The following is a 57671-nucleotide window of genomic DNA, read 5'->3' as shown; positions in this document are numbered from 1 at the left end:
GATTGGGGCGAAAAGCGCTTAACTTCGTTGAAGCTCATGCCCATACACTGGCAATTGAGAACCTCTTAGCTTTTATATTTAGTCATAATAAACCCAGTATCGGGCTTTTTACCTCGGCGGGGTTTTCGGTGTGGGGGCAACTGCCAGATGTAGCGAGAATGGATGGTCAATTATACAGCTTGACCATCCTTGGTAAGTCACTAGTCGCGTAGTTTTGCAAACGCTGTGCCCATGCGCGTGGTGGCCTCGGGAACTTGATCGTCAAGAAAGTCAGCCTGATTAGCTCCCCACGCTAGAATGACAGTGGAGCCAAGCTTGAAGCGCCCCATTTCCTCACCTTTTTTCAGCTTCACTGCGCGGTTTCCTTCGCTTGGGTAATCCCAGCTGAATACATCTTTACCTGCTGGTGGCGTGACTGTCCCAGCCCAAACAGTTTCGATGCTGGCAACAATGGTGGCGCCTACCAGTACCATCGCCAGCGGGCCAATGTCTGTATCAAATATCGCCACTACGCGCTCATTGCGAGCAAATAAGTTGGGCACGTTTTGCGCCGTTAAGGGATTTACAGAGAATAAATCGCCAGGTACATAGATCATCCGTTTTAACGTGCCGTCTACTGGCATGTGAATACGGTGGTAATCTTTCGGTGCAAGGTAAATGGTGGCGAACTTACCGCCTAAAAAGGGCTCGGCATCGGCTTGGTTGCCGCCAAGTAACGTCTGCACACTATAATGATGGCCTTTGGCTTGCAGTAATTGACCCTCATTAATATCGCCGAGTTGGCTAATGGCCCCATCAACTGGGTGAGCGATAATATTGTCGTCTTCGCAAAGCGGGCGGATACCGGCTTTGAGTGGGCGAGTGAAAAACTCGTTAAAGCTTTGGTAGTGGCTTGGGTCCTCATGCTGCGCTTCGCTCATATCAATTTTATATTGCTTAATAAAAAGCTTAATGAGCGAGGTGGTAAGCTTGCCCGCCTTTGCTGCGGCTAATTTTCCAACTAAGCGTGATACGCCGTGTTTTGGTAGCGCATATTGAAAAGCGATTTTTACTTTGTCTAAATTCACTGTGTAGATTCCACTGTAATTTGTTAAATGGTAACGAAACCAAAGAGTAAAGGCCAGTTACCGGCCTTTGGATGCTACACTCGTGGATTACGAGCGCCAGCACGGCCATCGGCCATTGATTCTATTATGCGGTGATAGTTTTCAAAGCGAAAATCGGCAATATCGCCTTGTTCAACAGCCTCTCGCAGTAGACAGCCCGGATCATCTAGATGTTTACAATCACGGAACTTACAGCCGCCTAAATATTGACGAAACTCTTTAAAGCACCAAGCGACGCGCTCGGGCTCTAAATGCCATAGGCCAAATTCGCGGATCCCTGGGGAGTCGATTAAGTTGCCGCCACTGGGGAGGTGATGTAAACGAGACACGGTTGTGGTGTGTTGACCTAAGCCGCTATTGCTCGATACGGTCTTGGTAAGGATATCGGCATCAGGCAACAAGGCATTGACTAAGCTTGATTTGCCAACCCCACTTTGGCCAACAAAGATGCTGTTGTTATCCGCCAACATTGCCTTTAGTGTATCCATGCCTTCACCGCTTTCGCTACTGACCATCATCACCTGATAGCCTAAATGAGCGTACTCAGCGAGGTAATCGGCAAATAGCTCACGGTCTTCATCGTCGAGTAAGTCCACTTTATTCAAAAGCAGCACAGGGGGAATCCCCATGTCCTCACACGCGACGATATAACGGTCGATTATTTGTGTGCTAAATTCCGGCACCACCGCAGAGACCATTAGAATTTGATCGACATTGGCAGCCACTACTTTGACACCATCGTAAAAATCAGGGCGGGTTAGTTGCGAATGTCGCTCTTCAACTAACTCAACCACTCCGGCGATATCGCCTTCACTGACTTTTGCGCGGCGGAACATCACTTTGTCACCACAGACCAAGCTAGATATCGTGCGGCGAATATTACAGCGTAATACTTCGGCATCCGCTGTTTCCACATCGGCATGCTGACCGAAGCGGCTGACAACGAGAGCCGGTTCAGCCGCGCCTAAATTCTGGCTATCAAGCTCCAGCTCTGCCGCCTTGCTGGCATCGGACTTTACCCGCTGTAAGCGTTTCTGGTGATTAGCGCGTATACGTCGCGCTTGCCCTTTCGACAATTTCTGTTTTTTGGCCACGGAATCTCTTTCGTTCATGCCCATCTTGGCACTGTCCTATTTGGAGTAAATAAGGACGGTGTAAAAAAGGCTTTAGGTCTGCGTATGAAGCTAATATGATATAACTAATCGCAGCAAACCGAAAGAGAAGCAGGGCGCACGACTATGGCTGTAAGCAAAACAAACCTGGTCTGGTTAGACTTGGAAATGACCGGCTTGAATCCCGATCACGACCGCATTATGGAAATTGCCACCATTGTTACCGACAGCGAGTTAAACATCCTCGCCCAAGGCCCAGTGATTGCTATTCACCAAAGCGACGAGTTACTCAACAATATGGACGCGTGGTGCACTAACCAACATGGTAAATCGGGACTGACTAAACGCTGCCAACAAAGCGAGGTTAGCGAACATCAAGCCATGGCTGAAACATTGGCGTTTTTAGAGCAGTGGGTCCCCGCAGGCGCATCGCCTTTATGTGGGAACTCCATTGGTCAAGACCGTCGCTTTCTAGTGCGTTATATGCCTGAGCTCGATAATTTCTTTCATTACCGCAACATCGATGTCAGTACCATTAAAGAGTTGGCCCGACGTTGGCAGCCTGAGGTATTAGATAAAGTTGAGAAAAAGGGCTCGCACTTAGCATTGGACGATATCAAAGACTCAATTATGGAATTGCAGGTTTATCGTACAGAAGTGTTCAAAATTTAAAAAAACCGCAAAAAAGGGCTTGCAAAGACAAGGTATTCTTGTAAAATCCTGCCCCGCTTAAGACGAACACCCCGCATTAGTCGGTGTGCTTAAATTAAGCGCTATGTAGCAGTCTCGCTGTTACATATGAAGCGGCACTAGCTCAGCTGGTAGAGCGCAACCTTGCCAAGGTTGAGGTCACGAGTTCGAACCTCGTGTGCCGCTCCAAACTTTTACTGTTGTTGCTAACAGTTTGCAGCCCAAGCTCAGCTGCACAATCCAGAGCAAACAATGAAGCGGCACTAGCTCAGCTGGTAGAGCGCAACCTTGCCAAGGTTGAGGTCACGAGTTCGAACCTCGTGTGCCGCTCCAAACTTTTACTGTTGTTACTAACAGTTTGCAGCCCAAGCTCAGCTGCGCAACCCCGAGCAAATTATGAAGCGGCACTAGCTCAGCTGGTAGAGCGCAACCTTGCCAAGGTTGAGGTCACGAGTTCGAACCTCGTGTGCCGCTCCAATTCACTGAACACACTCAAAACTCAGTTTTATTCCCACATGTATCGCGTATAAAGCATGCAGCCAAGCTGGCATTGTTGATGTATTAAAGATCTCCCCCGCAGTGGCTATGGCTGCATGTATTTTGGTGCTCTTTTGTGCTGATCCTCGTGATGGCGGTTTCCTATTCTGGCTGGCTCGACTAAGCTTTATCTCAGGTTCGTTCAAAAGGTAAAGAAGTAATGCGAAATCAGTCCCTTGCTAAAAAACTCTTACTTGCTAGTTGTGGTGCCTTATTGGTCACTGTGTTGCTGCTTATTGGTATTTTATGGTGGCAATTGGAGCAAAGTAATAGCGCCGTTTCCGGTGAATCCAGAGTGCTTGTGCGCCAAGAGGTTGAGGATAAGCTGTTGGCTAAGGCCGGCTTAGATGGTGAGAAAATCCTCGGTTTTATCAATGAAGCCTATCGAATTCCTTATACCCTAGCTGGGATCCTTGGACGCACCAAAAATCAGCCTTTGGATCGAAGTGCGGTAGAGCAAATAGACCGGGCGGTATTGGCTCAAAATGAACTGGTATCATCCATTTACACGCAGTTTGAAGACAACGCTTATGATGGTCTAGACAATCAATTTACCAGCGGCCACCAGCATTCCGTACCCGGACATGGCTCCTTAGAGATTTACATGATCCGTAATGAAGACGGCTCTATTGAACAGCAAGTGGTGGAAGATGCGAGCGAAAAGCACGTCGATACTATCAATGATATGGGGCTGCGCGAGGCCGAATGGTATCTGTGTGCGAAAGATACACTCAAACCTTGTTTAATGGAGCCCTATCTTTATGAGATTTCGCCAGGGTATTCCGAGATGATGACCTCGCTGACCGCTCCCATCGTTCACCAAGGGCGTTTTTTAGGCGTGGCCGGGGTTGATTTAAACCTACCTATTTTTCAGAAAATCACTGAGCAGCTCTCGGCGAACCTCTATCAAGGCCAAAGCAAGGTGTCGCTCATCAGCTCAATGGGCTTGGTGGTGGGCAGTAGCCATTACACCGAGCAGTTAGGAAAACCATTTGCTGAGGTGGTGGATAAACCACTTATGGCGGCAATAAAGAGCAGTACAGCAAGCGTTGAGCTGGTGGATGACGCATTCGTTGTTAATTACCCATTGGATGTAAAACTAGCCGACTCTACTTGGCGTTTGGTTGTTGAAGTACCTGAGTCACTGGCCATGGCGGGCGCTCAAGAGTTACAGCAAAACTTGGAAGATAATGCTGATGCGCTGAAGTCAGTACTTATTATCGTTGCCATTGTGGTACTTGCAGGCGCTGCGACCATGATGTACTGGCTGACCCGAACCATTGTAGGCCCTATTGATGCCATTCGTATGCGTATGGAAAACTTGGCCAGCGCTGAGGGAGATTTAACACAGTCGCTGAATGTTGATACGCACGCCGAACTTATCGCTTTGGGGAGCGGTTTTAATGCCTTTATCGACAAATTGCGTACTCTTATCTCTCAGCTTAAGCAACTCTCATCACAAACCATGGAGCAGGCCGACAGTGCCTCGCAAGTGGCCACACAAACCCAAGAAAATGTAGAGAAACAGTTTGCTGAAATTGAGAGTGTAGTGACGGCAATGAACGAAATGAGCTCCACGGCGTTGGAAGTGGCCCGCGCCTCAGAGCAATCAGCACAGCAAACGGAAGAAATTAATAAATTAGTGCAAGCCAGTGAGCACAGTTTGTCGCAAGCTGTTGACCAAGTACAAACCATGTCTACGGAGATCAATGATGCCAATGTGGCGGTGGGTAAGGTCGCTTCACGCAGTAATGACATTAACCAGATACTCGATGTGATCCGCACCATTGCCGAGCAAACGAATCTGCTTGCACTGAATGCTGCTATCGAAGCGGCTCGAGCAGGTGAACAAGGACGAGGCTTTGCTGTGGTGGCTGACGAAGTTCGTGCACTGGCGTCGAAAACACGTGCTTCCACAGACGACATCAGTGAGCTTATTACCCGCTTGCAGCAAGAGGTGGGCAGTGCATCAACCATTATAGAGCAGGGTGTGTCACGCGCCGATACCGCTGTATCGCAAACGTCATCTGCCTTTGATGCGCTTCATGAAGTAGTAGAAAAAGTGAATGAAATTACCAATCAAGTGACTCACATAGCCACAGCTGCTGAGGAGCAAAGCTCGGTCACTGAAGAAATCAATCGTAATTTAACGCTCATTTCCGATGCTGCCTCGCACTTGGCCGACTTGGCCCAGCAAACAGGGTCTGGGTCGAAAGAGCTCATTGCCTTGGTTGAAGAGCAAGATTCGCAACTGAGTCGATTGAAAACTTAAGCGTTTCCTCTTTAGGTTCAATGGCTTAAGTTGAATATAAAGTTGCCAACTAGGCAAAAGTACGTCTACGTTTAAACTAGAGTAGAGGGCTTGGTGAAAGCATGGTGAAGCGACGGATATTGATCATAGATGCAACAACAGTGCTTGCTATGCGCATTAAAGTACTGCTAGAGCTGCTCGATTGTGAGGTCGAGCTGCTGCACTTTGCTAATTTAGAAGTCATTGAGCCCAATGACTATGATATGTATATCCTTGCCCATGGCATTCCTATGGCGCTTGCTTGTGACCTCAAACAAACCCTCAGCGGCTGTAATGTCGCGTTATTGGCGCCTAAGGCTGAACAAGGTGAAGTATTTGCAAGCTTCGCCGAGCTCAATAAGCTGTTTATACAAGCTCAAGTTATTTATCCTTTCTATGAAAACAAAGAAATCAGTGCGCTATTAGAAAGCATTTTAGAGATTGACGGACCGCAGTCGATAGCCTTGCCACAAGTGCTTCATGTTAGTCCACAAGATAGCCAAGCACATATCCAGCAGTGGCTGACAGGCGCGCACATTAGCGTACTCGGTGCTCACTCTCTTACTCAGGCGTTGGAAATTGTCAACGGAACACATATCGATATTTTGCTCTGTCATTACCAAGTGCAAGGGGATAGCGGCAGTGATGTGTATTTACAGGTTAAAAGGATACAATCACATTGCCGTTGTATCTTGCTTATAAACCAAGGAGATAAAGCAAATTTACTGGAGGTGATCCGCAGCGGTGTGGATGATGTCATTGAGCTGCCAGCGGATCAAAGTATTGTCCTTAAATCGGTGCATAAGGCATGGCAGACAGAGCTCCTCAAACGTAACAACGCGCAGCTACTTGAGCGGTTACAAGACACCGTTGATGCGCTCATTGAAAAAGACAGTTTGTTACGCGTAGTATTCAAAAACACCCCTGATGCAGTCATTTTGTTTGCCCGTAATGGCAGCCTGATTGACGCCAATGATGCAGCGGCGAAGTTACTTAACCTAAATCAAACCGAGCTCGCAAAGCATACCCTGTTTCAATTTTTGAGCCCAAGCTCAGAGCAAACTTTACTGCAAACTATGCGTTCGACATCAAGCCTAAACCAGCATAGCTGTGAGCTTGAAGTACAAACCTCGAAGCGCGGGCTGATCCCTATGGTCGGTTCCTTCAGTGAAATTGACTATCACGGTGCGATTGCCTACGCCGTAATCTTTAAAAATGTAACTAACCTAAAAGAGCGCCAAGTATTACTTGAAGAGGCGCGAGATGAGCTCGAAATCCGCGTCAAGGAGCGCACTCGGGAGCTGGAGTTAGCTAAGGATCAGGCGGAAGCCGCAAACCGCAGTAAATCAGAGTTCCTGGCCAATATGTCCCACGAACTGCGCACCCCGATGCACTCTATACTCAGCTTTTCGCGATTTGGGCTCGACAAGTTGAGCAATGGCGAAACGCCCATTGATAAGTTAAGCAAGTATCTCAACCGTATTCATACCAGCGGCGAGCGCTTACTGTCATTACTTAATAACTTACTTGATTTGTCGAAATTAGACGTTGGCAAATTTCCTTTTTGCCCGAGCCGAGCTGACGTTTGTAAGTTGATTGAATCGAGCATTACCGATGTGTCTGGCACGGCGATGGAAAAGCACATCAACATAAAACTCCATGATAATGGTGTGAATAGTCACATTGACTGCGATGGTGCGCAAATAACTCAAGTAATAACTAATCTATTAGGAAATGCGCTTAAATTTAGCACCGAAGGAAGTGAAATAGACATTTACTTACATGAGGATGGTGACAACTTGGGAATTCAAGTGGTTGATCATGGAGTAGGTATCCCAGAAAACGAGCTAGAACATGTCTTTGATAAATTCTCCCAAAGTAGCCAAACCAATCGAGGGGCCGGGGGAACAGGTTTAGGATTGGCGATATGCCGAGAGTTTGTGGCGCTGCATCATGGCCGCATTCATGCTAAGCAAAATCCTAAAGGAGGCACTATTATAGAAATAAGCTTGCCAAAAGTTCAGCAAGCACAAGAAACTCAGGCGCCGCCGCATAAGCCGGCAGAATAACAAGCTTGAATAAGGGAAGGTCAATACGATGACAGTGCAACGGGTATTAGCAGTAGATGACGAAGAATATAATCTAGAAATCATTGAAGAAATCCTCGATGATCAGGGGTTTGAGCTGAAAATGGTCGACAGTGGGCCAGCCTGCCTCGCGGTGGTGGGGGAGTTTAAGCCGGATATTATTTTGCTTGATGTCAGCATGCCAGATATGAACGGCTATGATGTCTGTCGCCAACTTAAAGCGAACCCAGAAACCGAAGATATTGTGGTCATGTTTGTATCTGCGCGGGGCACGGTAGAAGAGCGCATGGAGGGTTACGCTGTAGGCGCAGAAGACTACATTGTTAAACCTTTCAGTCACGATGAACTCAAATCAAAGTTGATGAAGCTCAAAGGGTATCTTGACGAGCAAGAAGACTTACAAAAGCAAGTTGACGATGCCACATCTACGGCTTTTAACGCTATGGCTAATAGCAGCGAAATGGGCGAAATCGTCAACTTTGTTGAGCGTATTGGGCAAATTTGGGAGCCCCAAGAGTTAGGCAAAGAACTGCTCAGCTGTTTAAACCGTTTTGGCTTACAAAGTAATGCTGAGTTGCGATTGGATGACGGCGTACAGCACTTCTCATTAAGTGGAGGGTGCTCCCCCATTGTCGTTGAGCTTTTCGATATGCTAAAAACTCGGGGGCGTTTACACGAGTTCTCGCAGCGATTGTTGGTTAACTATGAGAAAGTGAGCTTACTGATCCTGAATATGCCAGAGAAAGAACCTGAGAAGCATGGCCGCATTCGCGATCACGTATGTTTTTTAGTCAGTGTGACCGAGCAGCAACTCACCGCCATTATGACCAAACAAGCGCTGCAAAAGCGTCAAGCGCAGTTGGGGGAGGCGGTATCGCGTATTGAAGCACAATTCCGTGAGCTCATTAGTGCGGTAAATCAAACGCGCAGCGATAATGAAAAAGTATTTCGCGCGTTACAAGAGGAGCTTGAGGAGCGTATTCCCACTATGGGCTTAGACGATGACCAAGAAGCTTTTATCTACCAAAAGGTAGACGACACTATCCAACGCTCGGTGGCCCGAGAGGAGTCGGTGGAGAACTTGCAGGCAGCATTTTCTCGCATTGAGCAAGATCTCGCTAAATTGCTCAACTAACGTGGTAAAAAGAGAGCGCTCTGAGATTACTCTGCGTCTCTGGGAAGCCCTTTTTGTACGGCGCGGATCAATCGCTGAGTTTTCTTTGTATGTGCCGTGACAGTCACGCTCAGTGCCTCACGCTTTTGTTGTTGCTGCGCGAGTGCCCAATGAATATGCTCTGCAACCAAGTCACTAGCCCCGTTTAACCTGGCCATTAACGCCTCAACAATAGCGCTATCGTAGGGCGCGTTACCCAAGGCAATGGCAATATTACGAAGCCAGCGTTGGTGGCCAATACGGCGGATGGGGCTGCCTTCGGTATTAGTTAAAAACGTCTCTTCATCCCAGCTAAATAGCGTCAATAGTGGTTGATCTTTAAGCGGGGCGCGGGCATGGAAGTCAGACTCTGCGGTGATCTCGCCATAACGGTTCCACGGGCAAATTAACTGGCAGTCGTCACAGCCATAAATACGATTGCCCATCGCTGTTCGGTATTGCTCAGGAATAGCGCCTTTAAGCTCAATGGTTAAATAGGAAATACATTTTCGCGCATCAATCACATAGGGCTCAACGATAGCCCCTGTGGGGCACATGGTCATGCACGCGACGCAACTGCCGCACTCTCCTTGGGTGGCTTGTCGGATGTCAGGGTCATCAACTGGCAGCGGAATATCCACAAACAGCTCCCCGAGGAAAAACCATGACCCTGCTTGTTTGTCTATCAATAAGCTATGCTTTCCGGTAAAGCCTAAGCCAGCCTTAGCCGCAAGCTGGCGCTCAAGCACCGGCGCGGAGTCAACAAAAGGACGAAACCCCAAACCTTCAGCAACTTGTGCAATACGCTGGCCGAGCTTTTTTATACGGTTACGCATCAGCTTGTGATAATCGCGGCCCAGAGCATAACGGCTGATATAGGCCAACTGAGGATTTTTCAGGGTGCGGGCAAAGCCCGCGTCAGGGGGTAAATAGTGCATCTTTAACGCGATGACGCGTTGGGTACCCGGTACCAGTTCGTCTGGCCGGGAGCGCTTGGTGCCATGCTCGGCCATAAAGTTCATTTCGCCATGATAGCCAAGCTCAAGCCAACGTTGTAATTGTGCTTCATGAGCACTGAGATCTATGTCACAAATAGCCGCATCGGCAAAGCCAAGCTCGCTCGCCCATTGCTTAATTTGCTGTGCTAGTTCAGGATAATTAATGGTGTTATTCGGCAAAAGTGAAAACCATGGATAGTCATTACAGTACTAATTTACCACAGCTGGTATTTACTCCCCAACAATTGCAGCAATATGAAGCTGCCGCTGCCAAGCACAGCGGAGTGAGTATGCAGGAGCTAATGCACCGAGCGGGTAGCACCGTGGCTCATTGGATACAACAACACTACGACGAAAAAAAACGCGTTATTGTGCTTAGTGGAGGCGGTAACAACGCCGGTGATGGCTTTGTGGTCGCCACTGAATTACGCCAACAAGGGTACGATGTTAAGGTATGGCCGTTGGTCGCTGTGCATACTCTTAAGGGAGATGCCGCAACCATGTATGAGCGCTTTAAACAAAGCGGTGGGGAGTGTGTTCAAGACGCAAGTCTACATCATTACCATATAGTGGTGGATGCTATCTTTGGCATTGGCCTTAATCGTGCTTTGCCGGAACCTATTGCTGATGTATTGGCAAAAGTAAATGCCGCTAAGGTGATGCGTATCGCCATTGACGTCCCCAGCGGGGTCGATGCCCACAGTGCGCAGGTACATAATAATGCCTTTAATGCCCACCATACACTGACGTTTATTGCCTTAAAGCAGGGTCTATTGAGCGGTCGTGCTAAAACCCAATGTGGTCACTTATGGTTTGCGCCATTGGCAATAGAGCAGGCTTTTTACCGCCAATGTAGTGCAGTGGCTTGCTTGAATGATCATGCATCAATGATGCGCAAGCGGCCAGTTCGAGATCAAGGCAGTCACAAGAATAATGCCGGTCATGTCTTAGTTGTCGCGGGGGGGCTAGGAATGGCGGGCGCAGCGCGATTAGCCAGTGAAGCGGCACTACGAACAGGGGCCGGTTTGGTGAGTGTGGCTACCCATCCAGATAATGTGCAAACCATAAGCCAAGGTTGCTATGAGCTTATGGTTCACGGGGTAACAACTGCTCAGCAACTCACAGTACTATTGGAAAAAGCCAACGTCGTCGTTATTGGGCCTGGATTAGGGCAATGTCAGTGGGCGCAACAGATGCTCAGCACGGTTCTTGGCTATGAACACAAACGATTAAAAGTGCTGGATGCGGATGCATTAAACCTATTGGCACAGCATCCACAGCGACTCACTGATTGTGTTTTGACGCCGCACCCCAAAGAGGCTGCGCGATTATTGCAAAGCTCCGTTACTGAGGTGGAAGCCAATCGCTTTGCCAAGGTGCAGGAGTTGGCGCGTTCATACCAAGCAACGGTGCTGTTGAAAGGTCCGGGTACACTTATTTGTAGCGCTGATAAATTAACAATTAACAGCAGTGGCAGTAACGCACTAGCGAGTGGCGGCATGGGTGATGTATTATCTGGTATAATTGGCGCGTTGCTAGCGCAGGGCGTTAGCCCACATGACAGTGCCTGTGTGGGAGCTTATGTGCACGGCTTAGCGGCCCAGCAAGCAAGCAGTGAGGGCAGCAAAGGGTTGCTCGCCAGTGATTTATTTCCAGTAGTACGAGCTTTAATAGGGTAAGCAATAATGACCATGCGGTTTGACCAATATTTAGCGGATGAGCAAGCAACCGTCGCATTCGGGGCGCAACTAGCTCCACTTATCGCTGACGGTGCGGTGATCTATATGTACGGTGACTTAGGGGCGGGGAAAACCACGCTCACGCGTGGAATCGTGCAAGGGCTGGGTCATAAAGGTAAGGTTAAGAGTCCAACTTATACCTTAGTTGAACCTTATGAGCTAGCGCAGGTCAAAGTATATCATTTTGATTTATATCGATTAGCTGACCCAGAAGAGCTCGAATTCATGGGCATTCGGGATTATTTCGATAACCGCGCGGTGTGTATTTTGGAGTGGCCTAGTAAAGGTGAGGGGGTAATTCCTCGCGCTGATTTAGAAATCACGCTAGAGTATACAGGGGAAGCGCGTGAGATCAGTATCGACGCAAAATCTGAGCGTGGCGCTGATGTAGTAACAAAGTTAAAAGGCAATGCTTAAAATAATCATAACCGCAAGCAAGGCAACCTTGTGCGCCATGTTGCTCGTATGGGCAACAGTGGCGGCAGCTAAAAACACCATAGAAAACGTGCGTGTATGGCCATCACCCGATAGCACGCGGGTGGTGTTTGATATGCAAGAAAAGCCAGACTTCAGCTATTTCATGCTGAAGAATCCATTACGCCTAGTCGTTGATATCAATAATACTGCGCACCGTAAAGACTACCCGGCAATTGAAAAGAAGCACCAAATTGTTGATAAAATCCGCCCTAGCACGCCGAAAAAGTCGGGTTCCACTCGAGTGGTGTTTGAGTTACTCAAAGCCACCAAGCCAGTTATTTTTTCTTTGGCTCCTACTGGGCCGTATAAAGACCGATTAGTCATTGACCTTTACGATAAAAGTGACGGTCAACAAGCCCAAAACATACCAAAAAATAGAGTATTAGAAACCAATCGTGACATTGTTATCGCGATCGATGCGGGTCACGGCGGTGAAGACCCCGGCTCTATTGGCCCAAGCGGCACCTATGAGAAAGACATCACTTTGCAAGTAGCTAAACGCTTAGAGCGATTGATTAATGCCGAACGGGGCATGCAAGCCTACATGGTTCGCAGCGGAGATTATTACGTCAAACTCAATAACCGCAGCACCAAAGCGCGCAAACGCAAAGCTGACTTTTTAGTGTCAATTCACGCTGATGCCTTTACCAGCCCACAGCCGCGAGGAGCGTCGGTGTGGGTGTTGTCTCTGCGTCGGGCTAATTCAGAAATAGGTAAATGGATTGAGGATAGGGAAAAACACTCTGAATTACTTGGGGGGGCTGCGGATGCCATTCGCGACACGGCCAGCGAAAAGTATTTAGCGCAGACGCTACTCGACATGTCCATGGATCACTCCATGAAAACCGGCTTTAAAGTGGCTGAAGAGGCCATCAAAGAATTACGAAAAGTGGCGAAAATGCATAAACGCTATCCGCAAGCGGCGAGTTTAGCGGTGTTGAAATCGCCAGATATTCCCTCTATCTTGGTGGAAACGGGGTTTATATCCAACCCTCAAGAAGAGCGGTTGCTGAAAACGGCGGCGCACCAAGAAAAACTAGCTAAGGCGGTGTTCAGATCAATTCGTGGTTATTACCGTAATAACCCCCCTGATGACTCGCTCTTTGCAACGATTAAGGCACAAAACCCAACACGACATAAGATTCGTCGCGGTGAGTCGTTAAGTGTCGTGGCGAGTCGTTATGGCGTCTCTGTCGGGGCTATTAAACGCGTCAATAAGCTAAAAACAGACACAGTCTACATTGGCCAAGTGTTAACCATTCCTAATACCTAACGAGCGTATATGAGTATAGCGATATTACCGGCGCGATTAGCTAACCAAATCGCTGCCGGTGAAGTAGTTGAGCGTCCCGCTTCTGTCGTGAAAGAGTTGGTTGAAAACAGCTTAGATGCGGGAGCGACACGTATTCGCGTTGATATTGAACGCGGCGGCCATAAACTGATCCGCATTACCGACAATGGTTCGGGTATAGTCAAAGATGAGCTCACCCTCGCGCTTTCACGCCATGCTACTAGTAAATTAAAAACACTGGATGATTTAGAATGTATTAACTCCTTAGGCTTTCGTGGCGAGGCACTCGCCTCCATAAGCTCGGTATCGCGACTAACGTTAAAGTCTAAGCCTGCCCAGCAAAATGAAGCTTGGCAAGCCTTTGCTGAGGGACGTGATATGGCCGTGCAGGTGCAGCCAACAGCGCATCCTGATGGCACCACCATTGAAGTTAAAGACTTATTTTTTAATACCCCCGCACGGCGCAAATTCTTACGAACCGAAAAAACTGAGTTCAACCATATTGATGAGCTGCTAAAGCGCATTGCCTTAAGCCGCTTCGATATTGCCATTACCTTAACCCACAACGCTAAAGTAGTGCGCCAATATCGACCAGTGTCGGCGGACGACGCGGGTGCAGTAAAGCGTATTGCTCAGGTCGCAGGCAAAGGCTTTGCCAGCCAGGGAATGCATTTACAAAGTGGTGACCAAGGGCTGTATTTGCATGGCTGGATTATGCCTCAGCACACGCAAACAGAGCCGCAGTATACCTATGTTAATGGCCGCATGATGCGCGACAAATTGATTTTACACGCTATTCGCCAAGCCTTTGAAGAACATACCCAACAAGCGCAAGTGCCGGCATTTGTACTTTACCTAGAAGTCGACCCCCGCCAGGTTGATGTTAACGTGCATCCGGCCAAGCATGAGGTGCGCTTCCATCAGGCGCGATTAGTCCATGACTTTATTTTACAGGCGGTGCAACAGCTGGTGGCCAGTGAGCAAACGCTAATACCGCAACCCTCGATACCACCAGCAAGCGCTGCTCACAGTGACAGTCCTGCTTACCCCAAGTCGCAATTGCGTCCTAGTCCTGATAATCAGCAATCGGGGCAGTTTATGGGAACGGCCAGTCGCTCTGGTTCAAGCTATCGAGATTCAGCGCCAGTGAGCACGCGAGCGCACCCTGTTGATGCCCAACGTATTGCTCAAGCAAATCAGTTTTATCAAGGGATCAGTGAAGTACAGGCTCATGAGTTTAATCATGTGGCAGAGTCAGCCCCTGCGGAGCATGTAGCCGCAGAGAGTGTGTCACTCCTGCCCTTAACGGATGGCCACTGTGCAGTGAGTGTGCAAGGGCAGTTACACCTTAGCCACTGGCGTCAGGTGTTACCGCTGGCTTGGCAGCAGCAACTCGAAGCTGAAGCGCAGCTAAGTAGTCGCGCATTGTTGTTACCTGTGCGTGTGGCCTTGCAAGATAAGGAGTTGGCGTGTTTGCAGGGGCTGCAATCTTGGCTCTCGGTATTAGGGTTCGATATCCAGCTTGAAAAACAATTTGCCATGGTAAAGCGTCTACCCAGCAGCTTATATGCCAGCGATGCCAAGCGAGTGATTGAGCAGATACTCAGCGCGCAGTTGACGGCTGAGAGTTCACAGCAGGATTTTCTCACGTGGCTTGCGGCATCTACGCCGAGCAATTATTTCAATGGTAATGACTTTGCAACTTGGCAGACACAATTACAGAATACTCCAGAAATTGTTCAGCAATTACAGCAAAAAGCCGTTAAAATAGAGCTATCCCAATACGTCAGTCAATTAAGTGTTTAAGCCTTGTGAGTTCATTGCCCGTTATCTGTTTAATGGGGCCTACCGCCTCAGGAAAAACCGCCTTAGCCATTGATTTATGCCAACACTTCGATACCGAAGTGATCAGCGTCGATTCCGCCTTGGTGTATAAAGGGATGGACATCGGCACCGCTAAACCTGATGCGCAAGAACGTGCGTTGGCACCCCATCGACTTATTGACATTGTAGACCCGGCACAGAGCTACTCCATGGCTGACTTTCGCCGCGACGCTCTAGCGCACATCGAACAGCTACATAATCAAGGCAAAGTACCCTTGTTAGTCGGTGGTACTATGATGTATTTCAAAGGCTTACTCGAAGGGCTGTCGCCACTACCTGAAGCTGATGCAGACATTCGAGCTGCCCTCGAAGCCGAAGCAAAAGAGCATGGATGGCCGGCGTTACATCAGCAGTTACAACAAGTGGACCCGCAGGCGGCGGCGAAAATTAACGCCAATGATTCACAGCGAATTAATCGCGCCCTAGAGGTATACCGTATCAGTGGCAAGAGTATGACTGAATTGCAGCAAACGAAGGCACAATCCTTAGGGTTTCCAGTTCATCAATTTGCTATTGCGCCAAGCGATCGTCGCGTTTTGCACCAGCGTATAGAGAAAAGATTCCAAATAATGCTCGAGCAGGGGTTTGAAAACGAAGTTTTGTCCCTATATAACAGGAAGGATTTGCACCCGGATCTGCCTTCTATTCGTTGCGTAGGGTATAGACAAATGTGGGATTACATCGCGGGTGAAATTGATTATGATGAAATGGTTTTTCGTGGAGTAGCTGCTACGCGTCAGTTGGCGAAAAGGCAGCTAACCTGGCTTCGAGGTTGGCAGAACCTAACGTGGCTTGAAAGCGGGGACCAAGAAAACTTGCAACGTATAGTAAGTTCGCTAAGCTAGTATTATTGGGACGTTTTTTTCTTTAGAGTCAGTCCTGAACTAGATACATAATAACACCTAAAACGAAGGAAAATAACAATGGCAAAAGGCCAATCGTTACAAGACCCATTTTTGAATGCGCTACGTCGTGAGCGTATTCCTGTTTCAATTTTTTTAGTCAACGGCATAAAACTGCAAGGCAAGATTCAGTCTTTCGACCAATTTGTCATTTTGTTAGAGAACACTGTAAATCAGATGGTATATAAGCACGCAATTTCCACTGTTGTGCCAGCCCGAGCAGTGAATTTTCATGGTGCGCAAGGACTCGACGCACCGGAGTCAGAAGAAGGGAATTATTAAATCAGTAGGAGCATAATGCTTGTTTGACCGTTATGAAGCCGGCGAACAGGCAGTCTTAGTTCACATCGAATTTCCCCATGAAGGCGATAGAGAAGATCTTCATGAGTTGGAAATGTTGGTATCTTCTGCAGGTGTTAGCAGTCTGGCGGTTGTGCAAGGCAGTCGCCAGGCACCACACCCGAAGCTTTTCGTCGGCACGGGGAAGGCAGAAGAGATAGCTGAGATTGTCAAATCCCACAACGCAGATGTCATTATATTCAACCACGAATTAAGCCCATCACAAGAGCGCAACTTGGAAAAGTTGTGTCAATGTCGTGTGCTCGACAGAACTGCCCTTATCCTTGATATTTTTGCTCAACGCGCCCGCACCCACGAGGGTAAATTACAAGTTGAATTGGCGCAGCTACGGCATATCTCCACCCGTTTAATACGTGGTTGGACGCACTTAGAAAGACAAAAGGGCGGTATTGGCTTACGCGGCCCTGGTGAGACCCAACTCGAGACCGATAGACGGTTGTTACGAGGGCGCATTAAAAGTATTTTAAAGCGTTTAGATAAGGTCGCTAAGCAGCGCGAGCAGGGTCGTCGTGCACGTAACCGCAACGAAATCCCGAGTGTCTCTCTGGTTGGCTACACTAACGCTGGGAAATCAACGCTATTCAACCGCATTACCGAGTCTGAGGTATATGCTGCGGATCAATTGTTCGCGACCTTAGACCCAACACTTAGAAAGCTTGAAGTGCCAGACATCGGTAGTGTTATTTTGGCCGATACCGTAGGTTTTATCCGCCACTTACCGCATGACTTAGTCGCGGCATTTAAAGCGACGCTGACCGAGACCCGTGAAGCCGATTTACAGCTCCATGTAATCGATGCGGCAGACTCGCGTCGTAAAGAGAATATAGAGCAGGTGCAAGAAGTACTAGAAGAGATTGAGGCGAACGAAATACCGCAGCTACTCATCTACAATAAGATTGACCAGCTTGAAGACGTTGAGGCGCGCATTGACCGCGATGATGAAGGCAAACCGATGCGAGTTTGGCTATCGGCGCAGCAAGGTCAAGGAATGGAGCTACTGAAGCAAGCTATTAGTGAGTTGCTCGCGAAGCAAATGCTTAATGCCGACTTGCGTGTGCCCCCTTCACAAGGGCGGCTGCGCGGCGCGTTATACAACCTCAATAGCATTAGCTCAGAGGACTTCGATGAGCAAGGAAACTGGCTGCTTAGCGTTAACGTACCAATGAGTGAATGGAATAAATTGAAAAAGGAAATTGGTGAACAAATTGATGGCTACCTTACGTAGTGCATGAAAATGCGCTAAAGTAGCGACAACCATGATTTTCTTGCGTCAACTTGGGGGCATAAATCTGTCGACTAAGTATGACAACAACGGTAATGCTGCGATAGCATTACCCCTAGCAACAAACATTGATAACTATGGAGTATGGCTATGGCCTGGAACGAGCCGGGTAACAATGGCAACGACAAAGATCCTTGGAACAATAAAGGTGGTCGTGACCAAGGACCGCCAGATTTAGATGAAGTACTGAAAAAGTACAGCGATAAGTTTGGTGGCTTGTTTGGTGGTAAAAAAGGGGGCGGTAACAATAAAAACGGCGGTTTAGGCGGCGTTGGATTGCTTATCGTGCTTGTAATTGCTGCGATCATCTGGGGCCTAAGTGGCTTCTACACCGTTAAAGAAGCCGAGCGAGGTGTGGTGCTACAATTTGGTAAGTTTGACCGTATTGCGCAGCCCGGTTTACGCTGGAAAGCGACCTTTATCGAGCGTGTTATCCCTGTTGATATTGAAGCAGTGCGTTCGTTGTCTGCTTCCGGCTTTATGCTCACCGAAGATGAAAACGTCGTGAGCGTTGAGTTTGAAGTGCAGTACCGTGTGGTTGACCCTTATCTTTACAAGTACAGTGTAACTGACGCTGATCACAGCCTGCAGCAAGCATTGGACAGTGCTCTACGTTATGTTGTGGGCCACTCGCAAATGGACCAGGTACTCACTACAGGTCGTGAAATCGTGCGTCAAAACACCTGGGATGAGCTTAACGACATTATCGAACCATATAACCTTGGCCTGATAGTGACCGACGTGAACTTTAAAGACTCACGCCCACCTGCTGAAGTAAAAGATGCGTTCGATGATGCTATCGCTGCGCAAGAGGATGAAGAGCGTTTTATCCGCGAAGCTGAGGCGTATGCCCGTGAAATTGAGCCACGTGCCCGTGGTCAAGTAACGCGTATGACCCAAGAAGCTGAAGGTTACCGTGAACGCGTTACCCTGGAAGCACAAGGTGAGGTGGCTCGTTTTGAAAAGCTATTGCCTGAATATGCAGCAGCGAAAGATGTGACCCGCCAACGCTTGTATCTAGAGACTATGGAGCAAGTACTGGGCAGCAGCACGAAGGTGCTTGTTGATGTCGAAGGTGGCAACAACATGATGTATCTACCGCTGGACAAACTGCTAGATAAGCATCAGTCAGGGCAAAAAATCACCTTGCCTAGCGCTAATAGCATTCAAGACTTACGCAACAAGTTAGGTGCCAATGCATCGCGTAACAGCCAAGTAAATTCTGGCAATGATCGTTTCTCTAAAGACCGCTTTAACGGAGGAAGATAGCAGTGAGAAATTTTAGTATAATCCTCATTATTGCTGCAGTAGTACTTTCGTTTTCTTCGGTGTTTGTAGTACCAGAGGGGCAGCGCGCTATTGTGTTGTTATTCTCTAAAGTACAAAAAGACGATACCGACAACGCTGTGGTGTATGAGCCAGGCTTGCACTTTAAGGTGCCTTTCGTGGCGCAAGTGCGTAAGCTCGATGCGCGTATTCAAACCCTAGACGGAACACCGGATCGCTTCGTAACCAGTGAGAAAAAAGATCTTATCGTTGATTCTTACGTGAAGTGGCGGGTACAAAACTTCAGTGATTTTTACCTACGTACCCGTGGCGATAAAAATTACGCTGAAACGTTACTAAAGCAAAAAGTAAACAATGGCCTTCGTACCAACTTCGGTGCGCGTACGATCAAAGAAATTGTTTCTGGTGAGCGTAGTGAGTTAATGGAAGAAGCCTTGGTTCAAGCCTCTGAAAGTGCGCGCGAGCTCGGCATTGAAGTCCTCGACGTACGGGTTAAACAAATTAACCTGCCAGACGAGGTGAGTAATTCTATTTACCAACGTATGCGTGCTGAGCGTACCGCTGTAGCGAAAGAGCACCGCTCTGAAGGTCAAGAGAAAGCGGAAGAAATCCGTGCCTCAGTGGACCGTCGGGTGACGGTTATGCTCGCCGATGCTGAGCGTAATGCGCGTTCTGTACGTGGCCAGGGTGATGCACAGGCGGCAAAAATCTACGCCAACGCTTATAACAAAGACCCTGAGTTTTTTGGTTTCTTGCGTAGCTTAGATGCATACAAGAAAACCTTTAAAAACAAGCAAGACGTGATGGTGATTGAGCCTGATGGTGAATTCTTCAAGTACATGAAGAACGCAGAACCACAGTAATCTCGTCATAGTCAGTAATAGCCCCGAGTGCCATCGCCTCGGGGCTTTTTTGTCACTGAGAGAGTCTAATGAGCTGGCAATTGTTAGTAAGCGCCTTTGCGCTTATGCTTATTTTTGAAGGGCTAGGCCCAGCACTGTTTCCAAAAAAGTGGCGTGCATACATGGCGCAGCTAGCGAGCAGTGATGAACGCACCTTGAAAGTGGTGGGTATCATCTTAATCCTTACTGGCGCGCTTGTGTTCCACCTTATTAACCTCGTCTAGCTTGCTGAGCTAGCAATGAATTTTCTATTAGCGGAAAAAATAACCAAAACGGGGTGATCTGCCCCCGGCTTTTCTGATAAAATCTGCGCCTAATTTTTTCTAAGTGAATTTGCAATGGGTAAAAACGTCGTTGTACTAGGCACCCAGTGGGGTGACGAGGGGAAAGGAAAGGTCGTAGACCTCCTTACAGATAAAGCATCTTTAGTGGTCCGTTATCAAGGTGGGCACAATGCTGGTCACACTTTGGTGATTGATGGCGAGAAAACAGTTCTACACCTGATCCCGTCGGGTGTGCTACGTGACAACGTAAAATGTGTTATCGGTAATGGCGTAGTTCTGGCCCCCGACGCATTGATGAAAGAAATTACCATGCTTGAAGAGCGTGGCGTACCGGTGCGCGAGCGTCTGCTTATCTCTGAAGCGTGTCCGCTTATTCTGCCGTATCACGTTGAGCTTGATATGGCACGTGAAAAGGCGCGTGGCGCTAAAGCCATTGGTACCACAGGCCGTGGTATTGGTCCTGCGTATGAAGACAAGGTTGCACGCCGTGGTCTTCGTGTTGGTGACTTGTTCAACCCTGAGCAGTTTGCCAATAAGTTGCGCGAAATTCTTGAGTACCACAACTTCACTTTAGAAAACTACTACAAAGTTGAGCCAGTCGACTTCCAAAAGACGTTTGATGATGCCATGGCTGTGGCGGATATTCTTAAATCGATGGTTGTTGATGTGACTGAGCTATTGGATCAGACTCGTGAAAAAGGCGACAACATCCTGTTCGAAGGTGCACAAGGCACATTGCTGGATATCGACCACGGTACATACCCATATGTTACTTCATCTAACACCACCGCCGGTGGGGTGGCGACAGGAGCTGGTTTTGGCCCGCTGAATCTAGATTATGTGTTGGGTATTGTTAAAGCTTACACTACGCGTGTGGGTTCAGGTCCATTCCCAACAGAGCTTTATGATGGCGTTGATAAGCAAGACCCAGTGGGTAAACACCTTGGCGAAAAAGGCCACGAGTTTGGTGCTACGACCGGCCGTTTGCGCCGTACAGGTTGGTTTGATGCTGTGGCTATGCGCCGTGCGGTACAAATCAATAGCATCTCAGGCTTTTGTATGACCAAACTGGACGTACTTGATGGCCTAGAAACTATTAAGATTTGTACTGGTTATCAGCTTGAAGACGGCACTGTTACTAACGTCACACCGCTTGCTGCTGAAGGCTACGAAAAAGTAACGCCAGTGTATGAAGAAATGCCAGGCTGGAGCGATAACACCTTCGGTGTTACTCGTGTTGAAGACTTGCCTAAAGCGGCAATCGACTATATCAAGCGTGTTGAAGAAATCACCGGTGTTCCGGTTGATATTATTTCAACCGGCCCTGATCGTGTTGAAACTATGATTGTGCGCAACCCATTTGCTGAATAAGCGTAGGGTGTGAAAAAAAGCTGCTGCGGCAGCTTTTTTTGTGCCTGCATATACCAATTTTGGCACTAGTTTTGCTATAAATTGATGAGAGAGTTGATTCGTCAAAGGAGCGTCATGCGCCATTTGTTAACCATGTTATTACTGACCAGTGTGCTCAGCACCACAGCTCATGCGGCAGAGCCGTTAGAGGCCGTACAGCTGTATACACAGGATGAGTTGGTTAAATTAATACGTAAAAACGCCCATTTAAAGCGGGTGCAAGATGATGATTGCCAACTTGTGCAAGATATTGCCGCGCGCGCGAGTAAAATGAAGTTGCCCAGTTATCAGTTCCTCTACGGTGATATGCTCGCTTACAATGTGTGCGTTGAACGAGATGTGGACTTAGGTGTTTACTACATGCGTCAAGCCGCTGAGCAAGGCTTAGCAGAGGCGTTAGAGCAGCTGGGACGCTACTATGATATTGGCCGCTTAGTTCAGGCCGATAAAGCCATGGCTATCGTGTATTTGCGTGAAGCCGCTGCACAAGGCAACCTGCCAGCGCAAATGCGTTTGGTAAAGCTGTTTAATCAAGGCTACGGCAGTCCACGCGACTATGAAGATGCTTATCGCTGGCTGTTTCATACCCAAGTTGCAGATCGCAACCTACACAAGAAAATTGGTGCGCAGTTAAGTAAATTGGCGCAAAAAATGCCCGATAGCGTGGTTGCACGGGCACGGTTACCCGTTGATCAATAAAGTTTAACAGTATTTACCTGTTGCCTTTTCCCGATATGGGTTAAAATAACACCACAAGTCACCGTATAAGTTATTGAATGACCAAACAGGATCCATACCTCGATAGAGAACAGCAAAAATACGAAAACCCCGTCCCCAGCCGCGAGTTCATCCTCGACCACATTAAAAAACGCGCTAAGCCTGCTAATTTCAGCCAACTTTGTTCCGAGCTGGATGTATATGACAGTGAGCGTCAAATTGCCTTTAAGCGCCGCCTGCGCGCCATGGAGCGTGAAGGGCAGCTGCATTTCAATAAGCACAAATGCTACGTTATTCCCGATGATAGTGGCTTAGTCAAAGGTAAGGTCATTGGCCACCGTGATGGCTTTGGTTTTTTGCAAGTCGAAGGTGAACCTAAAGACTGGTTTATTGCTCGCCACCAAATGAACACCGTGTTACATGGCGATGTGGTGTTAGCTAAAGCGGGCTCCCGTGGCCAAGGTGGCAAGGTTGAAGCACGCATTGTGAGAGTACTTGAAGGCGAGCGTGCGCCAATCATTGGCCGTTACTTTGTTGAGCATGGTATGGCCGTGGTTGTGCCAGAAGACCCACGCATTACACAAGATATCATTATTGTCCCTGGGGCAGAAAAAGGTGCGCGCCACAACCAAATGGTGCAAATTGAGATCACCCAAAACCCAAGCCGCCACATGAATGCGGTAGGCAAGGTCACAGAGGTGCTCGGTGAGCATTTAGCACCGGGTATGGAAATTGAGGTAGCGCTGCGAAATCATGAAATCCCTCATCAGTGGCCACAAGAAGTTGAGGAGCAGGTGGCTCCTTTAGGCGAGCAGGTGGCAGAGCAAGACAAACAAGGACGCGTTGACCTGCGTCATTTGCCCTTGGTCACCATTGATGGCGAAGACGCCCGAGATTTTGATGACGCTGTATTTTGTGAGCGCAAAAAGTCCGGTGGTTGGCGTCTATGGGTGGCGATTGCTGATGTCTCCCATTATGTGCAAAAAGGCTCCCCTTTAGATCAAGAAGCGATTAATCGCGGTAACTCAGTGTACTTCCCTGAGCAAGTTATTCCCATGCTTCCTAAGGTGCTATCCAATGGCTTGTGCTCACTGAATCCGAAGGTCGACCGCCTGTGTATGGTTGCGGAAATGACCGTCTCCGCAGCCGGTAAGCTCTCAGGCTATCGTTTTTATCAAGCATTGATGAACTCGCACGCGCGCCTTACCTACACCAAGGTGCACGCAATTTTAGAAGGCGATGAAAAATTGCGTGAAGAGTACGCGCCCCTAGTGGGTCATCTGCAAGACTTGCAGCAGATGTATATGGCGCTAAAAGCAGCGCGTCAAGAGCGTGGTGCCATCGAATTTGAAACCCTGGAAACACGGTTTGTGTTTAACGCGCAGCGCAAAATTGAGTCTATAGTACCCGTCGTGCGTAACGACGCCCATAAGCTTATCGAAGAATGCATGATTTTAGCGAATGTGTCAGCGGCGCGATTACTAGAAAAGCACGAGGCCAGCGCCTTGTATCGTGTGCATGATGAACCGGACAGTGAGAAGCTTGGACACTTTCGCCAGTTTCTTGGTGAACTCGGCATAGAGAACCCCTTTGGGGATTCTCCCGAGCCAGCGGAGATTACCGCTGCCATCGACAAATTAGTCGATCGCCCTGAGTTGGGGCTGATTCAAACGATGTTGCTGCGAGCGATGAAGCAAGCCGTTTATCAGCCTGACAACATTGGTCACTTTGGTTTGGCACTGCCCGCTTATGCGCATTTTACCTCACCAATCCGCCGTTATCCCGACCTGGTCGTGCATCGCGCTATCAAGGCCATACTCAAAGCGCAAGGGCAGCAAACCAGTGGTGAGTATGAATACAACGATGATGAAGCAGATCAACTCGGTGAGCAGTGTTCAATGACCGAGCGCCGCGCTGATGATGCGACTCGTGAAGTCGCTGATTGGTTGAAGTGCGAGTATATGCAGGATCATGTTGGCATGCACTTTGGCGGGGTTATTTCGTCGGTCACTAATTTTGGCTTGTTTGTACGCTTAGATGATCTGCAAATAGACGGTCTGGTTCATATTGCTAACCTGGGTGATGAATTTTTCCACTTCGATGGCGCTAAACATTGCCTTGTCGGTGAGCACAGTCGTACTGTGTATCGCATGGGTGATAAAATATCGGTGCAAGTGGCCTCGGTGTCTTTAGAAGAGCGCCGTATCAATCTTGCCCTGGCGCAACAAGAGCCCGATCGTTATGCTCGGCGCAAGGCGAAAAAGCCTTCGGTGCGCGATAAGCTTAAAGCGGGCGATATTCCAGGAAAAGGTAATAAGCCAACACCCAGTGGTAAGAAAAGTGGCGGTAAAAAGAAAGCCTCTAAAGACAAAAAAGCAACAGCTGGCAAAAATGTAAAGGCCAGTAAAAGCAAGAAAAAGTCACGAGCAGGTAAAAATGCTCGTAAGAAAACGAAAAAGTAGAGAGTCCCAGTGAGTAACGAATTAATCTTTGGTTTTCATAGTGTCGAAGCCATCCTCAGCCGCGAGCCCGAGCGCTTCATTGAACTGTATGCTTTAAAAGGGCGCGATGATAAGCGTCTAAATGCGTTGATCAATCAGGCTCGGCAATTCGGTATTTCGGTGCAGTTTATGCAGCGTAAAGCGCTGGATGACAAAGCCCGAGGCGAACAGCATCAAGGCATTATTGCTCGAGTTCGCCAAGGTAAACAATATAACGAGCGTGACTTAGACGCCATTATTAGCCGAGAGCAAACGCCCTTCTTGTTGGTCTTAGATGGCATCACCGATCCTCACAATTTGGGGGCCTGCCTGCGTAGTGCCGACGCTGCCGGTGTGCACGCGGTTATCGTGCCTAAGGATAAGTCGGCGAAGTTAAATGCGACGGTACGAAAGGTCGCTTGTGGTGCTGCTGAAGTGGTGCCGTTAGTGCAAGTCACAAACCTCGCACGGACCTTGCGTGAAATTAAAGATGCTGGGGTGTGGGTTGTCGGCACGGCAGGAGAGACCGATACCACATTGTTTGATGCCAACCTCACCGGCCCTATCGCCATGGTTATGGGGGCTGAGGGCGATGGTATGCGCCGTTTAACGCGTGAGCACTGTGATGTGCTGGTGAAAATCCCTATGGTGGGCACGGTCTCTAGCCTAAATGTCTCGGTCGCGACTGGCATTAGCTTGTTTGAAGTACTCAGACAGCGAAGCGCATAACGCCAGTTAGGCATGCACCACCCTTGATATTGTAAGGTGTGTGCCTGGCTCCGTATTCTATGTCATTACCTCGCATCAATCAGGCGTAATTTACTGGTATTCGCCTTCTTTTAAGTTGCTTAATTTGCCAACAATGCGTAGAATACGCGCTCATTTCGGCCATTTAACATTAATTCCTTGCCTTAAACCGACCGGCCGAAACGGTGGAAGGCTATATTAACCGTAAGGAATACCCATGCGTCATTACGAAATCGTATTCATGGTTCATCCAGATCAAAGTGAACAAGTTCCTGGTATGATCGAGCGTTATACTGGTTCTATCACTGAAGCTGGCGGTAAGATTCACCGTCTAGAAGACTGGGGCCGTCGCCAACTGGCTTACCCAATCGAAAAGCTTCACAAAGCACACTATGTTCTAATGAACGTTGAAGCACCTACTGAAGTAATCAACGAGCTTGAAACTTCTTTCCGCTACAACGATGCAGTGCTTCGTAACCTAGTTATGCGCACTAAAGATGCAGTAACTGAAGCTTCTCCTCTTGCAAAAGAAGAGAAAAAAGAAGCTGCTGAAGCTTAATCGTTCTGCGTGGTTGTAATGGCTGAAACGCCTAGTGAGCAAGCGCTCAATCTAGTCGAATTAGGTGGCACTGTTTGTAAGGCCCCTAAGTTCAGTCAAAGCCCGGCCGGTGTACCCCACTGTATTTTCGTGCTAGAGCACCGTTCAATACAGGTTGAAGCGCAACTAAACCGTCAAAGTTATGTGCGTATTCAGGTGGTAGCAAGTGGTTCGGAGCATCAATCAGCAACACAATATTTGCAAGTTGAGCAGTCAGTGCGAGTGCGGGGTTTTTTAAACCGCCACCAAGGCCGAAACGGCCTCAGTCAACTGGTACTGCATGCTCAGCAAATTGAAAGAATTAATTGAGGAAAATACTCATGGCACGTTACTTCAGACGTCGTAAGTTCTGCCGCTTCAAAGCGGAAGGCGTAAAACAAATCGATTATAAAGATCTAGCTACTCTTAAAAACTATGTTACCGAAAGTGGCAAAATCGTACCTAGCCGTATCACAGGTACTAGCGCTAAGTATCAGCGTCAGCTAGCAACTGCTATCAAGCGTGCTCGCTACCTAGCCCTTCTTCCATACACTGACTTACACAAGTAAGCAGCGGATTAACAGTTTTTAAAAGGTGTAGAGACATGCAAGTTATTCTACTAGACAAGATCGCAAACCTAGGTGGCCTAGGTGACCAGGTTTCTGTTAAATCTGGTTTCGCACGTAACTTCCTGTTCCCGAAAGGTAAGGCAGTTCCTGCAACTAAAGCTAACATCGAAACTTTCGAAGCACGTCGTGCTGAGCTTGAAGCGAAAATCGCTGAAGAGCTAGCTGCTGCTACAGCTCGCGCTGAGAAACTTGAAGCACTTGCAGAAGTGACGCTAGTTTCTAAAGCTGGTGACGAAGGTAAACTATTTGGTTCAATCGGTACTCGTGACATCGCTGATGCGATCTCTGCAACGGGCATCGAAGTAGCTAAATCAGAAGTTCGCCTACCTAACGGTACTATCCGTGAAACAGGTGAATTCGACGTAGCAATCCAGGTTCACGCAGAAGTGATGGCTTCTATCAAAGTGATCGTTATTGCTGAAGCTTAATCGTCGATTAGCTTTATAAAGACCGCGCTTAGGCGCGGTTTTTTTATGCCTGTCTGATGTTGGCATTGCTCGTTTCTTGCAGAGCTTGTCATCCTCAAGCGGCGACAGTGAAGCTGTTCTTTCTTATACCCGCCTGCAGTCCTATTCGTTGTTTCAAGCGCATTCAACAAAAAGTCTAGCTCGACAGCGCGAATCAAAGAGATTGACTTCTGTAGGTCAGGTTTCAACCTGACAAAGCGCTTTATATTAGGGAGTGATGCTCTGCGTCGAGCAAATGCTTACAGGTAGATCTTGTCGTATGTTTTCGTTACCCAGGCTAATACTATCCTCATACCTATACCTTAGATAAGGGAAAGAACCTACAACTTAGATGTTATTTTTATTCGTTTATAAGTCATTAACGGAATTACTGTTACTTTTGCATTAAATTAAAGAATAACTTATGCACAAATATGGAGGAATAAAATTGACTTTGACAGCGTTGTCATTATATCTTAACTCAGTCTTAATAAAACTCTAGGCAAAACAATGCGCTTACAAGGAATGCTACAACGCGGTTTTACCCTGATAGAAATGATGATAGTGGTCGCTATTATCGGTATTTTGTATGCAGTGGCGATGCCAGCCTACAGCGAGTATATGGAAAAAGGACGCCGTGCGGATATGCAGCAAAATATGCTGCAAGCTGTTGCCGTGCTTGAACGTACATATTCTCGTATGGGCGGATACCCTAGTAACTTTACCCTCCCCACATCTGATTATTACACCTTGCGGTATGCCCCGCAGCCAACTATCTCTAGTAGCGGCGGCGCACATTATGATGCTAAAAAGTTCACCTTGCGGGCTATTCCCAAAGCGGCACAGAGTGGCGACGAGTGTGGCACCCTGAGTATCAACGAAGTCGGTCAGCAACGCGCTAGCGCTGGTGATGACGACGATTGTTGGGGGAATTAACCCAATGCATCAAGGACGATATTCAGCCCTAGGCTTTACTTTAGTTGAGTTAATGGTGGTGGTAGCAATCATCGCTATCACAGCCATTATCGCCACGCCGTCGTATATACAGTTCATAAAGCAAGACCGCATTGTCAATCACGCGAACCAACTTCATAGTGTGTTTAAGTTCGCTCGCAGCGAAGCTGTTAAGCGTGAGCGAGCTATTAATTTGCGCGCTTCAGCCGAACAGTGGCAAGTGGTAGCCAATCCAGGTGAAGCAAATGAAGCCGTGTTAAGAGCTTTTACCAAGCAACATAGCTCGCTAACGATTGCGCTGCCTAACCGCATTGTTGCCATCACTGGTGAGCTTAACAACGCCACTAATATATTGATCACTGACAATGATGCCAGTACCACGGACTATCACTTATGCGTACTACGCAGCGGCCAAAGCTGGCTAGCTGAGGAAGGTGAAGCATGCGTGTAAAAGCAATACAGTCTGGCTTTTCGTTATTAGAAATTATGGTGTCGGTGGCGATTGCAGCCATTGCCTTGTTGGGGCTGGGCAGCGCACAACTCAAGTCATTGCAGTATGCGACGAGCAGTTTCAACTACACCATGGCCATTGTACAGGCCAACAATGCTGCAGAGCGCATCTGGCCAAATTTATGCGCGCTCAAGCATGGCGGTGGTTTTAACGGCAACTTCAAAAACACCACCTTGGCACCGCAAATCGATGACTACAGCATTACCTTTCCCGCTAATTTTAACGACGATTTAGCCATTGAAGTGCAATGGCCAGATAGTCGCCTTGATGATGGCCTGCAATCTAAGTTGCGCATTTTTGCCCAATATCCAACGCTCTCGGCTGCGGAGTGTGGCTTATGAAACGCGCTCATTTAGGTTTTACTTTAGTTGAGCTAATGGTTGCTTTAGCCGTAGGTAGCTTTTTAATCGCTGGCGTTGGGCTTTCTTACGCCACTATCAAAGGCACTGTAAGTGCGACTAAAGAGCTAGAAAATGCCCAAGAGGTGGTTCGTTTCACTTCTCAGGTGCTCACTCGCAGCCTTAAACAAACCCCATTTGCGCCTGTGGTCAGTGCTGATGGCAGTACGCTGCGGGTTCAGCAACAGGCGGGCGTTTTATCGTGTTTGGGCACCACGCCTAGCGCTGATTATATTGAGCAATACCGCTTGGTTGATGGGCGTATACAGTGTGATATGGGCGCTGGCGGCGAAGACATCCTGACCGGTGTGACGGCGCTCAGTTTTAGCTATGATGCGACCACCAAGCTCACCACCATTAATGTTACTCCTCAGGGACTGCCGCAGCAGTTTGGAGGCCAAGTACAAATCGATATTGCAGCGTCGCGATTAATTTTAAGTGAACTATATGGAGCAAGTTCATGAAGCAACAGCAGGGCTTCACTCTAGTCAGTGTGATGTTATTAACCGTGGTCGCTGGCGTGGTGGTATTTACTTCACTAAAAGACAGCATCGTGCAAGAGCGCCTCAGTGGCAACTTTCAGAAGAAAGTTAATGCGCGGATGATGTCTGAACGAGCCGTTTTTGCTCAGGCTGAGAAAGTGCAGCAGCAACTGCATGCAAACCCTGATGCTGATATTGACGAGCTCGTAGCGCAAACTGAGCAAGCACACAGTGGTTCCATTCATAAGGGAGACCTAAAGTATCGTGCACAGCTAAATAAAAATGGGGCGGGTGAGCTGGAAATCGCTGCGTTAGGAGAGCGTTATGCTGGTGAAGCAGAGGCTAATTTAGTGGCCAGATACGCTGTTAGCAGTAACGGTGGCTATGCGCCTTTTAACACCGCCATAGTTGGCTGTGATGGAGTCTTAAATTCAGCGGGTGGGAACATAGATAGCTATGATTCGCAGCAGCTTGATGGCCAGTACGATCGCGACAACGCCTCAACCCAGGCGCATGTGAAAACGATTTCACCTAATGCGGATATCGTTGTCAGTGGTGGTTCTTCCACGTGGGGTGATGTACGTGCAACAGGAAACATCAACATTACCGGAGCAGGATTTATATCCGGGACTGTTCATGCCAATGGCGATATTGATGTCAGTGGCGGTAGCTCAGGAGATTATACGATACCGCCTGGTTTTCCTGTGAAAACGCGAATTGGCGGTGATATTTTGGCAAAAGGCAGTGTTACTTATCAGGGGCGCCATATATTAGGGGTGGTAAGAGCCGAGCAAGATGTTCATTTTACTCCCTCATTTGCTGTTAGAAATATCAACAATAATGGGTTAGCCGTTCTGTATGGTGGTAACAATACCACGGAAGAAAATAATAAAGACTCTATCGCCGGCACTAATTATAAAGGTGCGCCTTATCACCAAACTGTTACCGTTCCCGCTGTTCCTGCCAGTAACAGCGAGGATCCTAACCACGACCCTAAAGACCCAGACACCAACTGTGATCCTTACTCGTTGCCCTCTGAGTTAGCAAAGCTGCAGCAAAAGTTGCCTCGTCAGGGACTCAATGTGACAGGATGGGGTAATCATGCACAGTTCGACGACGAACAAGGCCGTGATAGTTTTGGTTCTATCTACATGCCAACCTCAACTTCTATATTGGGGCGGCAATACGGATCGGTATACTTTCTAGATGATCTGATTATTAATGGAGCTGAATTGACGATTGCAAAGGGAGATGTCGTTTTTTACATTAATGGCGATTTCAAGCTTACAACCAATGGTAATAGCGCACTAAATATCAATGAAGGTGCAAGTTTGACGTTATTTGTTCAAGGTAAAAGTCAAATTCAGCAACCCGTTAACGTGCTCAAGAAAACACTTAATAGCAACAAGCTACCGCCTTTCAGTCTGTATTCTGGGTATCAAGATAACTCCGCAGCAACCCAATGCGGGGGCGACTTTGGTGTTGAGCTATCGGGCACGGGACAAATGTACGGAACTATTTATGCACCCTATAGCAATGTAAAGTTTGGTGCCAGTGGTGAGCTGTACGGGGCCATTCGGGGGAAAAGGGTCAGTGTATGTGGTGATGGTGATATTCATTACGACACCGCGCTGAAAAAGTCACAAGGTGGAAATTTAGGCGGTCAGCGCCGGGTGATATTCCTTGGCTGGCAGTATAAAACCCCGGAGGAGCTATCACCTTAGCGAGTTTAACTATCCCTACTACCAATCTAGCCCCTATAAAGGGGCTTTTTAGTGCATTGCATCTATACACGAGGTAAAAGTCAGTATTTGCATCTAAGGCCAACAACTGCAAGGTAGCTCGGCTAAGTCGCAATGCTTACCTTTGCCGGCACAGCTGGCTGCGTCACATGCTGCGGATGGGTCGCAGCAGTCATGGCGGTTTTCTTTCTTTTTGCGTTTGTTGCTTTCTTCTTGAGCGTTGAGTTGCAGTGTGGCGTGGGCCAATTTATAGGCATGCAATCGTGCTTTGATATTGGCGTAACCACGAAAAAAGCCGTGTTGCTCTACTATGGCAAGGACGGCGTTAGAGCAAGATGCACCTTTATGTAAGCACGCATGGGCACAACGAAATCCTTTGTAAGGGGAGACAAAGCGTTGGTATAGGCGTATCACTATGATTGCTATGTTATTCAAATGTAGGCCTTTATAAGTTTTCCCGTTGAGCGTTTGCCATAAATTAATCCTGAGACGGCTTTTTAAAGCGCATCGACAAGGCCATAGCCGTGCCGGTGACAATACCCATGCCGATAGCGCCAGGTAGCCCCATCGCCACTAAAATCGGTATGAATAGCAGGCGATGCACGAACACCAAAGGCACCACGGCAATAGCCAAAGCAACATAGTTCATGCGAACCTCGAAGTGCGCGCCGCAGTGCGGGCATGTTTTGGTTTTCCCCCAAGAGTTTGCCGCTTTAGAGAAAAAGCTAATGGACTTAAGGCAAGACGGGCATTTAAAAAACTGCTCATTATCTGAGTGCTCAGTGTTAGCTTGTTTAGCGGCAGTATGTTGTGCGCGTTTGATTTGTAGCTCTTGCTTAATCGCTTGCACTCTTTGCGGGTAGGCCTCGCTGTCCACGTGCCTTAATGCGTCTTCAAGTTCGTCTATTGAATAGCTTGCATAATTGGGCTGTATCTCGTCTATCATCCTTGAATCTCCGTTATTGCTGCGTATTCCTTGCACCACAAGATTATCCTATACGCCCTAAAAATCCAATGTCCTTACACTTTCAGTGCACGCAAAAAAATAAATAAAAAAATTTAAAACCCATTTAAACCCTTTGTACTTTAGTGCGCGTCTAATACAGTAACAAAGCGAATAACAACAACAGGATATATCGCATGCAGGGTCATGCCGCAGAGGCAAGGGCAACCGCACCACCGCCGCCAAGCGAGGCAGAACTGATACAACAGGTGAAAAAGGGCAATCAGCAGGCCTTTGCACAGCTGTATCAGCAGCATATTAAGCGAGTCTATGCCTTGTGTTTGCGTTTGGCGGCTGACACCACTCAGGCGGAGGATGTGAGCCAAGAGGTGTTTGTGCAGTTGTGGCAAAAAATACACAGCTTTGATGGCAAAGCGCAATTTAGTACTTGGTTGCATCGCGTAACCAGCAATATTGCCATTAGCCATTTACGCAAACAAAAAAACTGGCTGCAACGCGTCGTGAGCAGTGAAGAGCAGGGCATGGAGCATGAACAAGTGGCTCAATGCCAAGAGCTTAACGGCCTTGATAAACTCATAGTGCGGCTACCTGAACGGGCACGACAAGTTTTTGTTCTGCACGCAGTAGAGGGCTATCGCCATGAAGAGATAGCCAAGATTATGAATATGGCGGTGGGGTCTTCAAAGTCACAATACCATCGCGCCCGAGGGCTGTTAAAGGAGTGGTACGAGCATGAGTAAACCTGATTTTGAGCAGTTTCTAAACCAGCAACTGCAACAACAGCAAAAAGAGATCAGCCCGGAGCGCGATCTTTGGCCCGGTATTGAGCAGGGGATTAATGCGCACACGCATACAGCTGATAAAAGCTGGTTTAAACCAGCTTTGGGTAGTGCCGCCGCTGCCATTTTAGTCGCGGTAATCGGGCTCAATTTACCAAGCCAACAAGGCTCGCAACCGAGTAACCAATTCGCGGTGATAAGCGATGTATTCGAGCAACAAAAGCAGAACCTACTGGTGCAGTATCAAGCACAACCGGCGCTGACCGATAATTGGCAACAGCAATTGCAAGAGCTCGAGCAAGCGGAGCAAGCAATCAAAACCGCGCTTGAAGAACAACCTAACAACCGCGCTTTGCTTAATATGCTCGCGCAGGTTTATCAACAACAACTGAATTTAATTAACAACGTACACCAGCCCAAGCAGGGCGCAGTATTACAGCGTATTTAGGAGCATAACAATGAAAGCAATTATTTATACATTAGCGCTAGCCCCGGTTTTGGCCTTCGCTGGCGAAAAAATTGATGAGCAACTCGACGTGCCAAAGGATGGCCGTATTTATATCGATAACCAACGTGGCGAAGTCATTATCAAAGGTTGGGATAAAAACACTTTTAAAGTGACCGGCGAGCTGGATGACAAAGCCGAGGGCTATACCCTTGAGAACCGTGGTCAGCGTACTGATTTTATTGTTGATATGCCCAAACGCTACAATCAAGGTTGGGGGCATAATAATGACAATGACGAGGGGTCTAAGTTAACCATATACATGCCCCATGCCAGTGCCTTAGTGATGGAAGGGGTGAGCGTTGATGTGATAGTCAGTGAACTGCACAATGATACCCGTGTGGAAACGGTGAATGGCGATATTGACGCCAAGCAGTTACAGGGCAAGCTCAATTTAGAGACCGTAAATGGCGATATTGATGGCGTAAACCTAGCTGGAGAGATCCGTTATCAAACCGTCAATGGTGATATCAACGACCTTGATTCACAAGGGCAATTACAAATGACCTTAGTCAATGGCGACGTGGAATCGAGCACCCGCGCTGAAGATATCCGCTTTGAAAACGTCAACGGTGATCTACAGCTCAATGCCCAAGCCCTAGGTAGCTTAAAAATTAATACCGTCAATGGCGAGCTTGAGGTCCGTGTGGCGAAGCTTCATGCCGACGGGCAAATCCGCGCCGAGAGCGTCAGTGGTGATTTAGACCTCTACCTACCCAGCGATCTGTCAGCACGGTTTGATTTAGAAGCCCATGCTGGCGGCGATATTCGCAACGAACTGAGCGATGATAAAGCCGTGGAAGCCAAGTATGGTACGGGTGAAAGCCTGCACTTCACACTAGGCCAAGGCGAAGCCGAAGTGCAAGTAACCACCATTAGTGGCAACACCCACCTACGTAAAAACTAACCCAACCTCGGCGAGCCCTTAGGGCTCGCTATTTTTCTTGTTTATCAGTCAGCAAAAAAGCGAAGCAGTTGTTGCACTGCGATGCCAAGCCGATAAAATAAAGCCATTCACCCCGCCTTTTGAGTATGTATGGCAAAAATAGATAAACAGGTTGATAGCCTAAAAGTTCCTCCCCACTCCATTGAAGCCGAGCAATCCGTGCTTGGTGGGTTAATGCTCGATAACGAGGCCTTTGACCGTGTTGCTGAGTTGGTCGTGGCTCAGGACTTTTATACGCGTACCCACAGACTGATTTTTGAGGCTATGGAGCGCTTGGTTGAAGACAGCCAGCCTATCGATCTGATCACTATTTCCGAGTCGTTAGAGAAAAACAATCAACTCGACAGTGTGGGTGGCTTTGCTTACCTCGGTGAAATAGCTAAAAACACTCCCAGTGCCGCTAACATTAGCGCTTATGCTGCTATTGTGCGTGAGCGAGCGGTGATCCGCGAAATGATTGGTGTTGCCAATGAAATTGCCGAAGCCGGGTTTAACCCCGAAGGGCGCGGCAGCCATGATTTGCTCGACTTTGCAGAAAGCAAAGTATTCAAAATTGCTGAACAGCGCACTAAAAGCACTGAAGGGCCGCAAAATATCCACACTATCCTAGAAAAGACCGTGGATAAAATTGAAGAGCTTTACCAGTCGCCACAAGACGGGGTTACGGGAGTCAGTACCGGTTACTCTGACCTTGATCAGATGACTGCGGGTTTGCAGCCCTCGGACTTAGTCATTGTTGCAGCGCGCCCATCCATGGGTAAAACCACGTTTGCCATGAACTTGGCCGAACATGCGGCGATGACCCAAGATAAGCCGGTGCTTATTTACTCGTTGGAGATGCCCTCAGAGCAAATCATGATGCGTATGCTCGCCTCGCTCGGGCGCATAAACCAAACCAAGGTGAGAACGGGCCAGCTGGACGACGAGGATTGGGCCCGCTTGTCCTCAACCATGGGCTTGTTGATTGAAAAAGGCAAAATGTACATTGATGATGCCTCGGGCCTAACACCTACCGATGTGCGCTCACGCGCGCGGCGAATTGCTCGCGACCACGGTGGCATTAGCATGATCATGGTCGACTACCTGCAATTAATGCGGGTACCAAGCTTATCGGACAACCGAACCTTAGAAATTGCCGAAATATCGCGCTCATTAAAAGCGCTGGCGAAGGAACTCGAGTGTCCTGTTGTGGCGCTTTCGCAGTTGAACCGGACACTTGAACAACGTGCTGATAAGCGCCCGGTTAACTCGGATTTACGTGAATCGGGGTCAATTGAGCAGGACGCCGACTTAATCATGTTTATCTACCGCGATGAGGTGTACAACGAAGACAGTCCAGATAAAGGTACTGCAGAGATTATCCTTGGTAAGCAGCGGAATGGTCCTATTGGTAAGGTCAGGTTAACCTTCCAAGGGCAATACTCACGCTTTGATAATTACGCTGGCCCGGCGATGGACGACGAGTATTAACCACTATGGCGTTGGCAACCGCAACCATTGATTTTTGTGCCCTGCGCGCTAATTTAGCGCGCGTTAAAAGCCTTGCCCCTGATAGCCAAGTAATGGCCGTGCTTAAAGCTAATGCCTATGGCCATGGCTTAGTGCCTATTGCGCAACAGCTCGCCGATGCCGATGCCTTTGCCGTTGCTCGCATTGAAGAGGCTCTGGCCCTGCGCACCGGTGGCATTACTAAGCCCATTGTGTTGCTGGAAGGTTTTTTTAAAGCCAGCGATATCGAAATTATGTTGGCTAATAACTTCCAAACAGTGGTGCATGACGAATACCAGCTTGAAGCCCTAGAGCAAGCCCAGTTAGCAGGGGCCATTAAAGTATGGTTAAAAGTAGACACCGGCATGCATCGTTTGGGCATAAACCCAGACAGCATCAATACCTTCTATCGCCGCTTAAAAGATTGCCCATATGTGCAAGATGAAGTAAATCTAATGACTCACTTTGCTTGTGCAGATGACAATCAGGATGCCTACAATGAGACCCAGCTGCAGTTATTTCAAACCTTAGTAGCCGATAAACCTGAGCCGCTGTGTTTGGCGAATTCTGCCGCCATCATTAATTATCCGCAAAGTCACGGTGATTGGGTGCGCCCGGGGTTGATGATGTACGGTGTTTCGCCCGTGAAAAATACTTTTTCTGCGCAACTTCAGCTGACCCCCGTGATGACCCTAAGTAGCGAAGTGATTGCCGTGCGTCCGGTACGCCAGGGCGAGCCGGTGGGGTATGGCGGACATTGGCGAGCCGACAAAGATACCTACCTGGCGGTGGTGGCCATTGGCTATGGAGACGGCTATCCGCGTCATGCTCAAAACGGCACGCCTGTGCTTATAAACGCGCAGCGTTACCCGTTGGTTGGGCGTGTGTCTATGGATATGATCACTGTTGATATTGGCCCAGACCCCAGCGCTGTTGCAGTAGGTGATGAAGCCATTATGTGGGGACGCGAGTTAGCCATTGAAGAAATTGCCGCCTGCGCCGACACCATCGCTTATGAACTTCTATGCAATATTACCCCGCGCGTTAGTTATCAATATATCGCATCAAGCTGATACTATTCCCACAATTGTTAAGCAGCTGTTTATTTTTGTTCGAAAAAAGCAGAGAATAAGCCACTCATCCCTTATAATAATAATTAGGTACAAAAGGCGCTTGGAGCGATTATGGCTTACCTTATCGAAGCGGATACGGACAATGTGATCTATTTGCACGCCCACCATAGCTTTGGGCGTTTTCAGTACAGTGTAGACACGCTGATCAGCGATCCTAGCGTGTCGAAAATTCATACCATCATTGAATGGCAGGGGAATGAATGGCAGGTTCGTGACCTCAGCCGTAACGGCACTTGGCTTAATAGCAAACGCTTAGATAAAGATCACAGCCAAACGCTTAAGCTTCATGATGTGATTGCTCTGCCAGGAAATGATGGCAAGCAATTCAAAGTTGCGAATTTAGATAAGCCGCAAGACTTGTTGATCGTCCTTGATGAATACGCCAAGCCTACTTCGGAGTTTATTTGCTTAGCAAATTACAACCTTATCCCTGAAGAGTCCCCAGAAATAGCCGTATTTAACCAACGTGAGAGTGGTTTTTGGTGCTTTGAGCACCTGGATGGGCCGATGCTTGATCACACTATTTTAATAGAGAACGATCAGCTCAATGATAGCCAGCGAAGCTATCAATTGCATTTAAGCCATTTGGAAGAAGCCACAGCGCTGCGCGATGTGAGCAATACCCAGTTAGCCGACTTAAACTTTATTTTTCACCTTACCCTAGATGAAGAGTCTGCAGAGCTTACGGTCAGAGGCCCAGGTGAGGAAATTGATTTGCATGAGCGTTGCCATCATTATCTAACGTTAAATTTGGCCCGTTACAAGGCTCAAGATGCCGCCAACGGCGTACATGAGCTCAGTCAAGGTTGGGTCGAAACTGAAGTGATAGCCCGCGATTTGGGTATCGATTCTCGCTATCTAAATATTCAAATTCACCGCGCCCGTAAGCAATTTAGCGACGCCCTTGCGCATATAGAGGATGCCGATAGTATCATCGAGCGTAAACTACGTAAGGTGCGCTTTAGCGCCAGTAATTTCGAAATCTATAAAGGCCACCAACTCGAAGAGTCGGTTAAACGCGCATCCTCCAACTAGGTAAACTCTATGCGCACGCTTGCTCATTATGAATTGAACAAAGTGGTGTACCAGGGCGGCATGGGCACCATCTACGAAGCTTTTGATACTAAACTAGAACGTACCGTGGCACTTAAGGTGCTTAATACTAGCGGTGATAGTGAATTAGACGAAGATGCCCTTAGTGAAGCGCGCTTTCTGGCACGCTTAAATCACCCCAATATTATTCAAGTATTTGACTGTGGCCAAAGCGATGGCCAGCAGTACTTAGTGATGGAGTTTTGTCGCGGTAAAAACCTTCTGCAATACCAGAAGCAGCATGTGTTAACGCTTGAACAAAAGCTGGCTATGCTGGTGGATATTGCCAAGGGTTTAGAGCATGCGCATCGCAATAGCATTATTCACCGTGACTTGAAACCGAGCAATATCTTGATCAGTGAAGCTGGGCAAGTCAAAGTGGCTGACTTTGGTATCGCTGGCTTCGTGGGCGGTAACAGCCATGTTAGTCAAAGCGCAGGCACTAAGGGCTATATGTCGCCTGAGCAGTTGCAAGGGCAAGCACTCAGCCACCACAGCGATTGGTTCTCGTTTGCCGTTGTTGCAATTGAATTACTGACAGGCGAGCACCCCTTTGCTGGACAAGGTGGCCAAGATATCAGCGCGGCAATATTGCAAGGACACCACTTAGATCTCAGCACCACGCAATTACCGCAGCAGTTGCAAGCAATATTAGGCCAAGCGCTTAGCGTACAACCTGCGGCGCGCTTAAATCTGCGCCGAGGCCCTTTTAGCAAACAGCTTGAGCAGTTACTGCAACAACGAGTTCAAGCCGCTATTCTAGAGCAGCAAACAGAACCGGTTACACCATCAAATAGCACGCAGAAAAGCGCACCATTAAGAGCAAAGAAGTTGCGCTGGCGTTACCTTGTGATGGCCTTTGTCTGTGCGGCAGTGTTGGTGGGAGGCTACTTGCTACGCCCTTATCTGTTACACCAGCCTGTGGTCGCGATTCTACCCACTCAGATCTATAACCTACCTGATGAATTTAAGCATTATGAAAGCGCTTTGAAAGGCTCGGTACAAAGTGCTATGTGGCAGCAGTTGCTCCAGCAAGACCAGCAATTAGTTAGCCGTGCAGAAATGAATATGTTGGCGCAAGGCCAAGACAGTGATCAATTTAGAGACCCTAAAAGCTACTTTCAGATGCTGGCCGACTACACCGGCGCCGATACCCTGATTAGCAGCTCGTTGGATTGTCAGCAACGCCACTGTAGCGTTGAAATAAGTACACTACGTGCTCCCAACTGGCAAGTGCAGGAGAGTATGCAGTGGCAGACAGATATTGCAGGCACGACTAATTTACATGATGTGGCGAAATACAATACTGCACGCCTTATTTCCCCGGGCATTGATAGTGAACAGTATCGCTCGCTATCGACAATGAAAAGTAACAGCCCATTATTTGAGATGTATACGTTGTTTTATGTCGACAACGTAGCAACGCCGGAGATGTTTGAGAAAAGTCTGGCGACGGTCAAAGAGAGTGCAACCAGTGTCGAGGGTTATAACCTTCTACGTGAAATTGCGCTGCAGCTGTATCACTCAACCCATGAAAAAACCTATCTTAAGCAAGCAATTTCAGCAATCCATAATGCCCCAGGTGAATTTAAAAAGTTGTCCAGCTACTACAAAAGCCTAGTGCTGCTCAATATAGAGCTGGGGCAAATAGAAGAGGCCAAGCATGCTTTGGATATGTTAACCAAGGTGAGTCATGACCAAGCTGCTATTTTGAATTTGGAGGCTTCAATTCTGCTTGCTGAGGGTGAAGATAAACAGGCCAGAGATAAGTTAGAAGTAGCGTTGAGCTTGAGACCCAATTTGCGGTTACAAAGAAAGCTCGCGCTCGTTTTGTATTGGCTGGGTGATTTTCAGTCAGCGAAAAACCTGCTCGCTGATTTAGTTGAAAAAGTCCCTAGTGATAGAAGAACTCACCAGTACCTAGCTGATATTGCTTTAATTGAAGGTGACTTCACCTCTGCGATAGAAAGCTACAGCAAAACACTCAATGAGAATAGTGACAGCATTGATTTATCAAACCTCTCTATCGCCTACATGATGGTACAGAACTACCCTATGGCAGAACAGTTTGCCAAGCAAGCGCTGTTGAGCTCCCCAAAAAACACCGGGATGATGCTCAATATGGCAGACATAAATATGCTCAACGGTAAGCTTGTGGAATCAAAAGAGCTGTATCAGCGCTTATTACAGCTAAATAACGGGCGTGAATCAGCCTTGGCGTGGTCTGAAAATGCGCAGGCCTATGCTCAATTGGGTGACAACGAGCAAGCTATTAAATCACTGAAGCATAGTTTCAAGTTGGCAGAAGATAAGTCAGAGTTAAGTTATACAGCGGCATTAGTGCATGCACTGGGCGGAGACTTTAACTCCAGTCTTTACTATGTGGAAGAGGCTTTAAAAAGTGGTTACCACCAAAACTGGTTTTTACAGCCTTGGTTTAAACCACTTTGCGATTTTGAAAAGTTTAGAGCGATGGTCAGCTCCCACTCTCAGCTCTGTGTGAACTGAGTTAATTAATCTTCATCTGGACGGCGAACTATCACGCGAGGGTCTTGCGACATATAGTATTTACCGTTCGCGGTGTTCTTCGCAGTAAAGCGGAAACCGATACTCAATGGCTCAGCAGTACTCGAAGGGGCAACCTCAATAACTTGATCAAGAGGACTGTCGTCTGCTTTACCGTAACAAAACGTGGTATCTACTTGATGAACCTTGAGAGTCAGCTGCTTCTTATCGGCACTGATAGACGAGTCGACATTGTAGTTACAGTTGCTGTAGTTTTTTATGTATTCCACACCGTTGCCAAAAAACTCCCAATCATTATCACTGATGGTGACAACTAATTCAGCATGTTGAGTCGGTTGTAAATCTGCATGAGCTGGGTTGTTAGTGAATAGAATAGGGTAGTCTTGGCCGTTGATATTTTGCTTACTGCCATTAACCACAACATATGTTTGCCAAGGCTCGTTAACGCTTGGGATCAGTTCTAGCTGCTCTTGGACCGAAACATTACCAGGCTCACATGGGACTTGGATTTCAGGGGCTTGTTCAGACATGATCATTTCCTTATTAAGATAATGGACCGTTTTTGATTACTTTATCTGGGAATGGCTATAACTATAGCGCGTAAGTGAGGAAAGTATAGTTTTTGTAATCGCTTGTAAGGCAACAACTTATTGGGGCAATGAAAGCCGCATGCTGCATAGGGTTCAAGGCGTTATCGTTCTTAAGTACTGAGTGATTGTTACTTTCGAGCGCTGTTACAGCGACGCAGACACCTAGTTGAAATTAAGGGCTCAGGACGAAGAGCTATTACTGGGGAAGCCTTGGCGTTTTTCTTCGCCGCACAGTGACAGGTCCACACCGCTTTATGTCATGCCAACCTTGGCTAAAGTCTGCGCCCAATGCATATCAGTGTAGATAGCGTGAAAAACAAGCTATCTAGAGGTTATTAGCTGTCCCTGCAAGGTGGCAACAATACGACGAGAACCGCCTTGGTCGCGGTGCTCACCCAGGTAAATACCTTGCCATGTGCCTAGCTGCAGCTGGCCATGACTGATTGGCAAGGTGAGTTCACACCCTAAAGTACTGGCTTTAATGTGCGCGGGCATATCGTCATCACCTTCGTAGGTGTGGCGATAAAAAGGTTGGCGCTCGGGAGCGGCCCAGTTAAAGTGCGCTTCCATATCTTGGCGCACAGTGGGATCGGCGTTTTCGTTAATGCTCAAACTTGCAGAGGTGTGTTGCAGCATTAAATGCAGCAGGCCTACCTGATAATCTTGAATTTGCGGCAGCGCGCGCAGAATTTCCTCATCAATTAGATGAAAGCCCCGGCGCTTTGCGCTTAAAGTAATGCTGTGTTGTTGCCAACTCATAAGGTGTCGAAGCTGATCTCGATGTGGGCATTGCCATCACCTGAGGTGAAAGGCATGATAATTGTGGTTCCTTCGCATTTGTGGGTAATGGTGTGGCCAGTGCCTGAAACCACTGCTGGAGTCGCCATATCAAAGTCATAACCTTTTTCACCCAGTAAGTTTTTGGCGCCACCAGTAACCATGTTGGTGATTTCGCCAACCATGTCGGTCACTTCTTCATTAATGGCACTGGGGCGCTCGCCTAGCATACGTTCCATGATGGTAAGCGCTAGGCTTTCATCGAAAGTGATAGAGAGTGAGCCCTTTGTTTGTGGGCCGACCATACCGATTAACCCTGACACATCGCCTGCCGCGACCTCGTCCTTTTTAACGCGAGGTTTGCCCGGTTTTAATTCAGTTTGTGCCATCGTGGCCAACACATTGACCAAAGAAGAAAGAAAAGGGTTAATAAACTCGACGTTCATTGTCCATACCTTTGTTCGCAGAAGGTGAATTTTGCTGTTCTTGCAGCACGTGTTTTACCCTAGCAAGTTGTTACTAAGATTGACAGCGTTTACAAATGCCATGCGCTTCAATAGTTTGCGAGCTTACACTAAAGCCGCTTTGTGAGGCGAGCTCACTTAACTCATGCGACAGCACGCTCGAGTGCAGCTCGTCTACATGACCGCATTGATCGCAGATAAGCAACTGCACCGGATGAATTGAATCAAAATGGTGGCACAACATAAACGCGTTGGTGCTTTCTATTTTATGAATAAAGCCTTGTTCAGCTAAAAAGTCCAGTGCGCGATAAACCGTCGCAGGTTTTGCGCTGGTTTCTGTCACTTTTAATTGCTCTAATAAGTCATACGCACCAACACCGCTTTTAGTGCTGGCAAGTAAACGGAATACTTTTTCACGGATGGGAGTAAAGCGGGCGCCTTTGCTGTCGCACATTCTTTTAGCTTTACTGACAAGCGCATCTACATTCATAGCTAACCTTCGTTCATCTTAACGCCACCTATACTAGCATACTATGACGCATAAAAATTACTATCTCTGTCTGCATGAGAGCGGTATCATTTTGTTTTAATTTTCAGGAGCAAGTGTGCACGAATTACTGGCCACCTTTATTTTCTTTTTCGCGGTAATTGACCCCATAGGCACAGTACCGGTATTTATTGCCGTGACGCGAGGTGAAGATGCTGCATTTAAGCGTAAAGTGGCTTACAAAGCGGTGCTGGTATCGGCGCTAGTGCTGCTGCTGTTTGTCGTTGTCGGTGAGTTGCTACTCAACGCTATTAGTATTCCGCTTGCGGCGTTTCAGATTGCCGGTGGCATTGTACTGCTGCTGTTTGCGCTGACCATGATTTTTGGTGAAGGCAAGCCCGAGTCGGAAATTAAAAGTGTGCGCGACTCCACAGAAACCGCCATATTTCCTTTAGCCATCCCATCAATAGCCAGCCCAGGGGCTATGCTAGGGGCGGTGCTGATGACTCGTAATAATGAATATACTTGGGTCGAGCAGGCCATTACCTCATCAATGATGCTTAGCGTCTTAGGCGTGGTGTTATTGTTACTTTTGCTGGCGCGCTACGTACATAACCTCATTGGTGATGGCGGTGCAAGCATTATCTCCAGAGTCATGGGGCTGATCCTGAGCTCCGTGGCGGTGACAAATATTCTCGGTGGCATTAAAGACTACTTCGCGCTGTAACTCGCGGCCGCTGCCAAAACTAAGCTACTTATTGGCTGAGTGTGGCAACGCGAACGCCTAAGCCCATTAATATGACACCTAAGGTTTTTTCAATAAGCCGTTGATAACGTTGTAGGGCGTGTACAAATGCAAAGTGGCTAAAAAACATGGCTACCAACACGAACCACAGTAAGTGTGCCAAAGAAATAATAAGCCCATACACAAGCTGGATGGCAACGGGCGTATCGGCGCTCACCAGTTGAGTAAATATACTTAAAAAGAACAACGTGGTTTTGGGGTTTAGGGCATTAGTTATAAAACCTTGACGCAGGCCGAGCAGGCGGATAACGCTTTGCTGGGCGCTGCCTCGTGCGCTAGCTCCAAGGCGATATGGTGCTTTGCTCGCAGGCTTTGATAGCCAAGGTAAATTAAGTACGCTGCGCCGATGTATTTTATCACCGTGAATAGCACCACCGATTGGGCAATGAGCAGCGCCACGCCGGCTATGGAATAAGCAACGTGAATCCAAATCGCTAACCCCACGCCCAGCGCCGAATAAACACCGGCACGACGTCCATATACTAGGCTATTGCGGGTGATCATGACAAAGTCGGCGCCGGGGCTAATAGCCATGATCGTTGCTAGCGTAGCGATGGACAATAACTGGGGTAAATAGGCTGACAGCTCCATAGATTATTCCGTTTACCGGGTTAGACCTGACACTGTATCTCGAATTACGCCTGTTTGCATGGCTAACATCGCTTATGCTGGATACTGAGTTGCACTTGCTTGAGGGAGCGCGCATAATTCGCGCTTTCAGGGGCAAGCATATCGGTGACAGCAAGATTAGAGCCGGATGCATACACAGTTATGACGTTGTTATGAGTATTTTCGCGTTAATGCTATTGGCTTTAGCTATGTCGACCGATGCGTTTGCAGCATCGATCAGTAAGGGCGCTTACCTACGCCATCCACGCCTGCTCAGTGCCATAAAAATGGGGCTGATATTTGGTATTATCGAGGGCACCACACCACTTATCGGTTGGCTGATTGGCAATGCTGGAGCCCACTACATCGAAGAATTTGATCACTGGGTGGCGTTTATCTTGTTATTGCTACTTGGTACGCACATGATTGTGGAAAGTGTGAAAGAGGATGACGACACTCAAAGCGAAGCAGCACAAAAGTCTTCTATTGCCAAAGTGATACTGACTGCTATAGGCACCAGCTTGGACGCACTGACTGTAGGGGTGAGCCTAGCTTTTGTTGCGGTCAATATTTACCTTGCAGCGCTGATGATAGGCTTAGCCACAGCGCTGATGGTAACTATGGGCAGTTTACTTGGGCATCGTTTAGCAACGGTTATCGGCAAACGAGCAGAAACCCTAGGTGGTGTTGTGCTGGTCGTGATTGGCTCGTGGATTCTATATTCACATTTGAGTACAGTGGCTTAAATAATCAGCAGTTGTTTTTGTTTTGTGAACTAAATGTTGCCTTTAATGCCGGATGAGCTACTCTAAACCAAAGTTTCTTGGGTAGTTGTACTGGGAATTATTTTGCACTGTTTTAATCTTCGCTCATCAGCATTAGTGCTTATTTCGGCGCTCTGCGCGATGTTGTCTTTTGTTGCTTATGGCCAGTACACCTTTGCCGTCGTAGGCAAAACCAAGAACGACAGCTTTTATGAACAATCCTTCAAAGGTTGCCAAGACTTTGCCCAGCGCCAAGCCGATTTGCGCTGTATTTATGATGGCGCTTATGACTACCAAGACGCTCGTACCCAAGCACTGGTAGTGCAAGATTTAGTTGCTCAAGGTGTGGACGGTATATTGGTGTCTACCACCGACTCGCAGCACTTGGTCAATAGAGCGCTAAAAAAGGCTCAGGAGCAAGGGATTGCGGTGATCACTTTTGACTCAGACTTGGCACCACAACATCAAACTTACCGTTTAGCCTATGTGGGCACTAACAACTTTGATTTTGGCGTGGCACTTGGTGAGGCGGCAAAGCAGTTTAAACGAGAGCACCCACAAACCTTGTGTATTCAATCGGGACATCACACTACGCCGAACTTAAACAAGCGCATCGACGGCGTGCGTTATGCCTTGTCAGGGAGTACCAAACGTTTGAACGGTGAGAGTGGTTGGCTGGAGCATCCTCGTTGTCCGCTTTTCACTGCTGGGCGTCGCGATGATGCCCTCAAGCAATTACGCACCATTATCAGTTACCCGCAGCCGACAATCTTTGTTGCCGTTGCTGGCTTTGCACAGTTTAATCCTGATTATCAACAGGTGATGACAGAGTTTAAACAGCAGCTAGCTAAGAAGCAGCGAGTGATTATCTCTGCCGATACTGAAACACTGCAATTGCAAGCGTTAGCGAGCGGCCTTGGCACCATGAATATCGGTCAAAACCCTTATGAAATGGGCCGTAAGGGCGCACAGCTACTTTATGATGCAGTAAAGCACCAACACCTTCCTGAACAAGAGCAATATTACTTACCTTTTCATTACTGCACCCCTGATAACGCGCAGAGCTGCGCGAAAAACCATTAATACTCAAAGGTAAAATCAGTGAATCTCTTTAGGTGCGGGTTGCTGTGAAAGTCGGTATTGGCCTAGATAATACCAATCAGGGTGTGATTGACGTATAATTGCGCGCCCACAACTCGGCGCAAAGAGCCCGTTGGTTTTCTTGGTAATGCAGGCACAGGTTTATGAACGAAGCGACAACACAGACTCAACCCACCCCTTCTTGGCAACAATCGACTTTTCGTCGCTTCAGTGTCGCGCCAATGCTGGATTGGACTGATCGCCACTGCCGTACTTTTCATCGTATTATGAGTAAAGAGGCGGTGCTGTATACCGAGATGATCACCACTGGTGCTATTATTCATGGCAAGGGTGACTATTTGCACTTTAACCAGCATGAGCAGCCAGTGGCGCTGCAATTGGGTGGCTCAAACCCTGACGAGTTGGCTCATTGCGCGAAGTTAGCGGCACAACGAGGCTATGCGGAAATCAACTTAAATGTGGGCTGCCCTTCGGACCGCGTGCAAAATGGTCGCTTTGGCGCCTGCTTAATGGCTGAGCCAGAGCTAGTCGCACAGGGGGTGGATGCAATGAAGGCGGTCACTGACGTCCCCGTGACGGTAAAAACCCGTATCGGCATCGATGAGCAAGACAGTTACGAGTTCTTGCTGGCGTTGATAGAGGCGAGTCACAAGGTCGGCTGCGATGATTTTATCATTCATGCCCGCAAGGCGTGGCTGCAAGGTTTGAGCCCGAAGCAAAACCGTGAGGTTCCCCCCCTTGACTACCCGCGTGTGTATCAGCTTAAAAAAGATTTTCCCCACCTTCATATCAGCATCAATGGGGGGATTAAAACCATCGCTGAATGTGAACATCACTTGGCGCATGTTGACGGTGTAATGATTGGCCGAGAAGCATACAGTAACCCTTACTTACTGGCCGAAGTAGATGCCGCATTATATGGCTTAGAGGGTTGCACACTGAGCCGCCATCAAGTGGCAGAAAAAATGCTTAGCTATATTGATGACGAGATGCGCCAAGGCGCGCGCTTTTGGCATATTGCTCGGCATATGTTGGGGTTATTTCAGGGCATGCCAGGTGCCCGTGGTTACCGTCGTCATTTATCTGAAAATGGCCACAAGCAAGATGCCACGGCCGATACTTTAGTCACAGCACTGAGCTTTGTCCGCTAACTTTATTGCTAAATACACTAAAAAATAGCTATTTTGCTAATTACATAAAGATGATTCAAATCAGAACCCTTTATTTTTCAATGTGATGAGTTTTGGCATGTAACTTGATGCTCACTTAGTGAATTAAACTAATAGGAGTATTCCCATGCGAGACTCTAGCTATCAACGCTTTTATCGCGATGCCTTGGATAAGAAGTTATCGGGTGTGTGTGCCGGGTTTGCGAAACGTCATAACCTACCTGTTTGGCTCACCCGCGTAGCGATGGTGATCTTGTTCTTAAATGCCCCAGTGCTGGTGGCAGCTATCTACCTTATTTGTCATTTCGTGTTTGACGAGCACATCGTGGTTTAGCCATATAAACACGTACAATCATGGCTGCAAATAACGCTCTATTTGCGGCTAGTACACTGATTTTATTACAGACACTCAGGCGTCATTAAGCTATATTAGGGTACAGTTAAAGTAACATAACAAGGAAGCGCTATGCTGCGTACAACCCTAGGTACCTTCATCTGTGCAGTGTCGTTACTGCTCAGTTTTCACAGTGCTGCTCATGGCGAACTTATGGTGAGTGAAGCCAAGGTGCGGACCTTCTTACCTGCTAGCGAGAGCTCGGTAGGATACCTTACGTTAATGAACCACAGCGATCATGACCGCGTACTGAAAAAGGTCGAGGTCGAGACCCTCGGGCGTGTGGAGATTCATACTCATGAACATAAAAATGGCATGATGCAAATGCGTAAGCTTGAAGAGTTACAGGTTCCTGCGCACCAAACCCTGGTATTTCAACCCGGTGGACTACACTTAATGCTATTTGCGCCAAGTCAGAAACTGGTGGCCGGTGAGCAACTGAAAATGACCCTGTATTTTGCCGATGGCGACCGTGTGTTCACACAGGCACGCATCTATAACTTGCTTGAACAGTCGCAAGACAATAACAGCGATGAACATCAGCACCATCATCACTAGGAGTTATTATGTCTCAGCATAAAGGAAAGATTGCCGCAGCCATTGCTGCATTGTTTTTATTATTTTATCTCATTGCCGTTTATTGGAGCATTGAGCCCGATCGCTTCGATGTAGTAGAAAAGGCAAAACAGCAAGCTAGCGAACGAAATGAGCGCTTAGTAACAGGTTATGTGACCACGTCGACGTTGATTAACGTCGCGCAAACATTACTCGACAAACCGGGCGGCTACCTTAGTAACGATATGGCTCCACCCAGCGTATTGATGGACAACATGCCGGCCTGGGAATACGGAGCGTTGGAGATGACCCGTGATTTAGCGTTGTCGATGCGTAAAGACTTTAGCCGTTCACAGTCGCAATCCACGGAGCACCCGTCACTGAAAAAAGCGCAGCCGCAGTTTAATATCAGTAGCACTGCTTGGATGTGGCCCAGTGCCGAAGGTGAGTATCAAAAAGGCATTGATTACCTGATTGCCTACCGCAGTCAAATCGCGGACAGTAACGACAGACAAAGTCAGTTTTATGCCCGTGCGGATAATCTACGTACTTGGGTAAAAGAGGCTGAAAAGCGTTTGGGTAGCCTCAGCCAACGCCTCAGCGCCAGCGTGGGACAAGAGCGTGTTAATACCGATTTGGCTGGCGATCGCGAAGCACATCAAGCGACATATGCACCCATGCAGCAAGAGGTGCGCACCTCTTGGTGGGAAATTGACGATGTGTTTTATGAATCTCGGGGAGCTACCTGGGCGTTGCTGCATTTCCTGCACGCTATTGAGCACGATTTTGCCGATGTTTTGGAAAAGAAAAATGCTAAGGTAAGCGTCCAGCAAATTATTCGCGAACTGGAAGCAACGCAAGAGCCTGTGTGGAGCCCTATGGTGCTTAATGGCAGTGGCTTTGGCCTTGTAGCTAACCATTCGTTAGTGATGGCAAATTATATTTCTCGTGCTAATGCGGCACTAATTGAGTTAAGCGAGTTACTCGCACAAGGATAAAAAGGGTAGATGATGAAACAATACTTTGTGGCTGCAGGTTTATCGCTTGCAGCGATGGCGCCAATGGCCCATGCCGATACCGTGTTAGGCCTTTATGTGGGGGCCGAAGGTTGGCAGGCTGAGCCAGAAGGTAGCTTTGGCAGCAAAGGCTATGCGCAGCAAGATTTCAACTTCGATGATGAAACCTTCACCAGCTACTACGCAGCATTGGAGCATCCAGTTCCTTTGGTTCCTAACGTCAAGCTACGTTACACCGAGATGGACATCAGCGGCGGAGCACTGCTTAACCAAACCTTTGAATTTGAGGGAGTCGATTTTGCTGTAGGCAGCAACATCATGACCAATGCAGAGCTTAGTCACACCGATTATGTGCTTTACTATGAGATTTTTGATAACGATGCGGTGTCGATTGATTTAGGTTTGAGCGCGAAACAGTTTGACGGCGATATTTATGTTGCCCAGACCGACAACAGTTCGTCTGTGCGCGTTGATTACTCAGGGTTTGTGCCACTAGTGTATGGTCGCGGTGAAGTGGGTTTACCTTTTACTGGCTTGAGCGCATTTGCTGAGGGCAGCTTTTTCGCATTAGATGACAGTACCGTGCATGACTACCAAGTCGGGGTGCAGTGGGAGTTTATTGATAATCTAGCGGTGGATGTGGCTGTACGTGCAGGCTACCGAGCGATGATGATTGAACTTGATGATGTTGATGATATCAATACTGATATTGATGTTTCAGGCCCCTTTGCAGGGCTACAAGTTCACTTCTAAATAGTAAACTTTGAAAAAGCGGCGCAGGCCGCTTTTTTTGTATTTATGACCACTCTAAATCGAAGTCACGCTGCAGTGCTTGCTCTATTGCTTGCTTAAACGTAGGGCTCAATGTGGCACGCAGCAACCGCCTTAATTCATCACCCGTTTGGGTGAATTTGTAGTAGCTCAGAACTAAGTCACTGTTTTTGGCTGTGAGCGTTAATGAGGTATCGTAAAAGCGCAGTTTTAGCTGCTGTTTGGCGCGAAAGTTCGCTGACTCAATTTCTTTGCGATACAGCACAGCGCAATCCATCAAGGTTAATATTTGAGGGTAACTGAGTCCCGCCTTGGCCAAGTTGAGTTGCTCCTTATTGCCTTTGCGCAGTAAGTCGAATAACGACGGGCGCTTGTAATAACCCAATAAAATAATATGAGAATGATCAAAGTCGAGCTGAGCACACAATGCAGCGGCTTTTTGTATAGCCAATGCCTCGCGCTGGGTCATTTGCTTTAGGGTTTGCAAGCTCTTGATACTAAAGGTCCCCGGAGCCAGCGTTTCTCCAGCAAGAATTTTTGCCCATAACTGCTGCATGGACGCTGTTGCGGAGTCTTCGGCAAGCGACATAAAGCGCTCAAACCAATCAGGGTCAACATAGCCATCGGTTTTAGTGTCTGGGCAGTATTGCATGGCCTGGGCGAGTATTGATTCTATATTGTGTTGCTGTCTTAGGCGCTTGAGCTCTTCACGTTTGAGGGCTCGCTCTGCAAGAGGCACTCGTTGATCGAATACAAACCCACTGGGGCGAGCTCCTTGGCGGGAATAGCCTCCTTCTTGGGCCGGTACAGGTAAAGAGTTGCGCTGTTTTTTTATTTTAAAACCAACTCGTTGGGCAATAAGTTGCGCCAGTTTGGTTTGCGCAGTGAAGGTTTTACTGCTCATCCTTGTGCTCCAATTCCACCACTGTTTTTAAATTATTTAGGCTATGAGTCATGGTATTAGCGAGGGTATGTTCGGTAAACCAGACCAAATAGGGGCCAATGACGGGTAGAGTGATTTCACCTTGTTGCTGCCATAAGATACGGGTCTGCTCCCCTGAACTGATTAATTGAAACTGGCCATGCGAGAGGTATTCGTTATTGACCAGTAATTGATAGTTGAGAGTAGATGCACTGTCACTGACAATACTTAGTTCCCCTCGGGAGCGTTGCCCTTGCCAGCCTAAATGAGCGCCAACTCCCTGGGTTTGCGCACGAACTTCTAAACGAGCTTGTTGGTCGAATTGGCGTAGCGCTAGCCATTGTTGCCACTGAGTTAAATCCCACAGCCAAGGCTTTATCGCTGCGCTCGGCACATCCAGAGTAATACTGCGCTCAACGCGATAATGTTGCTTGGCGATAAGGCCAACCAGCACCAGTATGAGCGCGAGTAAAACTAGAGTTTTTATTACATTGCGTGCTAGGGTTATCACAGTACCTCTGCGCAGAAACACAAAAAGCATAGTCGAAAGATTAGACTATACTGTTAGAACTTAATTTTCTATCTCCGTAGTTGTGAATATTGCTCATCTAAGTAAGTGAATATTCGATTGTTTACGGTTTCGAAGGAAGGCTATGTCTTCGCCAAGTAGTGATTTTATTTTTCTTAATGAAGAATTTGACGAGGAGCCGGCTAAACCCCAAGAGTTTTGGGATGTGCTCATTGTTGATGACGACTCTGAAATACACTCAGTGACGGAGTTAGCCTTGTCTAACTTTGAGCTCAACGGTAAGGGGTTGCGCTTTCATCACGCTTTTAATGGTACGCAAGCGGTTGATATTTTGCGTGACAATCCGCTTATTTCGGTGGTGTTACTTGATGTTGTTATGGAAAGCGACGACGCCGGGTTAATTGTTGCCAAACGGGTGCGTGAAGAGTTAAAAAATCACGTGGTACGCATTGTGTTGCGTACAGGGCAGCCAGGTTATGCCCCTGAAGAGCAGATCATCCGTCAATATGATATTAATGACTACCGCACTAAAACTGAACTGACCCGCTCGAAGCTTGCCACCACCATGGTAACGGCCTTGCGCTCGCACCAGCAGGTAACGCAATTATCTATGCAAAGTCATGCCCTTTCCCAAGTGCTGCTGGCAAGTGAGCAAATACTGAATTTTAGTCAGTTACTGCCTTTGAGTCGCGCAGCGATTAAACACCTTGCTCATTTTACAGCGGGTCCGCAACAAGGGGTGGTGTGTGGCTTAGATGATGACGGTGTGGAGATTGTCTATGGGGGCACCGGTGAGTATCAAAATGTGCATCACCAACATATCGAAGAAAGCGCTTTAACGGCCTCTGTAAAAGAGCAGATCAAAGCCAGTTTTAAATTAGCTCAGCACCAGCATAACGAACACTCGGTGAGCTTTTTCTTTCGTGCCAAACAACAGCAGTATGTCATTTGCCTTGAGGGTGAACACATTATTGAGCATGCGCTGATGCAATACATTGACCTACTTTTAACTAATGTGGGGGTAGGCCTCGACAACGTGCTGTTGGTGGATAGGTTACGCAATGTTGCGTTTAAAGACTCACTTACGGGGTTATGTTCACGTAACGGCTTTATCGCCGCTTTGGAGCGCTTACAAAAAAACACCAACGCCCACGATTATTTAGTACTGATTGATATTGCCCGGTTTGCCGACATCAATGAAGGGCTCAGCCACGATATTGGTAATTTACTGTTAGTTGCTGTGGCGCAGCGTTTGCAAGCGCAGCATCAACAGACGCAAGTCGTAGCGCGGCTTGGCGCAGATCTCTTCGCTGTAGTAAGTAATGAGGAGCAACTCCCCTTTGCGCAATTACAGCAGTTGTTGCGTGCGCCCTTTATCGCGGCTGAGCATCAGCTGCATTTAAATTTTACCTTTGGATTGTGCACTCAGCCTCATTTTGACAGCAGTGCGCTGGGCACCTTAAAGCGAGCGTCGATCGCATTAAGCCATGCTAAAGCCGATATTAGCCATAGTTACTGCTACTTTGATAAACAAATGGAAGAGCAGGTGAGCCATCGCTTGGCGATGATAAGACGCCTACGGGAAGATTTTGCAGATGGCAAACTAGAGGTGTGGTACCAACCGCAAGTAGATTTGGCAACGGCGCAGCCTTATGGTTGTGAGGCACTATTGCGTTGGCCGATAGGGCAAGGTCAGTTTATTTCTCCGGCCGTATTTGTGCCTTTGGCTGAAGACGCGGGGATGATTATAGAGATTGGCCAGTGGGTGCTTGAACAGGCCTGTGCCAAACAGCGAGAGCTAGCCCAGCATGGCGTTGATATGCAAATATCGGTGAATGTCTCGGTGCCACAGTTTAAAGCGTCTGATTATGCTCAGAGCGTTGCGCAAACCTTGGCACGCTTTGCCGTACCCAGTGATAAAATAGAGTTGGAAATCACCGAAAGCGTCGTTATGGACGAGGTTGAGCAGGTTACGCGCACGCTTAATGAGCTCAAAAGTTACGGTATTGACGTGGCGATTGATGATTTTGGCACTGGATTTTGCTCGTTAAGTTACTTACACAAGTTACCCTTTGATCGGCTCAAGATAGACCGAGCTTTTGTTAAAGGGATCCCCGATCAGGACAACGGTGAAATCGCCGAGCTAGTGGTCTCGTTAGCTAACAGAATGAATTTACGGGTTATTGCAGAGGGCATTGAGACCGAACAACAGCTGCAATTTTTAAAATCTATTGGTTGTCACGAAGGGCAGGGTTATTACTATGCGCAGCCCCTAGATGGCAAAAAACTTGATACTTACTTAAAGGTCAGCAATTAACCTTCACTAGGCTGGCCGCGATTTAGGGCTAACGCTGTGCTAAAACATCAGCGTTAACCCAGTAGCTTCTTTAGTTGAAATAGACAGCTTGAAAGGTGGCTAAGTTGCTCCCTTGCTCGTCACGCAAAACGAGTTTTTCACCCATGATGTCGTAGCTGAACGTGTTCATTAACGCTTCACTCATTGCACTTTCTTGCGCCATCGAGTCCATACACATTTTCTTGGTGCTAGCCACTGCTTTAAAACGCAAGCCGAAATGTTGTCCCTTAACATATTGGCCAGTAAAGTTGTTGCAGCCTAAGTAACCACTTACTTTACCATCATCGTGAAACTGCATATGCGGCTCACGTTCAGTTACTTGCACCTTGTTACCTTTCAAGGTGATGGCCTTCCAATAGGTATTCGTCAGAGACACATCGGGCTTCGCAACTTTTTCCATCATGACTTTAATTGGGCTTTGTGACTGCACGGTGCCAAAGGGATCGTTGTGTTCAGTGGTAATGTAGAGTAGCTCGCCATTACGAGTGACTTTGGCACTCACACTGTAACGCATATTGGCGATTACTTCAGACGAATCAAAGGTGAGCTCAACGTTATACGGGGGCGCTCCCTCCAAGGGCAGGGTTTTACTTGCCAGTTCTTTTGCGGGTGCGTCCATCAACGAAACATCGGCTAAGGTAACCTTTAGCTCAGCCCCAGGCGGAAGCAAACTGCGGTCGCGGTACATAACCTGAACCTGCATGGTTTTGCTCTGCACCGCAGGAGCTATATTTTGCTGTTGCGGCTCAACTGAGCTGCTACAAGCGCCAAGTAGAAGTGTGGTCAGAGCCACGGCGGGTAAAGTGACATTCATACTCATTACATAAACTCCTTAAATGCTAACGAAAGTGTAAGAAAATATGCATTAATAGGTACTTAATGTAGTACATCGCCATGACACTGAGGGGTTTTTATTTTTTTACATATTGCGTGACAATGACTATGCGCTGTCCGTCTACACGTCCTTCGATGTGTTCAGGGTTAGAGGTCAAGCTGATATTGCGCACGGCGGTGCCACGTTTCGCCACCAAGCTTGAGCCTTTTACATCTAGATCTTTAATAAGTGTCACGGTATCACCTGCATTTAAGCGCACGCCATTGGCGTCGAGGTGAATAACATCTTCTTCTTCAGCAATGGCAGCCTGAGCCCATTGCTGTGTTGGTTCATCCAAATACAGCATATCAAGCATGTCCATGGCCCAGCCGTGCTCGGTACTTAATTGATTCAACAACCGCCAAGCTACAACTTGTACTGCTGGGATTGGGCTCCACATACTGTCATTTAAACAATGCCAGTGAGTTGCGCTGAGTTGCTCATCACCATTAAGCTGCGCTGCACAGGTGGCACAGACTAAAATAGCTTTATCTGAATGGGCTTCGCCTTCAGGTGGTACCGCATAGACGCTGAGGTTATCTTGACTGGCGCATAGTTCGCAGGTGTTATTACTACGCTGTTTGAGGGTCTGTTCAATACTCATAGTTAACTTTTGGTAGGGAGAAATGGCAATTATAACCAAAATAACCTTACAAAAGGTAATGTTTTACAGGTAAAGGGCGACATATCGCTGCTTTAGCTTCTCATAGAAACCTTGGCTTTTTAGCTCCTCAATTGCTTGATTCACTCGAGTCAATAGCGGCTGATGTTCGCGCAGCAAGCGGATATGCATCTGTCCGCTTGAGTGGCGAGCTCCTAAAGCAATATCAACACCCAAACGATGAGCCCAATATTTAGCCGGTAAATCGCCGATGATCGCCACATCAATGCGACCTCGATGTAGAGCTAGGATCAACTCTCGTTCGCTATTAAAATCCATACGTTCGAATCTATTATCATCATGATAGTAATACCCTCTTACCGTGCCCACTGTTTGGCGAAAAATACTGTCACGTGTTTGGTATTGATGTACTTTAGATGTCAGGGCCACTAGATACTCATCGACAGGAAACAGCGGTGCAGAGAATACAAACTTTTCGTCGTGGCGCTGCGCTTGGGAAAGCCAACTAGGACTGATGACTTCAAAATCCAGTTGCTTTGCTTGAATGGACTGAACGGTGCGTTTAGGAGGCAAACTCACATGTTGGCTGGCAATCTCTGCTTCGCTCATTATTGCCGCGATGTATTCGCGAACAATGCCTGGGTGTTTTGCGCTTTGCGTAGCATAGGGGTACCAACTTCCACTGGCGTTGACATTATATTTTAACGGCTGGGCACTGACCGATGAAGAAATCAGCAAGGCCATGACACATAAGCAAACTACGTAGAACCGCATTCGTTTTAAGAAATTAAGCTATTTACTAACTAGCATAGTGGTAATTCAACTATTGCGCAGGTGTGAAAAGAAGAAAGTGAAACTTTACAGTGACAACTCACCGATTAAGCGTTATATCAGTAGTAGAGCGAAGAGTTTAGCGACAGGTGGTAAATGCAACAATCAGACTCCCAGACCCCTTCACAGCTGGAGGCGCAATATGTCGCCCGGCAAGCGCTTTTCTCTAGCACCGGCGAATTAGTAGCTTATGAGCTTCTCTATCGGGATTCGCCACAAAATTGCTTTCCTCAAGGAATGGGAGACTCAAAAGCCACGGGTCGCATGTTTTTCGACCTTATTTTGTTGCAAGGGCTTGAAAAAGTCAGTGCTGGCTTACCTGCTTTTTTAAACTTGGCCACAGACGCATTACTTGAGCAAATCCCCCAGCTACTTCCTAAAGATAACACGGTGATTGAGATTGTTGAGCGCAGCCGAGGTGTCTCTGAACTTGTTCATGTCGTCAGTGCCTTAAAGAAAAAAGGATACCGATTTGCACTGGATGATTATGATCAAGATCCCAAGTGGCAGCCACTGTTAGAGCTGGTGGATTACATTAAAATTGAAATGGAGCCAAAACTAATCAGTACAGTGATGCTGATAAAAAAATTGCGCATGGTGTATCCACAAGCACAAATTATTGTTGAGCGTATTGAGACCCCTGAGCAGGCAAAAGCAGTGGTGGGGGCCGGAGCCGATCTGTTACAGGGGTATTTTTTTGCCAAACCCGCGATGCTGGAATTTAAAAATATTAGCCCTGCCAAGCGTGTGATTATTGAATTACTGCAGTTAACCATGAGTGCTGAAATTGATTTCAAAGAAATCGCCAAACGCATTAGTGTCGACGTTTCGTTGACCGCGCGGATATTAAGAATGGCTAATGGCCTCAGTGGTACGCGCGCCAATATCAGTTCCCTACAACAGGCAGTGACTTACCTTGGTGAGCAAAGTATTCGTCGCTTTATTCGTGTTCTCGCACTGGGAGAACTAGGCGCCCAAAAACCTGCAGAGCTGACTAAGCTCGGGTTAATGCGTGCCCAGCTTATTGCCGAATTAGTGTCGCCAGCAGGCAAGGCGATGGTAGAGCAGGGTTATCTTCTTGGGCTGTTATCTGTACTTGATGCCGTGTTGGATGTGTCGCTGGAAAAC

The 57671-nt window shown here is 47.7% G+C and carries 61 protein-coding genes and 3 tRNA genes (2 of these 64 only partly in view); 48 read left to right on the top strand and 16 right to left on the bottom strand.

Going from position 1 to position 57671, the window contains the following annotated elements; genetic code table 11:
- On the top strand, positions 1-212 hold the end of the coding sequence (locus MHM94_RS12860; protein ID WP_138508054.1) for a GNAT family N-acetyltransferase. 277 nt of this gene lie to the left of the window's left edge; the window shows 212 of its 489 coding nt (coding positions 278-489); the start codon falls outside the window, past its left edge; it ends in the stop codon at positions 210-212.
- Here MHM94_RS12860 and asd read toward each other — a convergent pair.
- A complete protein-coding gene (gene asd / locus MHM94_RS12855; RefSeq protein ID WP_045979179.1) occupies positions 201-1067 on the bottom strand; it encodes an archaetidylserine decarboxylase in 867 nt (288 codons plus the stop codon). The two genes, MHM94_RS12860 and asd, sit on opposite strands and share 12 nt — an antisense overlap.
- A gap of 74 nt (positions 1068-1141) precedes the next feature.
- The gene (rsgA, locus tag MHM94_RS12850) at positions 1142-2200 is read right to left on the bottom strand and encodes a small ribosomal subunit biogenesis GTPase RsgA (RefSeq protein ID WP_022945603.1); all 1059 of its coding nucleotides are present in this window, start codon (positions 2198-2200) and stop codon (positions 1142-1144) included.
- A gap of 144 nt (positions 2201-2344) precedes the next feature.
- Between rsgA and orn the strand changes: the two genes are divergently transcribed.
- The 7 genes from orn (at position 2345) to MHM94_RS12815 (ending at position 8957) form a co-directional block, all read left to right on the top strand.
- Complete coding sequence (gene orn, locus MHM94_RS12845) at positions 2345-2890, top strand: oligoribonuclease (protein ID WP_022945604.1); 546 nt, start codon at positions 2345-2347, stop codon at positions 2888-2890.
- 131 nt (positions 2891-3021) lie between these two features.
- Positions 3022-3097: transfer RNA gene (locus MHM94_RS12840), tRNA-Gly, on the top strand.
- Positions 3098-3165: 68 nt separating this feature from the next.
- Positions 3166-3241, top strand: a tRNA-Gly gene (locus MHM94_RS12835).
- A gap of 68 nt (positions 3242-3309) precedes the next feature.
- Positions 3310-3385: transfer RNA gene (locus tag MHM94_RS12830), tRNA-Gly, on the top strand.
- A gap of 220 nt (positions 3386-3605) precedes the next feature.
- Positions 3606-5717: a methyl-accepting chemotaxis protein gene (locus tag MHM94_RS12825; RefSeq protein ID WP_235419506.1), complete on the top strand. Its 2112-nt coding sequence runs from the start codon at positions 3606-3608 to the stop codon at positions 5715-5717.
- 101 nt (positions 5718-5818) lie between these two features.
- Positions 5819-7804: an ATP-binding protein gene (locus MHM94_RS12820; protein WP_235419507.1), complete on the top strand. Its 1986-nt coding sequence runs from the start codon at positions 5819-5821 to the stop codon at positions 7802-7804.
- A gap of 28 nt (positions 7805-7832) precedes the next feature.
- Complete coding sequence (locus MHM94_RS12815; RefSeq protein ID WP_022945607.1) at positions 7833-8957, top strand: response regulator; 1125 nt, start codon at positions 7833-7835, stop codon at positions 8955-8957.
- A gap of 26 nt (positions 8958-8983) precedes the next feature.
- Here the strand turns inward: MHM94_RS12815 and queG are convergent, their stop codons facing one another.
- Positions 8984-10153, bottom strand: a complete 1170-nt coding sequence (gene queG, locus MHM94_RS12810; protein WP_235419508.1) for a tRNA epoxyqueuosine(34) reductase QueG — start codon at positions 10151-10153, stop codon at positions 8984-8986.
- A gap of 11 nt (positions 10154-10164) precedes the next feature.
- Between queG and MHM94_RS12805 the strand changes: the two genes are divergently transcribed.
- The 23 genes from MHM94_RS12805 to MHM94_RS12695 all read left to right on the top strand — a co-directional run bounded on the left by MHM94_RS12805 (position 10165) and on the right by MHM94_RS12695 (position 31456).
- Positions 10165-11652 carry an NAD(P)H-hydrate dehydratase gene (locus MHM94_RS12805; RefSeq protein ID WP_235419509.1) on the top strand — a complete coding sequence of 496 codons (1488 nt, stop codon included), beginning with the start codon at positions 10165-10167 and terminating at the stop codon, positions 11650-11652.
- 6 nt (positions 11653-11658) lie between these two features.
- Positions 11659-12129 carry a tRNA (adenosine(37)-N6)-threonylcarbamoyltransferase complex ATPase subunit type 1 TsaE gene (tsaE, locus tag MHM94_RS12800; protein ID WP_026111201.1) on the top strand — a complete coding sequence of 157 codons (471 nt, stop codon included), beginning with the start codon at positions 11659-11661 and terminating at the stop codon, positions 12127-12129.
- Complete coding sequence (locus tag MHM94_RS12795) at positions 12122-13462, top strand: N-acetylmuramoyl-L-alanine amidase (protein ID WP_022945611.1); 1341 nt, start codon at positions 12122-12124, stop codon at positions 13460-13462. The genes tsaE and MHM94_RS12795 overlap by 8 nt, the downstream gene beginning before the upstream one ends.
- Positions 13463-13471: 9 nt before the next feature.
- Positions 13472-15286 (top strand): DNA mismatch repair endonuclease MutL, encoded by a 1815-nt coding sequence (gene mutL, locus MHM94_RS12790; RefSeq protein ID WP_235419510.1) that lies wholly within the window; start codon positions 13472-13474, stop codon positions 15284-15286.
- Positions 15287-15291: 5 nt separating this feature from the next.
- On the top strand, positions 15292-16209 hold the full coding sequence (gene miaA, locus MHM94_RS12785; protein ID WP_082079304.1) for a tRNA (adenosine(37)-N6)-dimethylallyltransferase MiaA: 918 nt from the start codon (positions 15292-15294) through the stop codon (positions 16207-16209).
- Positions 16210-16287: 78 nt separating this feature from the next.
- Complete coding sequence (gene hfq, locus MHM94_RS12780) at positions 16288-16548, top strand: RNA chaperone Hfq (protein ID WP_022945614.1); 261 nt, start codon at positions 16288-16290, stop codon at positions 16546-16548.
- Positions 16549-16567: 19 nt separating this feature from the next.
- Complete coding sequence (gene hflX / locus MHM94_RS12775) at positions 16568-17851, top strand: ribosome rescue GTPase HflX (protein WP_022945615.1); 1284 nt, start codon at positions 16568-16570, stop codon at positions 17849-17851.
- A gap of 147 nt (positions 17852-17998) precedes the next feature.
- Positions 17999-19177, top strand: coding sequence for an FtsH protease activity modulator HflK (hflK, locus tag MHM94_RS12770; protein WP_022945616.1), 1179 nt, complete (start codon positions 17999-18001; stop codon positions 19175-19177).
- Positions 19178-19179: 2 nt separating this feature from the next.
- The gene (gene hflC / locus MHM94_RS12765; protein ID WP_022945617.1) at positions 19180-20058 is read left to right on the top strand and encodes a protease modulator HflC; all 879 of its coding nucleotides are present in this window, start codon (positions 19180-19182) and stop codon (positions 20056-20058) included.
- Between the two features lie 68 nt (positions 20059-20126).
- Complete coding sequence (locus MHM94_RS12760; RefSeq protein ID WP_045979187.1) at positions 20127-20321, top strand: DUF2065 domain-containing protein; 195 nt, start codon at positions 20127-20129, stop codon at positions 20319-20321.
- A 114-nt stretch (positions 20322-20435) separates the two neighbouring features.
- Positions 20436-21752: an adenylosuccinate synthase gene (locus MHM94_RS12755; protein WP_022945619.1), complete on the top strand. Its 1317-nt coding sequence runs from the start codon at positions 20436-20438 to the stop codon at positions 21750-21752.
- A gap of 132 nt (positions 21753-21884) precedes the next feature.
- Positions 21885-22490 (top strand): tetratricopeptide repeat protein, encoded by a 606-nt coding sequence (locus MHM94_RS12750; protein ID WP_235045749.1) that lies wholly within the window; start codon positions 21885-21887, stop codon positions 22488-22490.
- A 77-nt stretch (positions 22491-22567) separates the two neighbouring features.
- Complete coding sequence (gene rnr, locus MHM94_RS12745; RefSeq protein ID WP_235419511.1) at positions 22568-24970, top strand: ribonuclease R; 2403 nt, start codon at positions 22568-22570, stop codon at positions 24968-24970.
- Positions 24971-24979: 9 nt separating this feature from the next.
- Positions 24980-25717: a 23S rRNA (guanosine(2251)-2'-O)-methyltransferase RlmB gene (gene rlmB, locus MHM94_RS12740; RefSeq protein ID WP_022945622.1), complete on the top strand. Its 738-nt coding sequence runs from the start codon at positions 24980-24982 to the stop codon at positions 25715-25717.
- 235 nt (positions 25718-25952) lie between these two features.
- Entirely contained in the window at positions 25953-26294 is a 342-nt protein-coding gene (rpsF, locus tag MHM94_RS12735) for a 30S ribosomal protein S6 (RefSeq protein ID WP_022945623.1), read from the top strand.
- 18 nt (positions 26295-26312) lie between these two features.
- Positions 26313-26642 carry a primosomal replication protein N gene (gene priB / locus MHM94_RS12730; protein WP_022945624.1) on the top strand — a complete coding sequence of 110 codons (330 nt, stop codon included), beginning with the start codon at positions 26313-26315 and terminating at the stop codon, positions 26640-26642.
- A gap of 11 nt (positions 26643-26653) precedes the next feature.
- Positions 26654-26881 carry a 30S ribosomal protein S18 gene (gene rpsR / locus MHM94_RS12725; protein ID WP_022945625.1) on the top strand — a complete coding sequence of 76 codons (228 nt, stop codon included), beginning with the start codon at positions 26654-26656 and terminating at the stop codon, positions 26879-26881.
- 35 nt (positions 26882-26916) lie between these two features.
- Entirely contained in the window at positions 26917-27369 is a 453-nt protein-coding gene (gene rplI, locus MHM94_RS12720; RefSeq protein WP_022945626.1) for a 50S ribosomal protein L9, read from the top strand.
- Between the two features lie 528 nt (positions 27370-27897).
- Positions 27898-28323, top strand: coding sequence for a type IV pilin protein (locus MHM94_RS12715; RefSeq protein ID WP_275439935.1), 426 nt, complete (start codon positions 27898-27900; stop codon positions 28321-28323).
- Positions 28298-28792: a GspH/FimT family pseudopilin gene (locus tag MHM94_RS12710; protein WP_235419512.1), complete on the top strand. Its 495-nt coding sequence runs from the start codon at positions 28298-28300 to the stop codon at positions 28790-28792. The genes MHM94_RS12715 and MHM94_RS12710 overlap by 26 nt, the downstream gene beginning before the upstream one ends.
- Positions 28783-29193, top strand: a complete 411-nt coding sequence (locus MHM94_RS12705) for a prepilin-type N-terminal cleavage/methylation domain-containing protein (protein WP_022945629.1) — start codon at positions 28783-28785, stop codon at positions 29191-29193. Before MHM94_RS12710 ends, MHM94_RS12705 begins: the two co-directional genes overlap by 10 nt.
- Entirely contained in the window at positions 29190-29714 is a 525-nt protein-coding gene (locus tag MHM94_RS12700) for a type II secretion system protein (protein WP_022945630.1), read from the top strand. Before MHM94_RS12705 ends, MHM94_RS12700 begins: the two co-directional genes overlap by 4 nt.
- Positions 29711-31456, top strand: a complete 1746-nt coding sequence (locus tag MHM94_RS12695) for a hypothetical protein (RefSeq protein WP_235419513.1) — start codon at positions 29711-29713, stop codon at positions 31454-31456. The genes MHM94_RS12700 and MHM94_RS12695 overlap by 4 nt, the downstream gene beginning before the upstream one ends.
- A gap of 93 nt (positions 31457-31549) precedes the next feature.
- Here the strand turns inward: MHM94_RS12695 and yidD are convergent, their stop codons facing one another.
- A complete protein-coding gene (gene yidD, locus MHM94_RS12690) occupies positions 31550-31909 on the bottom strand; it encodes a membrane protein insertion efficiency factor YidD (protein WP_235419514.1) in 360 nt (119 codons plus the stop codon).
- Positions 31910-31952: 43 nt separating this feature from the next.
- Complete coding sequence (locus MHM94_RS12685) at positions 31953-32420, bottom strand: hypothetical protein (protein ID WP_022945633.1); 468 nt, start codon at positions 32418-32420, stop codon at positions 31953-31955.
- 194 nt (positions 32421-32614) lie between these two features.
- Here MHM94_RS12685 and MHM94_RS12680 point away from each other — a divergent pair, with 194 nt between their 5' ends.
- The 7 genes from MHM94_RS12680 (at position 32615) to MHM94_RS12650 (ending at position 40889) form a co-directional block, all read left to right on the top strand.
- Positions 32615-33178, top strand: a complete 564-nt coding sequence (locus tag MHM94_RS12680; RefSeq protein WP_022945634.1) for an RNA polymerase sigma factor — start codon at positions 32615-32617, stop codon at positions 33176-33178.
- Positions 33171-33665, top strand: a complete 495-nt coding sequence (locus MHM94_RS12675) for a hypothetical protein (protein ID WP_235419515.1) — start codon at positions 33171-33173, stop codon at positions 33663-33665. Before MHM94_RS12680 ends, MHM94_RS12675 begins: the two co-directional genes overlap by 8 nt.
- A 10-nt stretch (positions 33666-33675) precedes the next feature.
- Complete coding sequence (locus MHM94_RS12670; protein WP_235419516.1) at positions 33676-34629, top strand: DUF4097 family beta strand repeat-containing protein; 954 nt, start codon at positions 33676-33678, stop codon at positions 34627-34629.
- A 129-nt stretch (positions 34630-34758) separates the two neighbouring features.
- Positions 34759-36138, top strand: coding sequence for a replicative DNA helicase (dnaB, locus tag MHM94_RS12665; protein ID WP_022945637.1), 1380 nt, complete (start codon positions 34759-34761; stop codon positions 36136-36138).
- 5 nt (positions 36139-36143) lie between these two features.
- Positions 36144-37229 (top strand): alanine racemase, encoded by a 1086-nt coding sequence (gene alr / locus MHM94_RS12660; RefSeq protein ID WP_235419517.1) that lies wholly within the window; start codon positions 36144-36146, stop codon positions 37227-37229.
- Positions 37230-37340: 111 nt separating this feature from the next.
- Complete coding sequence (locus tag MHM94_RS12655) at positions 37341-38324, top strand: FHA domain-containing protein (RefSeq protein ID WP_138547024.1); 984 nt, start codon at positions 37341-37343, stop codon at positions 38322-38324.
- A gap of 9 nt (positions 38325-38333) precedes the next feature.
- Positions 38334-40889 carry a serine/threonine-protein kinase gene (locus tag MHM94_RS12650; RefSeq protein WP_235419518.1) on the top strand — a complete coding sequence of 852 codons (2556 nt, stop codon included), beginning with the start codon at positions 38334-38336 and terminating at the stop codon, positions 40887-40889.
- Between the two features lie 5 nt (positions 40890-40894).
- On the opposite strand, the gene MHM94_RS12645 is transcribed toward MHM94_RS12650, so the two are convergent.
- The 4 genes from MHM94_RS12645 to MHM94_RS12630 form a co-directional block, all read right to left on the bottom strand.
- Positions 40895-41437 carry a DP-EP family protein gene (locus MHM94_RS12645; protein WP_022943880.1) on the bottom strand — a complete coding sequence of 181 codons (543 nt, stop codon included), beginning with the start codon at positions 41435-41437 and terminating at the stop codon, positions 40895-40897.
- A gap of 381 nt (positions 41438-41818) precedes the next feature.
- A complete protein-coding gene (locus MHM94_RS12640) occupies positions 41819-42256 on the bottom strand; it encodes a secondary thiamine-phosphate synthase enzyme YjbQ (RefSeq protein WP_045979204.1) in 438 nt (145 codons plus the stop codon).
- Positions 42253-42720, bottom strand: coding sequence for a chemotaxis protein CheX (locus MHM94_RS12635; RefSeq protein WP_022943882.1), 468 nt, complete (start codon positions 42718-42720; stop codon positions 42253-42255). The genes MHM94_RS12640 and MHM94_RS12635 overlap by 4 nt, the downstream gene beginning before the upstream one ends.
- A gap of 73 nt (positions 42721-42793) precedes the next feature.
- On the bottom strand, positions 42794-43228 hold the full coding sequence (locus MHM94_RS12630; RefSeq protein WP_022943883.1) for a transcriptional repressor: 435 nt from the start codon (positions 43226-43228) through the stop codon (positions 42794-42796).
- A gap of 115 nt (positions 43229-43343) precedes the next feature.
- Between MHM94_RS12630 and MHM94_RS12625 the strand changes: the two genes are divergently transcribed.
- Positions 43344-43952, top strand: coding sequence for a MarC family protein (locus MHM94_RS12625; protein WP_022943884.1), 609 nt, complete (start codon positions 43344-43346; stop codon positions 43950-43952).
- A gap of 28 nt (positions 43953-43980) precedes the next feature.
- Here the strand turns inward: MHM94_RS12625 and MHM94_RS18455 are convergent, their stop codons facing one another.
- Together MHM94_RS18455 and MHM94_RS18450 are read right to left on the bottom strand one after the other, a co-directional pair.
- Positions 43981-44217 (bottom strand): LysE family transporter, encoded by a 237-nt coding sequence (locus tag MHM94_RS18455; protein WP_268838255.1) that lies wholly within the window; start codon positions 44215-44217, stop codon positions 43981-43983.
- Between the two features lie 26 nt (positions 44218-44243).
- Entirely contained in the window at positions 44244-44621 is a 378-nt protein-coding gene (locus MHM94_RS18450; protein ID WP_268838257.1) for a LysE family transporter, read from the bottom strand.
- 191 nt (positions 44622-44812) lie between these two features.
- Here MHM94_RS18450 and MHM94_RS12615 point away from each other — a divergent pair, with 191 nt between their 5' ends.
- From MHM94_RS12615 to MHM94_RS12585, 7 genes are all read left to right on the top strand, one after another.
- Positions 44813-45385, top strand: coding sequence for a manganese efflux pump MntP family protein (locus MHM94_RS12615; RefSeq protein ID WP_045979206.1), 573 nt, complete (start codon positions 44813-44815; stop codon positions 45383-45385).
- A gap of 102 nt (positions 45386-45487) precedes the next feature.
- Entirely contained in the window at positions 45488-46486 is a 999-nt protein-coding gene (locus MHM94_RS12610; RefSeq protein WP_235419519.1) for a substrate-binding domain-containing protein, read from the top strand.
- 161 nt (positions 46487-46647) lie between these two features.
- Complete coding sequence (gene dusA, locus MHM94_RS12605; protein WP_235419520.1) at positions 46648-47655, top strand: tRNA dihydrouridine(20/20a) synthase DusA; 1008 nt, start codon at positions 46648-46650, stop codon at positions 47653-47655.
- Between the two features lie 145 nt (positions 47656-47800).
- On the top strand, positions 47801-48007 hold the full coding sequence (locus MHM94_RS12600) for a PspC domain-containing protein (RefSeq protein WP_022945387.1): 207 nt from the start codon (positions 47801-47803) through the stop codon (positions 48005-48007).
- Positions 48008-48139: 132 nt separating this feature from the next.
- Complete coding sequence (locus MHM94_RS12595) at positions 48140-48625, top strand: copper chaperone PCu(A)C (RefSeq protein ID WP_235419521.1); 486 nt, start codon at positions 48140-48142, stop codon at positions 48623-48625.
- 8 nt (positions 48626-48633) lie between these two features.
- A complete protein-coding gene (locus MHM94_RS12590; protein ID WP_022945389.1) occupies positions 48634-49620 on the top strand; it encodes a DUF2333 family protein in 987 nt (328 codons plus the stop codon).
- 12 nt (positions 49621-49632) lie between these two features.
- Positions 49633-50391, top strand: a complete 759-nt coding sequence (locus MHM94_RS12585; RefSeq protein ID WP_235419627.1) for a TIGR04219 family outer membrane beta-barrel protein — start codon at positions 49633-49635, stop codon at positions 50389-50391.
- A 43-nt stretch (positions 50392-50434) separates the two neighbouring features.
- Here MHM94_RS12585 and MHM94_RS12580 read toward each other — a convergent pair whose 3' ends face one another.
- Positions 50435-51313, bottom strand: a complete 879-nt coding sequence (locus MHM94_RS12580) for a TIGR03899 family protein (protein ID WP_045979212.1) — start codon at positions 51311-51313, stop codon at positions 50435-50437.
- Entirely contained in the window at positions 51303-51842 is a 540-nt protein-coding gene (locus tag MHM94_RS12575) for an SRPBCC family protein (protein ID WP_235419522.1), read from the bottom strand. Before MHM94_RS12575 ends, MHM94_RS12580 begins: the two co-directional genes overlap by 11 nt.
- A gap of 142 nt (positions 51843-51984) precedes the next feature.
- Between MHM94_RS12575 and MHM94_RS12570 the strand changes: the two genes are divergently transcribed.
- Positions 51985-54177: an EAL domain-containing protein gene (locus MHM94_RS12570; RefSeq protein ID WP_235419523.1), complete on the top strand. Its 2193-nt coding sequence runs from the start codon at positions 51985-51987 to the stop codon at positions 54175-54177.
- A gap of 70 nt (positions 54178-54247) precedes the next feature.
- On the opposite strand, the gene MHM94_RS12565 is transcribed toward MHM94_RS12570, so the two are convergent.
- The 3 genes from MHM94_RS12565 to MHM94_RS12555 form a co-directional block, all read right to left on the bottom strand.
- Positions 54248-55036, bottom strand: a complete 789-nt coding sequence (locus MHM94_RS12565) for an META domain-containing protein (protein WP_022945394.1) — start codon at positions 55034-55036, stop codon at positions 54248-54250.
- Between the two features lie 91 nt (positions 55037-55127).
- Positions 55128-55694 carry an alkylphosphonate utilization protein gene (locus MHM94_RS12560; protein WP_022945395.1) on the bottom strand — a complete coding sequence of 189 codons (567 nt, stop codon included), beginning with the start codon at positions 55692-55694 and terminating at the stop codon, positions 55128-55130.
- Positions 55695-55757: 63 nt separating this feature from the next.
- Positions 55758-56456 (bottom strand): transporter substrate-binding domain-containing protein, encoded by a 699-nt coding sequence (locus MHM94_RS12555; protein WP_235419524.1) that lies wholly within the window; start codon positions 56454-56456, stop codon positions 55758-55760.
- A gap of 183 nt (positions 56457-56639) precedes the next feature.
- Between MHM94_RS12555 and MHM94_RS12550 the strand changes: the two genes are divergently transcribed.
- Positions 56640-57671, top strand: partial view of an HDOD domain-containing protein gene (locus MHM94_RS12550; protein WP_045979216.1) — the 5' portion only. It continues 231 nt past the right edge of the window; the window shows 1032 of its 1263 coding nt (coding positions 1-1032); the start codon lies at positions 56640-56642; its stop codon lies off the right edge, out of view.

Origin of the sequence: Pseudoalteromonas sp. CNAT2-18.1 (genome assembly GCF_022347865.1) — a bacterium.
Lineage (GTDB): Bacteria > Pseudomonadota > Gammaproteobacteria > Enterobacterales > Alteromonadaceae > Pseudoalteromonas > Pseudoalteromonas ruthenica.
Note: the sequence above shows the minus strand (reverse complement) of the source record. Positions and strands in the feature narration are given on the sequence as shown.

Bases quoted from the DNA above. Each gene is read 5' to 3' on its own strand.
- MHM94_RS12685 (WP_022945633.1), bottom strand. From the start codon at position 32,420: ATGATAGACGAGATACAGCCCAATTATGCAAGCTATTCAATAGACGAA.
- alr (WP_235419517.1), top strand. From the start codon at position 36,144: ATGGCGTTGGCAACCGCAACCATTGATTTTTGTGCCCTGCGCGCTAAT.
- hflK (WP_022945616.1), top strand. From the start codon at position 17,999: ATGGCCTGGAACGAGCCGGGTAACAATGGCAACGACAAAGATCCTTGG.
- MHM94_RS12825 (WP_235419506.1), top strand. From the start codon at position 3,606: ATGCGAAATCAGTCCCTTGCTAAAAAACTCTTACTTGCTAGTTGTGGT.
- MHM94_RS12805 (WP_235419509.1), top strand. From the start codon at position 10,165: ATGGATAGTCATTACAGTACTAATTTACCACAGCTGGTATTTACTCCC.
- MHM94_RS12585 (WP_235419627.1), top strand. From the start codon at position 49,633: ATGAAACAATACTTTGTGGCTGCAGGTTTATCGCTTGCAGCGATGGCG.
- MHM94_RS12760 (WP_045979187.1), top strand. From the start codon at position 20,127: ATGAGCTGGCAATTGTTAGTAAGCGCCTTTGCGCTTATGCTTATTTTT.
- MHM94_RS12655 (WP_138547024.1), top strand. From the start codon at position 37,341: ATGGCTTACCTTATCGAAGCGGATACGGACAATGTGATCTATTTGCAC.
- MHM94_RS12820 (WP_235419507.1), top strand. From the start codon at position 5,819: ATGGTGAAGCGACGGATATTGATCATAGATGCAACAACAGTGCTTGCT.
- MHM94_RS12580 (WP_045979212.1), bottom strand. From the start codon at position 51,313: ATGAGCAGTAAAACCTTCACTGCGCAAACCAAACTGGCGCAACTTATT.
- MHM94_RS12700 (WP_022945630.1), top strand. From the start codon at position 29,190: ATGAAACGCGCTCATTTAGGTTTTACTTTAGTTGAGCTAATGGTTGCT.
- MHM94_RS18450 (WP_268838257.1), bottom strand. From the start codon at position 44,621: ATGGAGCTGTCAGCCTATTTACCCCAGTTATTGTCCATCGCTACGCTA.
- MHM94_RS12650 (WP_235419518.1), top strand. From the start codon at position 38,334: ATGCGCACGCTTGCTCATTATGAATTGAACAAAGTGGTGTACCAGGGC.
- MHM94_RS12640 (WP_045979204.1), bottom strand. From the start codon at position 42,256: ATGAGTTGGCAACAACACAGCATTACTTTAAGCGCAAAGCGCCGGGGC.
- MHM94_RS12560 (WP_022945395.1), bottom strand. From the start codon at position 55,694: ATGAGTATTGAACAGACCCTCAAACAGCGTAGTAATAACACCTGCGAA.
- MHM94_RS12715 (WP_275439935.1), top strand. From the start codon at position 27,898: ATGCGCTTACAAGGAATGCTACAACGCGGTTTTACCCTGATAGAAATG.
- hfq (WP_022945614.1), top strand. From the start codon at position 16,288: ATGGCAAAAGGCCAATCGTTACAAGACCCATTTTTGAATGCGCTACGT.
- MHM94_RS12590 (WP_022945389.1), top strand. From the start codon at position 48,634: ATGTCTCAGCATAAAGGAAAGATTGCCGCAGCCATTGCTGCATTGTTT.
- MHM94_RS12670 (WP_235419516.1), top strand. From the start codon at position 33,676: ATGAAAGCAATTATTTATACATTAGCGCTAGCCCCGGTTTTGGCCTTC.
- MHM94_RS12645 (WP_022943880.1), bottom strand. From the start codon at position 41,437: ATGTCTGAACAAGCCCCTGAAATCCAAGTCCCATGTGAGCCTGGTAAT.
- rplI (WP_022945626.1), top strand. From the start codon at position 26,917: ATGCAAGTTATTCTACTAGACAAGATCGCAAACCTAGGTGGCCTAGGT.
- MHM94_RS12555 (WP_235419524.1), bottom strand. From the start codon at position 56,456: ATGGCCTTGCTGATTTCTTCATCGGTCAGTGCCCAGCCGTTAAAATAT.
- MHM94_RS12710 (WP_235419512.1), top strand. From the start codon at position 28,298: ATGACGACGATTGTTGGGGGAATTAACCCAATGCATCAAGGACGATAT.
- MHM94_RS12630 (WP_022943883.1), bottom strand. From the start codon at position 43,228: ATGAATGTAGATGCGCTTGTCAGTAAAGCTAAAAGAATGTGCGACAGC.
- orn (WP_022945604.1), top strand. From the start codon at position 2,345: ATGGCTGTAAGCAAAACAAACCTGGTCTGGTTAGACTTGGAAATGACC.
- dusA (WP_235419520.1), top strand. From the start codon at position 46,648: ATGAACGAAGCGACAACACAGACTCAACCCACCCCTTCTTGGCAACAA.
- rnr (WP_235419511.1), top strand. From the start codon at position 22,568: ATGACCAAACAGGATCCATACCTCGATAGAGAACAGCAAAAATACGAA.
- MHM94_RS12635 (WP_022943882.1), bottom strand. From the start codon at position 42,720: ATGAACGTCGAGTTTATTAACCCTTTTCTTTCTTCTTTGGTCAATGTG.
- MHM94_RS12675 (WP_235419515.1), top strand. From the start codon at position 33,171: ATGAGTAAACCTGATTTTGAGCAGTTTCTAAACCAGCAACTGCAACAA.
- MHM94_RS12795 (WP_022945611.1), top strand. From the start codon at position 12,122: ATGCTTAAAATAATCATAACCGCAAGCAAGGCAACCTTGTGCGCCATG.
- MHM94_RS12680 (WP_022945634.1), top strand. From the start codon at position 32,615: ATGCAGGGTCATGCCGCAGAGGCAAGGGCAACCGCACCACCGCCGCCA.
- dnaB (WP_022945637.1), top strand. From the start codon at position 34,759: ATGGCAAAAATAGATAAACAGGTTGATAGCCTAAAAGTTCCTCCCCAC.
- MHM94_RS12615 (WP_045979206.1), top strand. From the start codon at position 44,813: ATGAGTATTTTCGCGTTAATGCTATTGGCTTTAGCTATGTCGACCGAT.
- MHM94_RS12570 (WP_235419523.1), top strand. From the start codon at position 51,985: ATGTCTTCGCCAAGTAGTGATTTTATTTTTCTTAATGAAGAATTTGAC.
- rpsR (WP_022945625.1), top strand. From the start codon at position 26,654: ATGGCACGTTACTTCAGACGTCGTAAGTTCTGCCGCTTCAAAGCGGAA.
- MHM94_RS12815 (WP_022945607.1), top strand. From the start codon at position 7,833: ATGACAGTGCAACGGGTATTAGCAGTAGATGACGAAGAATATAATCTA.
- priB (WP_022945624.1), top strand. From the start codon at position 26,313: ATGGCTGAAACGCCTAGTGAGCAAGCGCTCAATCTAGTCGAATTAGGT.
- MHM94_RS12755 (WP_022945619.1), top strand. From the start codon at position 20,436: ATGGGTAAAAACGTCGTTGTACTAGGCACCCAGTGGGGTGACGAGGGG.
- tsaE (WP_026111201.1), top strand. From the start codon at position 11,659: ATGACCATGCGGTTTGACCAATATTTAGCGGATGAGCAAGCAACCGTC.
- MHM94_RS12695 (WP_235419513.1), top strand. From the start codon at position 29,711: ATGAAGCAACAGCAGGGCTTCACTCTAGTCAGTGTGATGTTATTAACC.
- MHM94_RS12600 (WP_022945387.1), top strand. From the start codon at position 47,801: ATGCGAGACTCTAGCTATCAACGCTTTTATCGCGATGCCTTGGATAAG.
- MHM94_RS12750 (WP_235045749.1), top strand. From the start codon at position 21,885: ATGTTATTACTGACCAGTGTGCTCAGCACCACAGCTCATGCGGCAGAG.
- mutL (WP_235419510.1), top strand. From the start codon at position 13,472: ATGAGTATAGCGATATTACCGGCGCGATTAGCTAACCAAATCGCTGCC.
- MHM94_RS12705 (WP_022945629.1), top strand. From the start codon at position 28,783: ATGCGTGTAAAAGCAATACAGTCTGGCTTTTCGTTATTAGAAATTATG.
- MHM94_RS12595 (WP_235419521.1), top strand. From the start codon at position 48,140: ATGCTGCGTACAACCCTAGGTACCTTCATCTGTGCAGTGTCGTTACTG.
- rpsF (WP_022945623.1), top strand. From the start codon at position 25,953: ATGCGTCATTACGAAATCGTATTCATGGTTCATCCAGATCAAAGTGAA.
- MHM94_RS12565 (WP_022945394.1), bottom strand. From the start codon at position 55,036: ATGAGTATGAATGTCACTTTACCCGCCGTGGCTCTGACCACACTTCTA.